Here is a 57,671-nt window from a genome sequence, read left to right as displayed (position 1 = left end):
AGACCATCCGGCCGCGGACGTTCAAAAGAAGATCGATTGCCTGAAACGTATCTTCTTGTGCGAAAAACTGTCCGTCCGTCGGTTGATGCATCTGGTTGCGATCACCAAGATCATTCAGTGTGCGGCCGGCAAGGAATTGGTTGCGATGGAATCCGGCCTGCCGGGCATGTACATCGTGCTGGACGGTCGCTTTCGTGTGATCGACGAGGATGTGATCGAAGGCGAGCTTGCCCCCGGCGACTGTTTCGGCGAAGCGTCGCTGTTGACGGAAATTGGATCCACCGCATCGCTGGTCGCCATCGAACCGTCTCGCGTGTTGCTGGTCGGTCGACGGGAATTTGGCAAGCTGACCCGCCGCCTGCCTCGGCTGGGCAACGTGGTGCTGCGAAACCTCGCCCGGCGGCTCGCACGCCGAATCGGCGAGCTGCAAACCCGTCCGATCAACCTGGATGACACGGGGCCACTGTGATGTTGAAACTCCAACGTTTGGGTTTGATTCCACTGTTGCTCCTGTGCGGGCTTGGTTGCAACGCCCTCGGTGCGGCTGAACCGACCCTTGGTGCAAGCATCGAAGACAAGAATCACCCTCCCGTGTACGGGAGGGTCGAGCGTAGCGAGGGGAGGGCGACTGCGAGTCGTGGGCCAACCACTTTCGGACCCACTGCGGTGTCCAGGTCAGACCGCCGGCCCCCTCATCCCCAGCCCTTCTCCCCCGCAGAGCCGGGGGAGAGGGGAGCCCGAATGTATGGCGTCAAGAACGAAGTGCTCGCATTCTTTTCAGGAGGTTCGTTTCTCAGCCTGCTGCAAGTGCTCGCCGAACCGGACGCCGAACCGGACGCCACACAAGACACAGCGGCACCACCGATCATCGTCGGCACCAAGCACAGTCCGCCGTTTGCGATCAAGAACGACGACGGGACGTGGAGCGGGATCAGTATCGAGCTGTGGAAGAACCTTTGCAGTGAACTGGATCTGCAATACGAATTCCGCGAGTTGTCGCTGGAGCAAATTTTGAAAGGTTTGCAACGTGGCGACCTGGACGCCGGGGTGGCGGCGATCAGCGTGACGGCCGAGCGCCACCGGCAGATGGAGTTCTGTCATCCACACTACGCGACGGGCTTGGGGATCGCCGTTTCGCGGCACCATCGGGCCAGTGTGTTGGCGTCGATCCGTGAAGTTTTCAGTTTTCGCTTGATCCTGTTCGTCATCATCATGGCTTGCGTGGTCGCGTTTTGCGGTTGGCTGTTTTGGACGTTTGAACGCGATCGCAACGAAACGCTGTTCGGCCAGGGACGGCGAAAAGGCGTTTCGACGGGCATGTGGTGGTCGATCATCGTGCTGTTGGGGCACAAGGGCATCGCGCCGGTCAGCATTTGGGGCCGAGTGTTGGCGACGATCGCGATGCTGGCCAGCATCGCGGTGATCAGTCTGATCACCGGAGTCGTCGCGTCGGCGTTGACGGTTCGGCAATTGGACATCGGCATCGCACACCCGAGTGACCTGCGACACGTCACCGTCGTCACGGTCTCGGGCAGCACCAGCGCCGATTACTTGCGCAGTCGGCGGATCGCGTTTCGGGTGTATGCCACGCCGGAGGAAGCCTTGCGGGCGGTCGATGACGGCAAAGCCGACGCCGTGGTGTATGACCGCGCGCTGATGAACTACCTGGCGTTGTTGGAGTTCAACGATCGCATTGAAGTGCTGCCGGTTTCGTTCAACTCGCAAGAATACGCGATCGCGTTGAAACCCGACAGCGAGTTGAGACGGCCGCTGAACGAGGAATTGTTGCGATACCGTGCGACGGATGCCTGGAGCGACCTGTTGTACCGGTACTTGGGAGAGACGCAATGATCGGCCGACCAATCGCGGCGCTGCTCGCGGTCATGTTGGGGTGTCAGATCTCGATGCCGGTGGCGCGTTCCCAGCCGGCCGATCCGCCGGCGACGATCGAAATCCCCGATACGCTGACGGTGGCCAGTCGCAGCGTCCCGCCGTTTGCCATGGAACAGGCCGACGGTCGTTGGCAGGGCATCAGCATCGACCTGATTGAAAAGATCAAAACGGACTTGGAAGTGGAATCGGGGCATCAGATTCAACTTCGCTACCAGTCGCTCTCGCTGGACGAGATGCTCGACGCGGTGGAATCCGGCCGGGTGGACATCGCGGTGGCGGCCATCACCGTCAATGCCGAACGTGAGAAACGGATGGATTTCACCCACGCGTTCTTCACCTCCGGACTGGGAATCGCACTCGGCCGCACGCAGCGGAGACCGGCGTGGCCGGGGATCCTGCAGGCGGTGCTTTCGCCCACCTTCCTGCGGATTCTGGCGGGATTGCTGCTGGCGATGCTGATCAGCGCGATCGCGGTTTATTTTTTCGAACGCAAACACCGCGGCGGCGACTTCCAGTACGGCGTCGTGCGGGGGATCGGTGCGGGGTTGTGGTGGGCGGCGGTGACGCTGACCACGGTGGGCTACGGTGACAAGGTTCCCCGGACGTTGCCGGGCCGGCTGATCGGATTGATTTGGATGTTCGCCGGTCTGTTCATCATCGCCAGCTTCACCGCGGCGGTCACGTCGGTGTTGACGGTCGACCAACTGCGTTCGCGGGTCGCCGGGCCGGCCGACCTGCCGCGTGTCAAAGTCGCCACGGTCGCGGGGTCCACCTCGGCGGACTACTTGCGTTCCCATCACATCCGTTTCCGGTCCTACCAGAGCGTCGAAGCGGCACTCGAGAATCTGGACCAAGGACGCATCGACGCGGTGGTCTACGACGCGCCGATCCTTCGACACCTGGTCTTCCAAGCCGAGGCGAGCAATCTGTTCGTGCTGCCGGTCACGTTCGAGCGTCAAAGTTACGCCTTTGCCCTTCCCAGCGACAGTCCATTGCGTGAACCGATCAATCGCAGTCTACTCCACCAGACATCCTTGACCGACTGGGAAGACACCGTGCAAGGCTACCTGGGTAGCGACCAGTAGTGCGACGATGGTCTGGTTCGTGGTCATCGACATTCAATACCAGGAAGGGGTTCATGAGTCCCGGCATCTTCAAGAAACGATACACCCGCGTCGGCGCCCGTCCCGGCACCCTGGTGATTTCCAAGCAATCGCCGCGGCCGGTGGTCCGAGGCATTTTCTACAATCCCCAGGGCGTTGACGACCAGCTGATCGAAGACCTGGATCGATTGCCCGAGTTTCTAAAACCTGAGACGGTCGGATGGATCGACGTGCAAGGCTTCGGCGATCGGTCCGTGATGAACAAGATCGGATCGATCTTTTCGCTGCACCCGTTGCTGTTGGAAGATGTCGTCAACGTCCCCCAACGACCCAAGACGGAACTGTATGACGACCAACTGTTGATCGTCGTTCGAATGGTGCGTCTGAAAGACCCCGAGGAACAGTCACGCTATCGCGTCGACATGGAACAAGTCAGCATCGTGCTGGCGGACAACTACGTGATCACGTTTCAAGAACGCTACGGAGACATCCTGGACCCGGTGCGGAAACGGATCAAGAGCGGCAAGGGGATCATTCGCGGGCGTGGGGCCGATTACCTGGCCTACGCGATCGCCGACACGATCGTGGACGGGTACTATCCGGTACTCGAAGGGGTCGGCGACGATTTGGAGGCGATGGAGGACGAAGTGATTCGTAACCCCTCGCCGGCGGTTTTGGCCGAGCTGAACACCCTGAAAAACCAGCTGATCAATCTCCGCCGCGCCGTCTGGCCGCAACGCGAGGCGGTCAACTCGCTCGTCCGAGGGGATTATGCGCTGATCGGCGAAGACGTGCGTCTGTACCTGAGAGACACCCATGACCACTGTATCCAGACGTCGGAGGTCGCCGAAATGTATCGCGAGATGGCGACGGGATTGATGAACACCTATCTGTCGTCGGTCGCCAACCGAACCAACGACGTGATGAAGGTGCTGACCATCATGGCCAGCTTGTTCATTCCGTTGACGTTCATGGCCGGCATCTACGGCATGAACTTCGAACACATGCCGGAACTGCATTATCGCTATTCCTACCCGATGCTGTGGCTGGTGATGACCCTCACCTGCGTCGGCATGCTGTTCTTCTTCTGGAGAAAAGGCTGGATCGGCCGGGGCTGATGTGGAATCACCTCGATGTACGATGGCCCTTCCGGGCTGTCACGGTCGTTTAGGCGACCGGCTTATCCCCAGTCTCGGGACGAGGTGAAGATTTTGACAGGCTGGAAGCCTATCCCACTGTCGAGCCCCTGATCTTCTTCCTCCCCCCGGCACAACGCGACTTGCCAGCACACGAATCCGCGTCAGACTGACAGCCCCCTCGACCGATTGACTAGAAAGGCTGGAACCGTGAAGACACCCAACGAACCGGACACCATCGATGCGCACGGCGAATTCGATTCGCAAGACGGCGAGACGCTTGTTTCCGATCGCCCCTGGGAAGAACTGACGCGTCTGGCCGAACAGGGCGATCCGGAGAGTCTGGAAGAGTTTCTGTCGGAGCTGACGACGACCGATCAGGCACTCGCCCTGAGCCGGTTGGACGAAACCCACCGCGTCCAGGTCCTGGAGAAACTCGACGCGGAAGACGCCGCAGATTTGATCGCGGCATTGCCGGAAGTCCAGGCGGCCGATGCGATCGCGTCGCTGGAACCGGACACCGCAGCGGCGATCGTCCAGGAGTTGCCCAGCGACGAACAGGCCGACGTGCTGGGCGATTTGAGTGACCAGCAGGCGGCGGCCATTTTAAACGTGCTGCCGGTCGTTGAAGCCGACGCCGCCCGCCAGCTGGCGTCCTACGAGGATGACGTCGCCGGCGGGATGATGGTCCTGGAAATGCTCCGCTTCACTCCCGACATGACGGTCGCCGATGTGATCGCAGAGCTGAACAAGAACGCCGACATCTACAGCGATTTTGATGTCCGTTACGCCTACGTGTGCGACCACGACGGCGCGCTGGTCGGCGTGCTGCCGATGCAAAACCTGCTGTTCGTCCGCCGCGGGTCCAAATTGTCCGAGCTGATGATCACCGATCCGATCTCGGTGCTCGACACGACGCCGCTGGATGACCTGATCGAATTGTTCGATGCCCATCACTTCCTGGGCGTCCCAGTGGTCGACGGCGGTGGGCGGTTGCTGGGAATCCTGCACCGCGAAGCGGTCAATTACGAAGAAACACGTGCGGCCGAAAGCGACTACCTGAAAAGCCAGGGGATCGTCGGTGGCGAAGAACTGCGTTCGATGCCGCTGTGGTTACGTGCCCGCCGTCGGTTGAGTTGGTTGAGTATCAACATCTTGCTAAACATCGGTGCCGCCGCGGTGATCGCTTACTTTCAAGAAACCCTGCAAGCGGTGATCGCGTTGGCTGTGTTCCTGCCGATCATCAGCGACATGAGCGGCTGTAGCGGCAACCAGGCGGTCGCGGTCAGCATGCGTGAACTTTCACTCGGGCTGGTGCGGCCCGCGGAAGTCTTCCGTGTCTGGTGGAAAGAGGTCTCGGTGGGATTGATCAACGGCGCGGTGCTGGGACTGCTGGTCGCGATTTGCGCGGTGATTTTTGACGGCAATGGCTACTTGGGACTGGTCGTCGGCGTTGCCTTGTTCGCCAACACGCTGGTCGCCGTTTCGATCGGCGGTGTGGTCCCGCTGGTGCTCAAGCGATTCGGGTTTGACCCCGCTGTCGCGAGTGGTCCGTTGCTAACCACGGTGACAGACATGTGCGGTTTTTTCTTTGTCCTGGGCCTAGCCACACTGCTGCTCTCGCGCCTGGTGGCCTGAACTGTCGCGTAAGCCTCCGGCTTGCGGTTCCCCCCCCAAGAAAATACCGCATGGCAAGCAGGATGCTTACCCAACGCGAAGGGCGTTCGCAACACGATGCTCAGGCCGCTCCGCCACGCCGAGTTGCTGGGTCGACTCGGTCGCTATGAGATTGAAAGTGTGATCGGCCAGGGCGGCATGGGGATTGTGCTGAAACCGATGCGCCCCACGAAGGCGATGCGAAAGATGTATCCTGAACGCTCTGAAGGCGGCTTCGCCGCAAATTTCATCTCTCACTATCCATTGACTTCACAAAACGGGAAATCATTTCATGTTCACTCAGTTCGCTGCGTTGCGTTAGCAGAGTATTCATCAAAGTGAGCGGAAAACGGGGCAGTTCCGTGCTCGTTCCACAGACTTCGTAGGCGTCTCCGCTGAGTCGATACACAATGACCTTTTCTCCATCGAAACACCAGACTTCTCCGACTCCGAGTCCAGCGAAGACGCGCATCTTCAGACTCGAACTGCGGCTGATGTCTACTTCGATCACGAGATCCGGTGGCGGATGAACTTCCAGGTCGACGTGGCTGATCCCGTGTATGGCTGACGCGTGAGAAATATAGTAACTCTCATCTGCCTCAAACCCTCTTTGTTTACGTTCGCGTTTGAAGGTTGTTGATTTCGCACTGTGAATTTCGATCTGGTGATGAAACGTGAACATTTCGATCATGCGTCCGATCAGACGGCCAACGTTTTCGTGCAAGTAAGAAGGTGACATGATTTCCAGTTCTCCTTGATCGTACGTCAGCCGGCCACGCGGATTGTCCGCACTCTCGCACAGGTCCACGTATGTCTGCCACGAAACGTTGCCAAGCGTCACACGCTGTTCAGCATCTTCGAGATGAGAAGCGATCGTCATCGGGATTTTCCATTGCCGGAGAAAGGGCTGTCTGCTCTGACACTATAACACCCACGCACATCAGTCACAGCGTCATTCCCTGAAACACACCTTTGACGTGGCAACGCAGTGAAGCACATATTCCTAGTTTCAAAACCCTGTTTCCTCGTCTTCCGCCCAGGGATCGTCGATCCACCATCGACCGTCGATCTTCTTCAGTTCCATGCGGCTGCGTTCATTGACATCAATGGCCCGAACGCCCTTCGCGTCGGTTTCGATCTCGTATTTCTTCCGTCGCTTTGGCCTTTTGGCTTCGTCAGGAACGGCTTCGTCAGACGCGTCGAATTCCAGCACGAACTGGCGAGGATTCTTTAACATCGAAGGCGTAGCCGCGGTCAGGATCAGCTCGTTTTGCGTCGGCTCGCGAGATTCATCGCCTTGAAGTCGCTCGCGAATGCTGGCGGCGGCTTGAGACAGCCCTGCCTTGGCGATCGTGGGCGCGTTGTCGATCATCGACCGAGCGAGTAACGCTTCGAGTTCGTCAGCCTTGTTGCGCTGCACGTCCTGCAACTCGTCGTCACGAAACTGACAGTCGGTGTAATACGTCATCAGCGAATGGGGAGTGGCGAAAGCTGGGTTCGGCTCGGCGGGTTCAGCTCTCGATTCATCCGCGCCGGGCTGCAATGCACTTGTGTCGAAGCCTAACGACGTGTCAGTCTTGTGCCCTGCGACCTCGAACACCACTTCGCCCGTCTGCAATTCGCCGCCATCGAGATCGCTGACCACATAAGTCAAGAAACACTCAAGTCCGTCGGTGACGGTGAGATTGGTCTCCGCTGGATGTCCTTTGCCGATATCAAAACCCCAAACCGGCGTGATGTATCCGAGGGCAAGTGGCTTTCCACGCTTGACCGTTGGCTTCTCGCCGATTTCGGTTTCCACCGCGCCGCCGATTGTCATGTCTTCAACTTCAACAACATCGAGGGCATTTCCGTTTGCGTCCTTCGCGATCAGCTTTTGATGCGAGAAGATGTTCGGAATCGTGACGTCAATCGCTTTGCCAGAGATGCTGCGATAGACGAATTCCGTTTTGATCGATTGACCAACTTGATAGGACCGCTGGCCCGGGATCAACCGAACACCCGCTTGCAAGCCCACGTCATTTGGCTTGCCCCAATGGACCACACCGTCCGTCGCCGAGTCGACCGAAATGTACTGCTGACGTATTAGAAACGCATCGGTGTGGCCGGGCTTTGCGACTTGAGGCATCACGATTCGCACCGACCAAATCCTGAAGGTGTCACCGTCTAGGCTCCCGAAACTCGGAATTACTGCCAGTTTCGCCCCGTCTGGAATTTGGTGAGTCAGTGCGATCTCTTGAAAGCTCGCGAAGGTTTTGTTGTCAACCGAAGCTTCATTGCGTCGCGAGTTCCAATCCACAATCGCGGCCAGCACTTCATCGACAGTAAGCGGCGGCTGACGTTTGCCATCGACGGAATGATGCATCGCGTTGAACTCGGTGATCGCAGCAGCCAGCGGCGTTGCCCGTTCAATCGCGGCGGGCTGTCTGGGGGCCTGGAAGTTCACGGGTGGAGCACGGTAGCGTTTGCGAACGAGAACCTTTGAGTGTGTGTAACGGTTAACCAGTTCAATGGTGTAAATCTTGATCTCTCCATCATCCGTCACGACCTCCGATTGACCTCCTTCGATCATCCATTGCTCTGGCAAATAGCGTCCGATTCCAAGGTCGGTGAGTAAATCGTTGACTTCGACGGAGAGCTCGCTATCGGTCTGCAGTTTCCATCGGCTGAGTGAAAGCAGTTCGTCGACGGTGAGCAGAGGCTGGTGATCGTCGCCATCAGATGCGATCATTCTGCGATTGAACGCTTCGACTTTGACAGTCAAGCTGTTGGTATCCTCTGACGCACCTGCTGTTTGGGACTTGCCGTGACTATGAAATCTTGATGGTGCGTCGCTGATCAGATGAAAATGCTTGTGATCGATGTAGACCACTTTGATTACATCGCGTTCGTCAATGGAATGGGGGATTGGATGATCGATTTTTTGTTTTCCATCGAAATAGACCGTGCATTTGTAGTGTGCGTGGTGGAGTTGTGCTGGACCAATCAGAGGGTACATGCGAGGAGGATCGATGTAGTCTGCGATTTTTTCTTTCGTTATTCGCAGATTCTCTCGCCGTGTTTTCCAGATCGATGGAATGTTGCCGTTTGCAAGACGTTGCGACTCTAGAACGCGGAGGATTTCCTGTTCGCTGGGAGGATCGAGGGCGCTCACGTTGCCGCCTTGCGTTGTCGGGCCAAGAATTGGCACGAATTTGGCGGCGGGATGCTTCTGGGTGGCGAACGCCTTTTCTGGTTGGTAATTCGGTACTGCCACGTCGATTGAATTCGGGCCATTCCGATCACCGAAGCCATACGCGTTCCATTCACGCACGGTGTCCGCTGCCAAGCGGACATCAATCTTCGCCAACCAAGTCTCGCCGCGTTTCAACGTCACGCGATCCCCTGAGAGATGAACGTCGGTTGCTTCGCCATCGACTTCGATTCGGTAGTTGCCTGCGCTCAAACGTGTTGTGGCACCCTCGAGAGAAACGCTGAGTTGGTCGACGATTTTCTGGCCTTGAATGATCCGAATCGGAACGTCTGCCCGCGAATTACTTTCGATACGAATGGTGCCTTTGTTCGTTTCAAGAACGATCACGGTTGCGAGGACTGCAAAGCAGGCGAGGGCGGCGGTGGCGATCAGCCATTTGGTGAATCGGCCTCGTGAGCTGTCGGCGCTATCCTTGAAAGTCGACGTGTGAGTTGGCAGGCCCGCGGCTAGCGCCGTCGGCTCAGGCGGACGGACCATGATGTCCGGCTGTTGCAGGTGGGCATGCCAGTTCTGCAGCAGTTCGGCTACTTCGGCGGCCGATTGGAAACGATCATCGGGCGATTTGGAAAGCAGCCGCAACACGATTTGTTCCAACCACTGGGGGGCATCGGCGTTGATGGACCGAATACCGCGTGGTTCGTCATTGCCGATCCGATTGAGCACGCCCATCGTCGTCTCGGCTCGGAAGGGGCTGCGGCCGGCGAGCATGAAGTAAGTCAAACTGCCCAGTGAAAACAGATCGCTGCGGTGATCGATCGTGTCGCCGTGAGCTTGTTCAGGGGACATGTATTGCGGGGTGCCGGCGATCACGCCCGACCGAGTCATGCTGGCGTCGTCGACGGCGCGGGCGAGACCAAAGTCGGTGATTTGGACTCGTTCGACGCCATTTTCCAGTAACACGTTGGCGGGTTTGATGTCGCGGTGGACGAGGCCCTGGTCATGGGCGGCGGCGAGACCCTCGGCGACCTGTGAAGCGATGCGGACGGTTTCGATGACCGACAACGGGCCGTCCGCGTCGACTCGCTGTTGTAGACTTTGGCCTTCGACAACCGGCATCACCAGGTACGGTATTCCGTTGTATTCATCGACGGTTTGAATCGGGACGACGTGCGGATGAACGACGGCGGCGGCACTTCTAGCTTCGCGTGAAAACCGCCGGCGGGACGCGGCGCTGCTGGCCAGTTCGGGAACGAGGACTTTCACGGCGCAATGACGACCGAGCGACGTGTCGAGGGCCTGCATCACGATCCCCATGCCGCCGCGACCGAGAATTCGTTTGATTTCGTAGCGGGCGAAACGACCGATGGAGCCGGGATCGTCGGACGATTGAAGGAAGGTGGGGCAAGCTTCCGGCTTGCCGTCTTTCAGATCCGGAAGCTGAAAACTCGCGCTACCACGCAGCAACTCACCCGCCTTGTCCATCGTCAATCCATCTCCCATCAGCGACTCCAATGCCGACTGACACTCCTCGCACTGTTCGACGTGCGACGCGATCTCAGCCGTTTCTGAGCCGGCTTCTTCATCCAAGAAGCGAGTCAGCGTTTTGCGGTCATAATGAAAACGGGCAATCATGGTCCTGTACCTCTTTTCGTAGTCTTGCCAACACGCGGCAACGGGCCACGCGAACGCTTCCTTCAGTCTTCCCCAATCTCTCGGCGGCTTCCGCGATCGAAATTCCCTCGACGGCCGTGATCCAGAACGCATCCCAGATCGGTGGGCTGATCGAACCACGCAACCGTTCGGCGGCCCTCGCCAGCAGGGCTCGCTGGTGCTCAACCCTCAGCAGGGTCAGTGTTTCGCTGCGTGCCGGTTGCTCGCCGAGCATCGCTTGCACTTCCGAATCGCCGCTGCCGACATCACGAGGGCCGCGAGTCAGTTTGTTAACGACCTGGTCGCGAGTGATCTTCAACAACCAGCCACGAAACGAACCGCATCGTCCCAGATCGAACTCGCCAACCTTGCGGCCAACCGTAGCGAAAACATCCTGCGCTATATCTTCGGCGTCGGCATGTTGCAGCCCTCGCCCGCGGGCGACCCGATAGACGACCGGCTGGTACAAACCGACAAACTCCGCCCAGGCATCGTGTGATGCCGGGTCATGTAGCTGGCCGATCAGCGACGGTCGTGTTTCGGGATCCTGCATCATTTGACTCCACGAGTAACCCACATCCCGGTGTCAATTGTTACAGGAAAAAGGAAAGGATTTTCGGTCGAGGGAAAAATGACCGATTTCCGAGGCTCTTCAGCAGGTTCTGCATCGACCGGAGAACTCCGACGTTGATCATTCGGCTCGTTGCAGAAGGCAATTCAATTCATTGCCAATCGTTTGTCGTCGGCTTCGGCGAATGGATAACGGCTGAATCGTTCCCGGCGTTTGACTCAATCGCGTGGAAATGACGGTTTGGCCTCGTCGATAAAACGAAGCGATGATGCCGGTGGTACGTGGTGATCGAGAATTCGCCCATGTGCCGCTCGCCCACGCGTCCCGCTGGCACCGGATGGCAAGCAGGATGCTTACCCCACGTTAGGGCGCGAGCAACACGATGCTTAAATCATCGGGCTTGCCCCGATCGGTGTGCATCCGCTCGGTCGCCTGATCGATCAGCCGGCGGATGCGTTGGACCGGCGGGCCGACGCGGGCCAGGGAGCAGACCTCGTCCAGATGCAAGTTGTCGAACAGTCCGTCGCTGGCCAAGACGATCGTATCGCGGGCCGCCAACGTGACCGCCGGCCCGATCTCGATGTGCATGCTTTTGGACCCTACCAGATTCGAGACATAGTGGCGATCGTCGTGGTACATCGCTTCCTCCTCGCCCATCATCCCCGATTCGACGGCGTAGCCGACCGGCGAATGCGAGGTCGATTTCCACTTGATCACGCCACGTTGGCCGACGATCAAGGCCATCGAATCGCCGACTTGGTAACCCCGCGCGATCCGCTGCTGCACCTCGACCACCGAGAGCGTCGTTCCGGCTCCGATCCCGAGTTGGAGGATGCGGTCGTTGGCTTTCTCGATCCCGTCCAAGATCCACGGTCTCAGGTCGCCACTGTCGGTCTGGGACTGCAGGCTTTCGACCAGACATTGCATCGCGATGGCCGACGCCCGGTGCCCCGATGGCGATCCGCCGACCCCATCGGCGACGGCCATGACCAGGGCGTCGTCCAAGGTTCGGATCACTGCGGCGCTGTCGTCGTTGGGCTCTTGTTTGCCGGGACAGGTGCGTGCGAACGCCGACACGCGGCCCTGGGCATGATCGAAAACCTCCGGCTGCTCCATCTCACATTCCAGATACAGCTGCGTCGGGGGCATCGATGTGGAAACGCTTTGCCGGCTGGCCATTTAACTGGACTTTCGTTTTCGAAGGACGTGTCGAATCGCCTTGGTTCGCGATTTTTCCCACTCCGCGGCCATCTTACCGGCATCGGCATAGCGGTCTCGCGGTTTGATGGCCACCGATTTTCGAATGATGCCGATCAGATCCGGATGCACGCGTTTGCGGATCGTCGCCGCACCGGGGAATGGCCAATCGAAGGGATACTCCGGCCATTTCCCCGAAAACAATCGGTAAGCGATCAGACCGAGCGAAAACACGTCGCTGCGGGCCGACGGCTTTCCCATCGCCTGCTCCGGTGGCATGTAGCCGAGCGTCCCGGTGCCCGAACCGTTGATCGTTTGCTGGGCCACCTTGGCGATGCCGAAATCCGCCAGCCGCAACCAATCGTCGTCGAACAGCAAAATGTTCTCGGGTTTGATGTCGCAATGGATCACCCCCATCGCGTGGGCATACGAGACCGCTTCGAGCAATTGCGACATCAACTCGAACCCCAGTTCGAACCGGATCCGTTTGCTCAACCGGTCATTGAGCGTCCGCTTGGCCAACGGCGACACGATGACAAAGTGCCCTTCGATGAACCGGGCGTCGCGAATCGGCAGGATGTTGGGATGATCCAGCTCGATCGTCAGTTTGACCTCCCGTCGGAACTCATCGATCAGCTCCGGCGTGACCCACCTTGAATTGGGGATCTTCAGCGCCACCTTGGTCGACAGCAAGGTGTCGGTGGCGGCATAGACGTCGGCAAAGCCGCCTTGCCCGATCCGTCGATTGAGCCGGTACTTGCCCAGACGGCTGCCCACGCGAAGCCGTGGGGGATCGCGGGAGATCGGATAGTCAGATCGTTTTGCCATGCGTTTCCAGTCAACACCCAATGATCAACAGATCGTACTCGATCGGACCGCGGTTTGCCGCCCCAATCGGAACGCTTGCCCGCTGCAACAAGCACCTCGTCTGCCATATAATAGAAGATGAATTGTCCGACACTCATCAAAAGCCGCGTGCTTTGCGATCGTTCCCCTATGGTTCCAGATCCATCCCATTCTTCGGTCCAATCTTGGTTCGACAAGTCCGTCGCCCCCGGTGAATCGGTCAACTCGGAATTATTGATCACCGAAAGTTACAGCAGCCGTGACATCGGCATCGCCGTGCGGGTGATCCGCGGCCACCGGGACGGCCCGACGGTGTTCGTGTCCGGGGCCTTGCATGGGGACGAAATCAACGGAACCGGCGCCATCCGCTCGCTGATCGCCGACGGCGAATTGCAGCTGACCGCAGGCACGGTCGTCCTGATTCCCGTCCTGAACGTGCTGGGGTTCGAGCGTCACTCGCGCTACCTGCCCGACCGCCGTGACCTGAATCGTTGCTTCCCCGGCAACGCCAGCGGAAGCATGGCCACGCGGATGGCAAAAGTGATCTTCGATGCCATCGTCCGACGCAGTGATTTTGGGATCGACCTGCACACCGCCGCGGTCCGCCGGACCAACTACCCGAACGTCCGAGCCGACTTTCGCAACCCCCAGTGCATGCGGCTGGCCGAAGCGTTCGGCGCCGGCGTGATCTTGGACGGAAAAGGCCCCAAGGGATCGTTTCGCCGCGAAGCCACCCTGTCGGGCTGCCCGACGATCGTGGTCGAAGGCGGCGAGGTCTGGAAGGTCGAACCGTCGATCGTCGACTGCATGAAACGCGGCGTCCTGAACGTGCTGAAAGAATTGGACATGATGGACGGCGACCCCGAAATGCCCGCCGGCCAAGTCAAGATCAAGCAAACCAAGTGGGTCCGCGCCGAACGCGGCGGGTTCATGGACATGCACGTCTCGCCGGGCAGCACGGTCGCCGCCGGCCAGCCGATCGCCACCAACAGCACGCTGGTCCATCAAGACCAAAACCAACTTCTGGCCCCCTTTGACGGGATCGTGATCGGGATGTCGACGCTGCCGGCGGTCCAGCCCGGCGAACCCGTCGTCCATTTGGGACGCCTGGCCGGCGCCAAAAGTGCCCGCCGCGTGGAAAAACATTCCCAGGCCGACGATGTTCAACGAACCGCCCAAGAACACCTGTCGACGAACATCCAAATCGTCGATCCAAACTAGACTGCCGTTCCTCTTGTCCCGCCGTTTTCCTTCTCTCATCAACCGAATCGCCAATACGGTGTCGCCATGAAACTCGGAATCCTCTCGCGAAGCATTCGCTGCTACAGCACCCGCCGATTGCGTGAAGCCGCCATCCAACGCGGACACAAGGTGAAGGTGTTGGACACGTTGAAGTTCGCGATCGACCTGAAACCGGCCGAACCCGATCTGTTCTTTCGCGGCAAACACCTGTCCGAATACGACGCCGTGCTGCCACGCATCGGCGCCTCCATCACCCAGTTCGGCACCGCTGTCGTGCGGCAGTTCGAACAGATGGACATCTTCACCACGAACTCTTCGGCCGGGATCTCCAATTCCCGCGACAAACTCCGCAGCCTGCAAATCCTTAGCCGGCACCAGATCGGCATCCCCGAAACCACCTTCGTCCGCGACAAACGGGATGTGTTGCCGGCGATCGAGCGAGTCGGCGGGGCGCCCGTCATCATCAAACTGTTAGAAGGCACGCAGGGCATCGGCGTGTTGCTGGCCGAATCGGTCAAGGCAGCCGAAGCGATCGTCGAGTTGTTGCAAAGTCAGAAACAAAACGTGCTGATCCAAAAGTTCGTCGCCGAGAGCAAGGGCAAAGACATCCGCGCGTTCGTGGTCGGAGACCAAGTCGTCGGCGCCATGCGGCGGGTCGCCCAAGGCCAGGAGTTTCGCAGCAACGTGCACCGTGGCGGTGTGACCGAACCGGTCGACCTGCCCGAGGAATATCGTGACGCGGCCATCCGAACCACTCAAATCATGGGGTTGCGTGTCGCCGGCGTCGACATGCTGGAAGGCAAGGACGGCCCGCAGATCATGGAAGTCAACTCGTCGCCCGGATTGGAAGGCATCGAACACTGCCTGCAACTGGACATCGCCGGTTCCATCATCGACTACATCGCCGCCCAGGTCGATTTCCCCGAAATCGATTTGCGGCAACGTCTGACCGTCAGCCGAGGTTACGGCGTGGCCGAAATCCACGTCCCCGAGGGATCCGAATTCGTCGACAAGACCATCCAAGCATCTGGGCTGAGAGAAAAAGACATCAATGCCCTGACGCTCTACCGCGGTTCATCCGTGATCCCCAACCCCAGGGCCGACCGCGTGCTGATGGCCGGTGATCGCCTGTTGTGCTTCGGAAAATTGGAATTGATGCGGGGGCTGATCCCCAAGAAAACACGCCGAATCCGCAAGCCCAAGGTGCGTGACTTGCCCGATCTGCCCGTCGCCCACGAAGCGATGACCAACGATCCCGAAGCGGCGCAATGACTACCGCCAATATCCGTTGACATCTTGAAAGAACTGGTCGTTGGCCGGCGGTGAACCGATAGCGCCGGGCCAATCATGGCGGCCCTTGATCCGCGGGCCATTGATCCGCGGGACGTTGGCTGCCGGTTGCGTTTGCCGCGACCACGTGGATGTCTTGCGCCACTTCGAAACGGGTTGTCGGGTCGAGTATGTGCGGGGGGGCGAAGACATGCGACCACGCAACAGCCGGAACCCGCGGCCCGCCGTGGCGGTCCCCGCGTCACCCAAATTGATCGTCCCCATCACGACCACGGCCGCGAATAACCACACACAAGATCGACGCATCGATTTCTTCCTCGCTTTCCAAATTCCAACGGGCCAGTGGTTACCGCTCGATCGACGGTCGCAACCAACACTTCAGTTTAGCAAGCGGAAGGCGTGAAATTGTGTTACGAGCAAACGGGGAAAAACTGACCGAGTGGATTGCCCAAAACCAGCATCAGAATCCTGAAGGTAGCGGAAGCCGCCAAGGCTTTCGGCAAGTTGCGCGGCCGGCGAAACTCTTGGCGAGTTCCGCTACCCTCGACCAAGCCGGTATCGCCACCGCGTCAAATTCGCCCTGCCGGCACGCCATTTAGCCCGCTGACACAATCTTCTCACTGTTCTACGATAGGACCCTCTCAATTCTTCCCACGCTACGAAGAACCCCTTTCCGATGAGCATCGCGTCGACCAAGCCTTCCTCTGGCACGCCTCTGTCCAGCGAATCGCGAACCAATGGCTCCGCAGCCACCCGTATTCTCAACTTTGTGGACGGATTTTCCAAACGGCACATCGGGCCCTCCCCGTCCGACTTGGAAACCATGCTTGCGACGGTCGGATTCGACTCGCTGGAGGGGCTTTCCGACGCGACCGTTCCCCGCGACATTCGGCTCGAATCGGAACTGGTGATTCCCGAGGCTCGGGGCGAACGAGAATTTTTATCGGCACTGAAAACGATCGCCGGCAAAAATAAAGTTCACCGTTCGTGCATCGGCATGGGCTACACCGACACGGTGACCCCGCCGGTGATCTTGCGGAACGTGCTGGAGAATCCGGGCTGGTACACCCAGTACACGCCCTACCAAGCGGAAATCGCCCAGGGCCGTTTGGAAGCGTTGTTGAACTTCCAAACCATGATCGCCGACCTGACCGGATTGCCGCTGGCCGGTGCCAGTCTGTTGGACGAAGCGACCGCGGCGGCCGAAGCGATGACGATGTGCTATTCGATCGCCTCGCATAAGAAAACCGGCTTCTGGGCCAGTGATGATTGCCACCCCCAAACACTCTCGCTGCTGCAAACACGCGCCGACGGGCTTGGGATTGACCTGAAGATCGGCCCGGTCGAAGAGATCGATTTCGAACATGGCGAAGGCGGGCTGTGCGGATTGCTGGTTCAATACCCGACCACCGACGGCCGCATCGAAGACTACCGTGACGTCGCCGAGAAAGCCAAACAATGCGGCTGCATGACGGTCGCGTCGGCTGACATTCTGGGGCTGACCGTTTTGACGCCGCCGGGTGAGTGGGGCGCGGACATCTGTGTCGGCAGCGCCCAACGCTTTGGCGTGCCGATGGGCTTGGGCGGACCGCACGCCGCTTACATCGCGACACATGAAAAACACGCCCGCAAGCTGCCCGGACGCATCATCGGGATCTCCAAAGACGTGCACGGCAATCGGGCGCTGCGGATGGCGATTCAAACCCGCGAACAACACATCCGCCGCGACAAGGCGACCAGCAACATCTGCACCGCCCAGGCCCTGCTGGCGATCATCAGCTCGTTCTACGGCGTCTATCACGGCCCCGAAGGCTTGACCGATATCGCCCGACGCACCCAAGCCTACACCGCCGCCCTGGCCAAGGGGCTGGCGCGATTGGGACACGAAACACTCGGCGGCGGACCGATCTTTGACACCATCCGCATCCGGCTGGGCAAGGGCCGCACGCACGCGGCCCGACAGGTTGCCGATGCCGCCCGCGAACGGCTGATCAACCTGCGTGAATACGACGACGGAACCCTGGGCGTCACGCTGGACGAAACCGCCGACCGCGCGCTCGTGGCCGACCTGCTGGCCGCGTTCAACTTCGGGCACTACACCGGTTTCGACGTCGATGAACTGGTCAACGAAGCCGACGCCGATGGCACGTTGGACCTGGGCGCGTTCGCCCGCACGTCGGACTTCATGACCCACGAAGTCTTTCACAGCTACCGCAGCGAAACCGAATTGCTGCGTTACATCTTTAAACTGATGGGCCGCGACCTCTCGTTGGCCAACAGCATGATCCCGCTGGGGTCCTGCACGATGAAGTTGAATGGGACCAGCGAGATGATCCCGGTGACGTGGCCCGAGTTTGCGAACATCCACCCGTTTGCCCCCGACGTCCAGTGGCGCGGCTACACGCACATGTTCCGCGAACTGGAACGCTGGCTGTGCGAAGTCACCGGTTTCGCCGCGGTCAGTTTGCAACCCAACGCGGGGTCACAAGGGGAATACGCCGGGTTGTTGGTGATCCGCGCCTACCACGAACACATGGCCAAATCGGAAGGCCGCGAGAACGTCCGCAACGTTTGCCTGATCCCGACCTCGGCCCACGGAACCAACCCGGCATCGGCGGTGATGGCCGGCATGAAAGTCGTGGCGATCAAGTGCGACGATCGTGGTGACATCGACATGGACGACTTGCGAGCCAAAGCGTCCAAGCACGCCGATCACCTGTCCGCGCTGATGATCACCTATCCGTCCACGCACGGCGTGTTTGAACCGACGATCCGTGAAGTGTGCGACGTGATTCACCAGCACGGCGGCCAAGTCTACATGGACGGTGCGAACATGAACGCCCAAGTCGGTTTGACCAGCCCGGGCATCTGTGGCGCCGACGTCTGCCACTTGAACTTGCACAAGACATTCTGCATTCCCCACGGCGGCGGCGGCCCCGGCATGGGCCCGATCGGTGTGGCCAAGCAACTCGTTCCGTTCCTGCCCGGACACCCCGTCGAACGCCCCGACACCGCCGGCGAATTTGCCATCGGCCCGGTCGCCGCGGCCCCGTATGGCAGCCCCAGCATTCTGACGATCAGCTACGTCTACATCGCCCTGATGGGCGCCGCGGGGCTGAAGAAGGCCACGCAAGTCGCGATTCTGAACGCCAACTACATGGCCAAACGACTGTCCGAACACTACGACGTGCTGTACACCGACGCCAACGGATTCGTCGCGCACGAGTTTATCATCGATTGCCGCAGCTTCGAGAAAACCGCCGGCATTAAAACCGACGACATCGCCAAGCGGTTGATGGATTACGGGTTCCACGCGCCGACGATGTCTTGGCCCGTCGCCGGAACGTTGATGATCGAGCCGACCGAAAGCGAATCCAAGGAAGAACTGGACCGCTTCTGTGACGCACTGATCGCAATCCGCAAAGAGATCCAGGCGATCGAAGACGGCCAAATGGATCGCGACGACAACCCGCTGCACAATGCCCCGCACACGATGCATGAAATCGGCAGCGATGATTGGTCGCATCCCTACAGCCGCGAGCAAGCCGCTTGGCCGGCCGCCTGGTTGCGCGACGCAAAATTCTGGCCCACCGTCGGTCGCATCGACAACACCTACGGCGATCGCAACCTGGTCTGCAGCTGTATCCCGATGAGCGACTACGAGCAGTAACGTGGGACAGGCTGCCAGCCTGTCGACCGCGCCCCATCCCAGCGGGAAGCGTGAGCGAGCGGCCTGTTGATTTAATCCGATCCCACGTGCATTCCATCATTCTGCCCCGAATCATTCTGCCCAATCCTCTCCCGATCGCGACCGACGTGACAGGATGCCGTGGCTGGGTAGCGAGGTAGGAAGATTTCCGCAGGCGACGTGTGTCAAAGCCAGACCAACACCAGCGTCCTAAGGCGGAGCCTTGGAACGAGGTCGGAGCGTGGGGTAAGATTTCGGCCTGTCGCTCCCCCCAACAACCGGACTGTTTGAAACCATGAAGCCCACCGACATTCGCATCACCGGCGTTCGCACCAGTTACGAGCACCACGATTATCGCACGACGATGAAATTCGGCGGCATGCCGGTCGACAAAGCGACGGTGTTGAACGTCCACTGCGACGTCGTCACCCGCGACGGCAAGACGGCCACCGGATTCGGGTCGATGCCGCTGTCGAACATCTGGGCGTTCCCCTCGCGTCAGATGAATTACGACCAGACCCTGGGCGCGATGACGACGCTGGCCGGGCGATGTGAAGCGATCGCCGGTGACCACGCCGAATTCGGCCACCCCGTCGACCTGGGCATGGCGCTGGAAGAGCTTTATTTGGACGCGGCGGCGGACGTCAGCAAGGAATTAGACCTGGTCGAACCGATTCCGATGCTGGCCACGATGGTCACCGGCAGCCCCTTTGACGCGGCGATCCACGACGCCTTCGGAAAAGTCCACGGCAAGAACTGCTTCCAAACCTACGGCCAGGATTTCATGAGCCGAGACGTCGGTGCGTACCTCGGCGCCGATTATGCCGGCGACTGGATCGGCGATTTTTTGTTGGACGCTCCCAAGCCGCGAATGCCGCTTTATCACCTGGTCGGCGCGCTTGACCCGCTCGACGAGGGCGAATTGGACAAGCCCACCGGCGACGGATTACCCGACACATTGCCCGAGTGGATTCGGTACAACGGCTTGACGCACATGAAGCTCAAACTCAACGGCGACGACGTCAAATGGGATTTGGAACGCATCGTCAAGGTCGACCGCATCGCCGCGGAAACGCAAGCGGAACGCGGCGTTGATACCTGGTTCTATTCGCTGGATTTCAACGAGCGTTGCCCCCACGTCGATTATCTGATCGAGATGCTCGAAAAGCTGCGCGAGCGAACCCCCAAAGGGTTTGATCGCGTCCAGTACATCGAACAACCGACGGCGCGCGACCTGAAGGCGCACCCGGAAAACAAGATGCACGAAGCGGCGAAGCTGAAGCCCGTCGTGATCGATGAATCGTTGACCGATCTGGAATCGCTGATGCTAGCCCGCGAGATGGGTTACACCGGCGCGGCGCTCAAGGCGTGCAAGGGCCAGTCGCAATCGATGTTGATGGCCGTCGCGGCACAAAAGCTGGGGCTGTTCCTGTGCGTCCAAGACTTGACCTGCCCGGGCGCCTCGCTGATTCACTCCGCCGCCATCGCCGCCCACGTCCCCGGCGTCGCCGCGATCGAATCCAATTCACGGCAGTACTGCCCCAACGCGAACCTGCCCTGGGAAGACAAGTTCCCGGGGATCTTTGTCGTCCGCGACGGGTCGATGGACACCAGTTGCCTGGACGGCGCGGGCCTGGGCGCGGTGTGACATCGCAGTGGTCGATTAAGACTTTACCCTCCCGCGGACCGTCGATTGTATTACTGCAAGATTTGGCAAACGACTTAGATTCTCTCCCTCTGGGAGAGACGGCGTTTGCGCAGCAAGCAAACGCCAGAGAGGGCCGCGGCTTGCGAAAGTCTTGGCGACTTCCGCTACGATCAAATCCGTCACTTAACAGTCGACCCTCCCCTCGCTACGCTCGACCCTCCCTGCTAGGGAGGGTTAATTCCCAATACAACTCGACCTTGGAGGGGAGGGTTTCAACAATTCTAAGAAGTTATGTCGACACGAATGCCTGGCAGGGTGACCGCAACCGATCAATCCCCCGGAACCCGATTGATCGTCCAGTAAATCTCTTCTTCAAAATCCTGGCCGTCGCGGGCCTTGACCTTCAACAACACGTGGACCTGATCGACCGGTTCCAGATCGGGGACGTTCAACAACACACTCTCGCCGTCGCTGCCCAACGAGACGCTGGTGACGTTCATCGGGTCGACGCCGATCTGGCCGGTTTCCGGTGAATACATCTCCGACCCATAAGATTTCTCCCAGCGATAGTTCCAGTGGCTGACGTCATAGGAGTCCAAATCCGTTGCCGAGGCGACATCGAGCGGAAAATTGAATCGCAGCTTCAATCCGTCCGCCTGGACCTTACAGTCGCTGACCATCTTGTGCGGCCGGCCGGTGTAGCGCAGCCGTTGAATCCCTTTGTCGGCCAGTCCAATTCGGCCGCCGCCGTTCCAGCCTTGCAATCCGGTGGCATAGACCTGGCCGTCGGCCGGATTGACTCGGGCACGCATGATGCCGGTGCTGAAATCAAAGGGCAGCTTGATGATTGCGGCTTGTGACACATCGGGGAAATCCTGGATCATCGTGTAGTACATCCACCCCTTGCCGAAACTGGTGTGTAACAAGTGCCGCGACAACGGCCCCCAACGCTCGTCGTCGACCCAGGCTTGTCCGCCGCAAGAATTGTCGAACTCCTGAGGCATCCAAACCAGCGGCGGGTCAAACGAATCCGGCGGGACGACCTTGTCCAAGTCGATCGTTCCGCCGCCGGGCGCCCACATGCCGGGGATCGAATAGTTGCCGACCCAGCCGTAGAAACCGCCCGGTTTCAACAGGCTGATCTTGGATGCCGGCGTCCATTGCCCTTGATTGTCGCTGGCGACGATGCGTCCGTCGGGCAAGCTGCCCATCCCATTGGGCGTGCGGAATCCGGTGCAGTACACTTCGCGATGCCGACCGTCGGCGGAAACCTTGATCACCGCACCGGGGATGTCGGAGTCCGTGCCGTGACCGCTTTTGGCATAGTAAAAGTTGCCTTCGTTATCCGTTTGCAAATCGAAGTTGAAGGCGTGGAAGTTGACCGAAACGTCTTGGTCGGCGCTATAGCTTTCATAAAAGTCCGCTTCGCCGTTGGCGTCGACATCGTGCAACTTGACCAGGCGGTCTTTACAGGTCACGAACACGTTTCCATCGACGACCTTGACGCCGAACGGTTCGTACAAGCCGCCGGCGAACCGCTTCCATTTCAGATTCAACAAGTCGGCATCGATTCCCGAGACAATCCATATATCACCGCCGTGCGTCGCCAGCGCCATGCGCCCGTCGGGAAAGAAGTCCAAGGCCGACGTTCGAAACCAGGTGTTGTAGGGCGTGGACTGGGGAATCGTGATCGTGTCCAGTGCATAGCCGCCACGCTCCAAGCCGAGGTAGCCGGTGGTTTCCAGCACGTCCGGCCACAACAACGGGCCGCCGGATGTCAATCGATCGAAGTCCAGCGGTGACGCGGTGGAGCGATGCTGGGCGATGTGAGTTTGGAATTGGGCCAGCGAAGCGTGTTTGTCTCGCTCGCTTCCCCCGGTCGCAGATCGTCCGGCGATGCGGTGAACGTCGATTTGCCGCGTTTGACCGCTCGCCGGAATCACCAGTTGCAAGCGATTCTTTGAGTCGATCTTCCAGGTCAACCCAGCGGTATCACCACTGACAGCCGCGGCGGTGAATCGATCGAACGAATTCCCCGCTTTGTCGGAGACGACGGCGATCACTTCGGCAGCACCCGGCTTTGAAGTGTCGGTTTGATGACGCCCGCCGTCGACCGGTACCAATCGTGGTCCCTTCCACGACGCATCTGCACCGGCGACCGCCAGCACAAGCGGTTTTCCCGGCCCGATCCGCAGCGAATGTCGCACCGAATTTCGTAGCGTACCTTGCGTCGGCAGCTCCATCACCTCGCGACCGTCGATCGAGTATCGCAGCATTAATTGGTCGCCATGCAGGTAGTGGCCGCGATAATCCATCCACTTGGTCGGCAGCGGCCCGCGTGGCAACAATCCCTCGCGCGAGTAATCGAGCGTTCCGTCATGTCCCCATTGCCACCCCGCCAGACCATCGATCAGCTTGCCATCCGGGTTGGCCGTCCCCTCGCCGCGGCCACGAACGTGTTGGGTGTTGCTCAAGTCCAGAAACCCGTCGCGCCAGATCCCGGCCTGGTTCATCGTCTGCAAGTCGTACGAAATGGTCAGCTCACCCAGCTTGACCGTCAACACACTGCTGAATTTGCGTTCCAACTGGGAAGCCAACGCGGGCCCGAAGTCGCGATCGACGTTTTCGATTTCGGTGCCGTCTTTGGTTCCCGCTGGCAGGCCAGCCAGATAGGCCTTGTCGACTTTGAAGTAGTCGGGGTTGGCCGGCTTCATGAACTGCTCGCGGATATAGAGCACGACCTGATACCGTTCTTTGGGGGTCAGGTGTGACATCGGAGCCATCAAACCGTTGCCTCGCGTCAGCGTCATGAACATCCGGTAGGGATCGCTACCGAATTTCAGCTTTTGCGTCCCGAAGGCACGTGCGGTCGGCAAGGAGGGCGTGTTGCCGTCATTGCCGTGACAGTTGAAACAATAACCATGATAGATCGCTTTGCCGGCATCAAAGTCACGCGATCGCATCCCCTTGATGATGCCCGCGTGATCCAGGTCGACCGAGTCGTCTTTGACGGCCAACTGCTGCGGCGACGGTTTAAGTGCGGCGGCCCGGTCACGCCCGCCCGCAGCGACTTCGGTGATGTAGCGCACCAGGTCCAAAAAGTCGCGTTGGTCGCCCAGCGATCCGACCAGTCCTTCCGGCATCATCGACTTGGACGCCGGCTTGATTTGGATGATTTCGTCGCGTGGGAGAACCGTTTCGCGAGTCAGGTCGGAAGCCGATCGCAGTGTGACCAACTCCTCGGTCTCGGCCGCGATCAATCCCGTGACCACCGTCCCGTCGTCCATCAGCGCGTTGACCGTCTGGTAGCCCTCGCGGATTTTCTTTGACGGATCCAACAGCGATTCGATGACGTCTTGCTCGGTGACCGCCCCCAGCGTCGCCAGATCAGGCCCCAGGGGCGTCGCATCGCCTCCGCTGCCGTGACAATTCGCACAGGCGGCCGCTGATTTGTAGAACACCAACGCACCGCGCTGTGCGTCTCCCCGCAATCGAACTTGCTCGGCCAGATCGTCCGGATCCGCACCACGGAGTTGCTGCTCCATAGTTTCAGGGTGCCGGAGCGTTTCGGCCGGGGCAGAACCGGCAACCAGGGAAGCCAAGATCACAATCAGGCAACGACAGAAGGGATGCATAAGAGTCTTGATCAACGGAATCGGAAGGTGGGATCATTGCGGCCCCACAGTTTACACGCTCCCAAACTCCCGCGGGACGCGTCGGCGACCACCATGTGCCGGCATCCTATGCCAGCGGAACGCGTGACGGCCTGTTGATTGAATCGAAATGAACAAGCTAACGATCAGCCGATGGGCGCTAGCCCCGGTTTTCGGCGGCGAGAACCGCGGCTAGCGCCGTGCAGCTGATTAAATCCGCAGGCCGGTCAGCGAGCGGTTGGCTCTGTGGACACCGCATCCCAATGGAGCCCGAACTTTTGCAGGTATTTCCTCAGGCGATCGGCATCGTTGGGGCGCTGCTTGGCCAACCGCGAGACTTGGAACAACGACCGACCGGCGGCCGAAAGCGATTTAGATCGGCGGCAAACGCGAATCACTTCGGCCAGTTGGACGCGATCAAAATGGTCGATGGCATCGATCTGATCGGGCTGCAAGACGTCTTCGAGCAAGGCGTGATGATCGGCACCGTCGGATGCGCCGAGGCCCCAATCGTGACGCAGCCGAGCGATTTCTTCGTCGACCTGCTCGACCCCGATTCGCCCGCCGCTTGCGAGCGTCGCCATTCGCGTCACGGCAGCGTTCAAGTCGCGAAAGTTGCCCCGCCACGGCGTGGACGGGTCGGCGGCGAAGGCCAAAAATCGCGTTCGCGACTCGCGATTCATCGACACTTTGCGGCCAGCCGATTCGGCAAACCGGGCGAGTTCAAAATCCAGGTTGGGATCGATGTCGTCGCGTCGCTCGGCGAGTCCGGGAAGCATGAAGGTCCAAAGATTGATCCGCGTCAACAGATCCTCACGGAACTTCCCGGCGCGGACCTCCGCGATCAGATCCCGGTTCGTGCCCGCGATCAACTGAAAATCGCTTGCCGTCGAATCGTCCGAACCGACGCTCTGGAATCGCTTTTCTTCGATCGCCCGCAGCAGCATCGCCTGTTCGTCCAAGCCGAGTTCGCCGATTTCGTCCAGGAACAACACGCCACCGTCGGCCGCTTTCAACAACCCCGGGCGGTCGCTGGTGGCGCCGGTGAAGGCGCCTTTTTTGTGCCCGAACAACGTCGACATCGCCTGGTCACCGCGAATCGTCGCGCAATTGACTTCGACCAGATCACCGGCGACCAACTCCCGGTTCCGCTTGAGTTGGAAAATCCGTTTGGCGAGCTGTGTCTTTCCCGCACCGGTCGGCCCGGTCAACAAGATCGGAGACGTGGTGGCAAGCGTAACCTGCTCGATGCGTTCGATCAGCGCATTGAAATCCGGGTCGAGCGTTTCGATGCCCGCCTTCAAGAAGGATTGGCTTTCGCGGTGTTCTTGTTGGAACCGCTTGGCGAGCTGGTCGTAACGTGACAGATCCAGGTCGATGACCCGGTGCATGCCTGCCGGATCACTGTGGCCCCGTTGCCGCCCCGTCGGCGATGTTTGAAGCAAACAACCGGGAAAATGACGGGATTCGGTCAACAAGAACAGACAGATCTGGGAAACGTGGCTGCCGGTCGTGATGTGGATCAGGTAATCCTCGCGGTCGGTATCGAAGGGGTAATCACGGGCGAAGGAATACAGCGTCGCATAGACGTCTTCGAAATCCCAAGGATCGTCCATCACCAGCCGATGGAGCTGGACGCTGGTCTCGGGCGAGACCGATTCGATGTCGGCGGCCACGCGATCGGCCAGCGCCGTGCTCTGCCGGTCGAACAACAATTCCAGCCGATCGACCAGCAGATCGGGTTGTTGGCAGGCGGCAACCGTCGGCCGCCACTGTTGCCAGCGGTCCTTCCGCCGCGAGACGTGGTCCAGCTTCGTGCCCAAAAGTCCGATCACGACAAGTTTCTTGCTCATAGAAATAATTATAGAACACGCGATGCAATGATCGGCCCTCCGCAATTCCCACGCCTCGGTTGCAATCGCCAGAATCGCGTTAAGCCATTGCCCTGAAGTGGCTTAGGCGTTTTTCCGATCGTTTGGCACGGCAATCGCTTTTGTGAACCGCGCAATGAAAAAACGATTCCACCGACGCAACGGAAATCTCATGACGACGACGACGCACGCCCGAACGGCCCCGCCGATGATCTCCACCGGCGAAGCGACCGCGATCCTGCCGACCGAAACAACCGCCCCGATCAAGGTGATCGGAACCGAGGCGATCCGAGCAACGTTCGATGACCTGTGCATCCAACAGGCGATCAATTCGCGGACCGCACCGGGCGTGACCGACGTCGTGCTCAATCCCGACGCCCACTGCGGTTACGGCGCGCCGGTCGGATGCGTGATGGTTTCGCCCTCACACGTCTACCCCGGACCGGTGGGAGTGGACATCAAGTGCTCGATGAGTCTGCTGCAATTGGACGTGCCGGCGGATGTGATCGAGGACCGCAAGACCCGCCGCGCACTGATCGCTGCGATCTGCAAACGCACGCCCACCGGTGCCGGAAAAGGACAGCGAAGCGTCCCCGACGGGCGACGCGTGAACCGAACGCTCGGAATGCAAGCGGTGATCGAAGGGGCCAGCGAATCGGTCTGCCAGCAACTGGGGATCCCCAGCAATTGGGCCGACCGCTGCGAAGACTCGTTCCACGTCGGTCACGATGACACCCAAGACGCGCTCGGATCGCGACTGGATTGGCTGACCGGCCAACGCCACATGACCAACTTTGCTGACAAGATGACTCAACTGGGTTCCTACGGAGGCGGCAACCACTTCGGGGAATGCGAAGTTGTCGAGGTCGGCGATGACGATCGATCGAAGTCGGTCGCCGAAACCTTCGGGCTGCGCGACGGCAAAGTCGCCTTCCTGTCGCATTGCGGGTCACGAGGATTCGGTCACAACTTGGCCTCGGGTCAGTTCAAGACGCTGCAAGAAAAGTTCAACCGCTGGAGCATTCCGCTGCCGGCCGGTGATCGACAGCTTGTGTACGCACCGCTGGGATCCGACGAGGCCAACGACTACTTGGACGACATGGCGCTGGGGGCAAACTTTGCCACCGTGAACCATTTGCTGATCAACGCCCTCGTACTGGAAGCGTTCCAGGAGGTGATTCCCGGAACGCGCGGAGACTTGGTTTACTTTATCAGCCACAACATCGCGCGCAGGGAGATCGTCAACAATGTCCCATCGTGGGTGCACCGCAAGGGAGCGACACGTGCGTTTCCCGGCGGTCACCATGCACTGGCCGGAACCCCGTTTGCCCACACCGGGCATCCGATCCTGTTGCCGGGAAACCCCCGCGACGGATCGGCGGTGATGGTGGCCGATGAAGGTGCCGAGGCGTCGTGCTTCAGCGTCAACCACGGCGCCGGACGGATCCTGGGACGCAAGCAGGCCAAACGTACGCTGGATCAATCAACGATCGATTCGGAGTTGGACGATCACGATATCCTGAGCAATTGCCGCTTCTATCCCAAAGACGAAGCGCCGGCGGCGTACAAGGATTTCAACGAAGTGCTTGCAAGTGTCAAGAAAGCAGGCTTGGCCAGCGAGGTGGCACGTTTGAAAGCCCGATTCGTAATCAAAGACGCCAGCAAGGCCGATGACTGACAACCACGCCAGCGGACCGGTGAGCGAGCGGCCACACCCTGTGACAACGTGGGCGTCGACCGAACACAACCGCCCGCCACTGGCTGACGCCACGTGCTGGCATCTCCCCCCCTTTCCAAACTCATGCTTCAACCCACAACCAAACCACGCATCACGATCGACGGCTCGCAGGGCGAGGGCGGCGGCCAAATCATCCGCTCGTCGCTGGCACTCGCTGCCGTCACCGGAACGCCCATCCGCCTGGAGAACATCCGCGCCGGCCGCAAGCAACCGGGGCTGATGCGTCAACACTTGACCGCGGTGCGCGCCGCCGCCGAAGTCAGCGGCGCGGAAATCGCCGGTGACACGCTCCGCAGTTCCTGGCTGGAATTCACACCCGGCGGGCTTCGCGGCGGTGCGTTTCGATTCGCCGTCGGCACCGCCGGAAGCACGTCGCTGGTCGCGCAAACCGTTTTGCCCGCGCTGACGTTTGCCGCCACACCGTCCACGGTCACGTTGACCGGCGGCACCCACAACCCGTGGGCGCCGCCGTTGGATTTCCTGCAGCGCTGCTACCTGCCACAACTGGCTAAAGCAGGTCCACAGGTCGATGCCTCGCTCGTCCGACACGGCTTCTATCCGGCCGGCGGTGGCGAGATCCGACTGGACGTCCGGCCGCAAGCCTCGTTGACCGGTTTTGAGTTGATGGATGGTGAGTCGAGCTACACGCCCAAGGTCACGGCGATCGTCAGCCAATTGCCGCGAACGATCGCCGAGCGTCAATGCGACACGATTCGTCGCAAGGCGAATTGGGGCGACGCCAGCTATGACGTGATCGAAGTCGACGATCCGATCGGCCCGGGGAACGTGGTGATGATCGAAATCGAGCGACCGTCGTTGACGGAGCTGTTTATCGGCCACGGCAAGCTGGGCGTCAAAGCGGAGCACGTCGCGCGTTCGTTGCTCAAGCAAGTCCGCGCCCACTTGGCCCGACGCGTTCCCGTCGGCGAATACCTGGCCGATCAATTGATGATGCCGATGGGGCTGGCTGCCGCGCAAGGCCACACCAGCACCTTCCGCACCGGACCACTTTCGTTGCACAGCCAAACGCACCTGGCGGTGCTGAAGCGATTCCTGCCGATCCAGATCGAGGTCAGCGAAGAAGACGACGGCAACGTGCGAGTGAAGTTCGGACCGTGACTGGGAAAGAAGCGGATCACACCCACGGATGGCAAGGCGTCCCCACGGATCCCTGGCTGATTGACATCCGCGGGTACGCCTTGCCATCCGTGGGTTAATTCAATACCGACGACCTACCACGTGCTACCGCTTGGCCCGCGGCTTAGGTGGCAGCGGTTTGACCATCACGACGTCGACATCGTTTTCCAACTTCTGACCGGCGGTGGTTCGCCCGTCGTCGATCGTTTGACGCAACATGGCCATCATCGATGCAACTCGATCGGGATGCAGAGCGATCAGATTGTTTTCTTCGCCCGGATCGCTGGCCAGATCGTACAACTGCATCGGCGGCAGATCGGTCATGTCATCGCGTCCCGGTCGTGGACGACTCCAACCGCCCGACCCCGGACACACGCACAGCTTCCACTGGCCGTCACGGATCGCAAACTGCCCGCCGATCGATTGCGAGATGATCGAGTTGCGGGCCGGCTGGTCGGCTTTCCCCAGCAACGTCGGCAGGAACGACACGCTGTCTTCGGCCCCATCGGCCGGGATGGTTGCGCCGGTGATTTCCGCCGCGGTGGCCAGAAAGTCGATTTGTCCGACCAGGTGCTCGGTCCGCGATCCCGGTTTGACTTTGCCGGGCCAGCGGACGACGAACGGGACGCGGTGTCCGCCCTCGTAGATATCGGCTTTGTGTCCGCGATAGATGTAGTTTTGGTCGTGCCCGGCGGCTTCGAGTTCACCGATCTTGGCCGCCGGCGAGCAGCCGTTGTCGGTGGTGAAGACGATCAGGGTTTCGTCGGCGATGCCATTTGCATCGAGTGCGTCGAGGACCTTGCCGACGGTCGCGTCGACTTGCATGGTGAAGTCGGCGTAGACATTGACCCCACTCTTGCCGCGCCACTGGTCGGTCGGCACGATCGGAGTGTGGGGTGCGTTGAGCGGAAAGTAGATGAAGAAGGGCTGCGGTGCATCGGCGTGATCGTTGATGAAGCGGACGGTTTCATCGGTGATCTTGGGCAGCACGTCGACCGCTTCGAAATCCGCCGCCGCCGGGCCCTTGCGGTTGAACCCCTTTGTGACCGTCGCTTTCTGGACCGGGACGCGGTTGCGGACGTAGACATAGGGGGGCATGTCCAGCGATGCGCTGATGCCGAAGAAGTAATCGAAGCCCAGGTCGTTGGGGCCATTTTGAATCTCGCCCTCGTAGTCGACGTCCCAGCCTTTGGCATACGGCTTTGAAAAATCGCCTCCGTCATCGGCGGTGCCACCATCTTTCAGCGGCCAATCCCAGCCCAGGTGCCACTTGCCGATCCCGGCGGTCGTGTAGCCTTGGCGTTTCAGTAGCGATGCGATCGTCAATCGACCCGGCGAAATCAGCGGCTTGGAAAAACCTCCCAAGACGCCTTTCTGCAAATGCGTGCGCCAGTGGTAGCGCCCGGTCAGCACGCTGTAACGCGTCGGCGTGCACACCGAAGACGACGTGTGGGCGTCGCCAAAGATCATGCCCTCGTTGGCGATCCGATCGATATTGGGCGTGGGGATCTTGGAGTCCGGATTGAGCGCCCCGACGTCGCCAAAGCCCTGATCATCGGCCAGGATAAAGATGATGTTGGGGTGATCGCCGCCGGCGGCACCGACCGGTGGGGTGCCGGTGAGCACCGCGAGTATCGCGACCGCTGCCAATGCGAGTGTTGCGATGGAGGATCGCAATCGAAGGGGAGATGATCGGTGGCACCCGGGGAGCGTGGGGGCAAAAGGCTGAAGCATGTTGAATTCGCGTGCGTCGACGGGAGGGGCATTGGACGTGGGGATCGATCTGGCGATCCACCAAGGCCGTCCGAGCCGGTAGTTTCTTTGCTGCGCGGCGCAAAGTCAAATCGCGGCTGGTTGGCACAGCAATTGCTGCATTTTCCCGGCCGCGTAGGAGTTGGTAAAACGGAACGGAGCAACGGTTGGTGGACAGCCTGCGACGTCCTTGCCAGGAGCGTCCCGGGGAGGTCAGCCAAAGCCCACTGTCGCTGCGAAGCAGCGACCGGGAATCGCCTCAAGGCCAAACACCAACACGCATGCCCGTGCCACTTCGTCGCGCGAAGTTTGTCAGAACGATCCGAAACCCGAAAGGAGGAAACGTCATGGCCAACTATGCAATCATCGAAATCGAAGCCGGATTTGAAGTGATCGACGTGCTGCCGGGCCAATCGGCCGAAGACGCCGCCGCGGCCCGAGGCGGCGCGTTGGTCGACCCCGGCCCCTACCACAGCTTTGAAGACGCCAACGACGCGATGGATCAGCTGGAGGTCGTCGAGGACGACGACCTGTAGTCTACCGCCGCTTCATTTTCGCCTGGGCCGGACGGTCGCCGTCCTCTTAAGGCTCGTGCGGTTTTTGGAAATCACCCTCCTGGCAGGAGGGTCGAGCGCAGCGAGGGGAGGTCGTACGGTGAATTGCCAAACAAGCTTGTGTCCTTTGGTCACATCGAATCGCGGATCAACCCTCCCCGCGTCGTCGCTCGCTCCTCCGCGACCCTCCCTGCCAGGGAGGGTGAAGTCGTAAACGCCTGTCAAATCCGAGGTTAAAAACCGCACGACCTCCGAGGCGGTTCGTTTGCGGCCTTGACCTGCTGATTTCCCCTCGTTGCTGAGAATGCTCAACGGCACCGCAATCGGTCAATCTCGGTAGAATCATGCCAGGAATTGTGTCTTCATTCGATTGCCGAGGTAGATCCATGAGAATTATCACCCGACTTGCAGGACTTCCGGTTCTGTTGACGCTCGCGTACACACTCGCCCCTGCTGACGATTGGCCTCAATGGAGAGGCCCGGAGCGAGATGGAAAATCCTCCGAGTCGGGACTCCTGGATTCCTGGCCCGCAGGGGGGCCCAAATTACTTTGGCAAACCGACGGCCTCGGCGACGGTTACTCGACGCCGTCGGCTGCCGATGGGGTCGCGTACGTGATCTGCAACCAGGGCATGGACGCTGAGCAGGTCATCGCGCTGTCACTTTCCGATGGATCAAAGCTTTGGACGACCAAGATCGGTCCGGTGGGCAAGAACCAGGGGCCGCAGTACCCCGGCACAAGGTCGACGCCGACCATCGATGGCGAAAAGCTCTACGCACTGGGCTCCGATGGCGATCTGGCCTGCTTGGATGCCAAGTCGGGTTCGATCAAATGGTCAAAGGATCTGCGGTCCGAATTCGGTGGCAAGCCGGGCAAATGGGCCTACGCCGAATCGCCGCTGATCGACGGCGACGCATTGATCTGTTCACCCGGCGGATCGGAGGCGACGGTTGTCGCGCTGAACAAATCCGACGGCCAGCCGATTTGGAAGGCGTCGCTTGCCGAAGCGGATGATGCCGGATGCTCATCTCCGGTCGTCGCAACGATCGCGGGAACGAAGCAGTACGTGTTGTTTCTCTCCAAAGGTGTAGTTGGACTCCATGCAGAGACTGGCGAATTGCTTTGGCGATACACGGGCACATCGGACAAAGATGCCAATGTGCAGACCCCGGTCGTCAGCGGCAACCTTGTCTATACCGGTGCGGGCCGTGTCGGCGGCGGTCTGGTTCGTGTCTCAGCCGACGCGTCTGAACCCGAGGAAATTTATTTCGGACGGACGATGCCCTCGGGAATGGGCGGCAACATCCTGGTCGACGGCATGCTGTTCGGTACGTCGGGCCCCACCCAGATCTGTATCGACTTCGAAAGCGGCGACATCAAGTGGCAAGATCGCGGGATCGGCGCCGCCTCGCTGTGCTACGCCGATGGAAAGATTTTTTTGCACGGCGAGAACAACGATGTGGCGGTGATCGAGGCCACCGGAGAAGGCTACAAAGAACTGACCCGATTCACGCCCCCCCGCGCGCCGACGGGAGTCAAGGGCAAGGCGTGGACCTACCCCATCATCGTCGACGGCAAGTTGATGATCCGTCACGGCGGCACCGTTTGGTGCTACGACGTCCGCGGCTAAGCTCAGGTTCTGTTTGAAAACGAGGAGGCCGTGGCGATTGGGCGCGAAAAGGGGTCGGGGGTCAGACGAGCACGTCCTCCACACTCCGCCGAGGTGTCGGTTTGACTTCACTGCCGTAGCCCAGGCGAAGCAGGAGTTGTGGGTGTGCGTTGGTACCGATCAACTCGGCCAACTTGGTTCGCAATCGCGGGACTTCGATCGGTTGATTCAGGTACGATGCGTCGACCGACCAGGAGGCGGCGCGGAGCGAGATCTTGGCGAGCGCTTGGCCACATTTGATCCAATCGGCCGGCGTGTCTCCCTCGGTCCCGATCACGGCCAACAGCGGTGAACCTTCGGCAAGCTGTCGATCCTTGGCCGCTTGCCCGTCGCCCCAGTCGAAGGTTCGAACAGCCAACCAGCCGAAGTGCGACGCGAAATCGCTGACGCCTTGCGAGTAGCCCGGAATGCCGTCACGTCGCGAGCTGGTGTTGGAATGAATCCATTTGGCAAGCTCGCGTCGAAAGTGCTTGTCGCTGGCCTGCTGGCGGTCACCTTCGCTGATCAGATCCGCAACGGCATGCTTTTCTCGCTCGGCGTGGATCAAGTGAATCCAAGCGCGTTCGGATTTAGCGTCATTGATCCATTCGGATTGCAACTCGGGATCGACGTCTTGCTTGCTGAACGGGAATCGGTTGGTGCGTCGCTTGGGGATCGCATCGAACAGTGACTGTTCGTCGTCGCTGGGAACATGCGGTCCGGCGACCATCACCCGTGCGATCACGTTTTCTTCACTACCAAGTGGCAGCACACGTACCATGGTGGCCAAACCATCGCAGTGCAGTGCGAGTGTCAAGTAAAACAGTGCCGCACCACAGCTGATCGTCAGCTCGCGGTTGTTGGGATCGACCACGGGACAGGCCCGTCGCGGATCGGCTAACAGTTCCACTTGACCGGACTTCAAGCGGAACAACCACGGCTGGGTGTTGTGCCCCGAGGGAGCTTTGATCGCATGCCCCACGGCATCGAGCAGTCGGTCGGAAAGACTGACGGAGGGTTTCGGTTGCGCAATCGTGTTCATCGGATCATTGCCTGGATTAGAAGCGTGGAATCACCGAGTTGAAGTCGGCGGACGTTGTCCTAATACGTGGCGGGCAAACCGGTCGTCACACGTTGCGCATCATCGAAGGCTGGACCGATCACCGCCAGTGTCGTGTGATCGAATACCATTCGAGCAACTTCAGTGTAGCGTCGCAGGGTCGCGCAGGAAAATATATAAAATGTCGCTGCGTCCGCAGAAACACGCTTTGACCAACCGCTTCCGGCAGAGAGTGATGCAGTCCAGCTACTGCAACTCACCCCCCAGATAGACCTTGGTTTTGGGGTGACCATACAGCCGGATCCAATCCACGTACATTCTGGCCGGAAACGTCGCCGTGATTTTTTCTGGCCTGTCGAGTCCCGTGTACGAATGCGTCCAACTGCCGACCGCGACGTCCAGGATCGGGAAATAGGGTTGGTGATACTCCTGCATCTCGGGGGCGGTGATGTCCCACGAACCGAACTCTTTGCCGTCCAAGAAAAACTTCATGTGTGTCGGTGTCCATGAGATCCTGTAGAGGTGGTAATCCAGGTGCAGATCTTCCGGAGCGTCGAACCATTCGACCAAGCTGGTCTTTTCTTCGCCGACGCCGGCAAAGTGCAAGGCGCAATTGATCTTGCGATGCTGAAGTTCCTTTTGAATGCCATCCTTGCCGCCGATTTCCAGAATGTCGGCTTCACCACATTTGGGCCACACCGTTTCCGGGAAACTGTTGCCGAGCATCCAGAACGCGGGCCAAATTCCGTCGGCCGTGTCGGGCAACTTGATCCTCGCTTCCAGGTCTCCGTACCGGAACGCAAACCCGCTGCGAGTGTGGATCCTCGCCGAAGTGAATGCGTTTCCCCGATACGCTTCCCTGCGAGCTTCGATGACCAGGTTGCCATCGTGGACGTAAGCGTTCTCGAGTCGATCGGTGTTGTACTCCAGTTGCCCATTGCCGAAGCCGTGCCCACCCACGTCATGCGTCCAGCCGATGTCGGCACCCGCTGCGGTGGTGACCAACGGATCGTTTGAGATTCCGGACACCAGTGCTTTCGACTTTTTCTTACCCGGGCAAACCATCGGCGTGGGCTGGGTCGTCGATTCGGCCTCGGCGTCGGCCGTGCTGATCACACGAGCGTCACCACCGACGCCGCTCGATGGCGACCAATCATTGATCATGGGGACGGCGCCCGACGTCGCCCGACGTCGCTACCCTTTGGCAGGATCTGACGCTCGACGCGGATTCCTTTCAACTCTCGTTCCAACTGGCGACCGCCGATTTGTTGGACGACGCGAGCGTGCGGATCGACATCGTTCGCGGCGTTAACTCGATCCTCGGCGGAGGCAGTGTGTTTGACGTGCCGACCGGCAGCGGGTTTGTGACCAAGACGTTGAATTTCAATACATCCAGTGCCGACACCTATCGCCTGATCGTCAGCGGAGAGGACGGATCGCCTGCGGTGGATGCCTTTTCGATCCAGCAGATCACGGCGATCCCGGAACCGTCGGCCGTGTTGATACGGGCTGCAATCGGCACGGCAGCGGTAACGCGACGTCGGCGTTCGCAGACCGCCTGAATACAAAACACCAGGCTGCACTACCGGCATGATTGGCCCGATGGACGGGCAACGCTACTTCGTTGTCGGCACCGCCAGGCCGGCGATCGGATGGATCTGTGGGATCGGGTCGCCCAGATCGTGTAGTGCCTGTTCGACGGCTTCGTGTTGGACGAGTGACTTGATGAAACGTTCTCGCGTCGTGTTCTTTGCGATCGTCCCCAACAACTCGATGTCCCACTGCACGGACATGCTGTCGTCACCTTGGTTAACCTGCACGATCGATTCGATGCCGTCGTTTTGAAGAATCGCTTTTTGGATCGCGCCGGCCATGGCATCAAGTTTTTCCTGCCGGGACGCACTGACGACGAACTGCCCCGTGCTGACGCTTTGCCGCGTCGTGTCGGCGACCTCGGGGATCGCGTCGAGCCGTTTGAATGTCATCACGCCGTTGTCGAACACCATTCCAAATAGATCCGAGGGCACGGCGCCGCAAGGCAATTGTTGACCGCCGCACATCTCGGTCGGACAGGGGCTGAAGGGTAGGAATCCGATGTACCGCCAGCCGTACAGTCGCTTCTTGCCGCAGGCGTCTTTGCTGATCACCGATTCGTAATACCCGATCGGAACGTTGGTCGCCGCGACGACAAACTTCTGTGTGCTGCCCGGGACGCCGCCGCCGGAATGTTTGGCCGAGGGGATGAAACCCGTGCCCGCCTTGGCCAAGTCGGCGATCGCTTTGACGTTTTCATCAAACTGTGAATCCAGCTCTTGATTCAGCGACGTCAGGTTCCATCCGTCAGTCAACCCGACCGAGACATTGGCCGTTCCCAATCCGGGACGCACGTCGATCGAATACTCTTCGGAAAAGTCCGGCAGGTACTCCAGAGAGATGGCGATGAACTCGTCGCTGGGCGTCGTGGTCGAAACCTTGCCCTGGGTCACCACGCTGCCGCCCGGTTCGACCCGCAGGTACGGCTTGGGGCGGTAGTACCGAATGCCGGTGTCATCAGGACCGGGCGCCTGTCGAACCCTCACCCGTGGCGCGCATCCCGTGTTCCAAACGGTCGTCGCCAACAAGGTCGCTGCCAGCAGCGTCCCCGCCCAAGATTTGTGACGCATTTCTGTCTCCCGTCCATGGTTCGACAAAGTAGGTTCCCACGGGGGGTATCGGGTCTGGGGGGAGTGCTGGTTCACCCACAGCGAGTGACCGGCCTGTCAGAACAGTTGGTGGGATTGGACGAATGATGTCGGCGGTAACGATCAAGCGATACGACCAGCTGAACGCGGACCAGTGGCGACGCGTCGCCGTGACCGCCAAGCGTCATGTCAAACGGATCACGGGGCAGTCGAGCGAAATCGGGATCGGGCAAAAATACACCGCCGGTAGACCCACGGGGCGACAACTTGCGATCCGGGTCTATCTGCCGCAGAAATGTCGCCGTGTGGCAAAGACGAAGCGAGTTCCCGCGCACTTTGAGATCCGGCTGAAACGCAGCGACGGCAAATTCGATCGGCTGCGGATTCGATCGGACGTCGAATCACTTGGCGACTACGTCCCCACGGGCGCTGATGTGAAACTTGACGATCGCACCGCGACGACCGGATTCTTGTTGCGCTGGAAAACGGACGACGGCGAAGTCCGCTGGGGGCTCGCCACGGTCGCCCATCTGTTTGACCAGACCCGACTGCGAATCGTTTCGGTCCGGATGAATCCGACCGTCACACTTCGATGTCGACGTCTCAAGACACCGCCGAAACGCGAACACCTGGACCTGGCCGTGCTGGAGATCGTCGGCGATCGAGAGGAGATCGAGGACAAACTGCGACGCTGTGGATTGATCGAAAGCATTGACCCGCCGGCGATTCCGTTGATGAGTGTTCGCCAAGTCCACCGCGCGGTCATGGGACATCGACGCGGTCGCACCTATCCGCCCGACGGCGATCACGCCTTTACCGGCGAAGAAGTCTTTCCGGATGGGTTTCAGTTGGGATCGCGAATCCTGGACGACTGTGTTCGCGTCGGTCGCTGTGACGTCGACACGTTTTGCCAGGGCACGTCGGGTTCCGCGTGGAGCATCAGCAACCAAGCCGCATGCTTGCAGGTCGGCGGCAAAGAGACGGATTTCCGCGAAGGCATCGGCCAACCGTTTGACCTGTGCTTGAAATGGATTCGATCGTCGATCAACGCGCCGGTCAATGTCGTCGCGGTCTGGTGATTGTGGAGTGGACGAGGGTGCCGCGGATGAATGACCGGGAAGCGTCGTAGCGGAAGTCGCCAAGACGTTCGGCGATTCGCAAAGGCCGAGCGAAACGCTGGGCGAGTTCCGCGACTGAAAAATGCGATAACGACACGCTGGAAGCCTATCCCACGGGGATCCTTTTTAGCCCATCCAACTGCCCAGGTTGCGGGTGACGAATTCGTCGTCGGTCAAATGCGGGTAGGCGTTGTAAACCCGATCGATCTCTTCGCGTTGGCCCGGTGAGAGTCGTTCGTCGGGATCCAAACATCGGGGGCTGGATAGCAATCCCTGACGAAACAGCACGTCTTGGATGCCCGCGATGCAACCGGCAAACCCGCCCGCGGCATCGAACAACGCGGCGTTGCAATCGGTCACCTGGGCCGCCAACGTCAACAATCCGCGTTGCATCTGATCCGACTGACGAGCGCTTTTACAGGTCTGCAGCAATTCGACGGCCTTTTGAGTCCAGCAGGCCCAGTGCCCCAGCAAACCGCCGACGATCTGCAACCGTTTCGCGTAACCGTTCATGTGGATTTCATAGTCGGTCAACAGATCGATGACGATGGTGTCATCGTTGCCGGTGTACAGTGCGACATCGTTCCCGCGACGTGCCTCAGCAACCGCGCGAACGACGTCCAGTGTTTTGTATCGATCGAATGGCGAGATCTTGATGCCGATCAGGTTGGGGATCCCCGCCAACCGTCTCCAAAAATCCAGCGACAGGACTCGCCCACCGACGGCGGGCTGCAAGTAAAACCCGAAGATCGGAATCCGCCCCGCGACCGCCTGGCAGTGCCGAATCAGTTGATCGTCGCTCGCATCGGACAGCGCCGCCAGCGATAACAATCCGATGTGATAGCCGAGATCGCGGGCCAGTTCCGCTTCTGCGACAGCCTGGTCGGTCGGGCCGCAGATCCCTGCGATCAAGACCGTTTGCCGGTCGCCGGCCGCGTCCAATTCGCGGGCCGTTTCGGCGGCCAGACTGAGCACGGGGTGCAGCAGATTGTGCTGGGGCTCGCGAATCTGGAACTGCGTGGTGTGGACGCCGACCGCCAAACCACCGGCGCCGGCGGCGTGGTAGTAGCGTGTCAGCGCGCGTTGGCTGCGCCGGTCAAAGTTCCCGTCGGGATCGAGTGCCAGCGGATGCGCGGGAATCACGATTCCGCTGCGAATCGCCTCGGTCACCCAGGACGGAGGCATCGGCGCGTCGGGATTGATTCCGTCAGAAGGCACCATCACGAACCTCAAAGTGAGTCGGTTTGCCCAACAACCGTCCGCCCTGCTGGACCCAATCCGCCGTCCAGCGGATCACCTGGTCCATCGGTGTCGCCGGGGCGCCGAGCAGTTCGGTGCACCGCGAGGCATTGCTCAGCAGCGCCGTCTCGGATTCTTGGCCGCTGAATCGAACGCTGCAATTCATCAGTTCAGCGATCCGTGTGGCGACCTCACGAACCGAAAAGGTTTCAACGCTGGTCAGGTTGATCGGTCGGGGAGGCGACTCGGCCAGTGGTAACGCGCGGAGGATCAGATCGTTCGCGTCGCCTTGCCAGATGCAGTTGAAATAGCCTTGCGTCAGGTCGATCGTTTCTCCGCGCGCGACTTTGGCCGCCAAGTCGGTCAGCACGCCGTAGCGCAGATCGGTCGCGTAGTTCAAACGAATCATGGCAACCGGAGTGTCGGCCAGTCGCGAGAAGTGATCGAAGATGCGTTCGCGTCCGACCGCCGCGTAGGCGTATTCGCCGACCGGGGCGAGCGGATCGGATTCCAGTGAACCGCCCCGGTCGACCGGCGAGAACGCGTAGACGTTTCCGGTGGACAATGCGACGAAGGTGGCGGTGGGATAGCGTTGCATCGCAAACGCCGGCGCGATCGTGTTGACGGCCCAGGTGTGCGACGGGTTTTGCCGGGTTCCGAATTTCGAACCGACCAAATACACGATTGTGTTTGAGTCGGGCAATTGCGACAGCGAATCTTGGCACAGCAAATCCGCGGCAACCGTTTGGACTCCACGCCTGCTGAGCCACTCGCGGGCGGCCGGGTCGGAGAATCGACTGACCGCGACGACATGGGCATCGGCCCCGGCTTGATCGATCGCGGCTTGCGCACGGGCGGCCAGCGTCGGCCCCATCTTGCCGCCGGCCCCCAGGACAACGATCGGACCGGAAAGCGACGCGGCAAATTCAACGAGCTCCGCCGACGGCGTCACCAACAACGCCTCCAATTGCGATTCGTCCGTGATCCGATCGGGCAGGCCGGCGGTGGTGGTCATGTGCTGCTGTGGTTGGGTCAGTGGGATAGTTTACGCGAACCAGTCGTCGACGACGCGACCGTGAACATCGGTCAGGCGGAAGTCGCGTCCGGAATAGCGGTAGGTCAGTCGGGTGTGGTCGATGCCCATCAGGTGCATGACGGTGGCGTGCAGGTCGTGGACATGGACGCGTTGTTCGACCGCGTGCATCCCAAAATCGTCCGTCGCTCCGTGCATCAATCCGCCGCGAACGCCGCCTCCGGCCAGCCACATCGAGAAACCCGTGTGGTGATGGTCGCGGCCCGCTTTCTTGGGATCCTTGTCCTTGTCGACTTGGGCATAGGGAGTCCGTCCGAACTCACCGCCCCAGATCACCAGCGTGTCGTCCAACATCCCACGGCTTTTCAAGTCCGACAACAGTGCCGCGGTGACTTGATCGGCGTCGGCACATAATTTTTCGTGACCGGAGTTGTTGTTCCGGTGGGTATCCCAAGGCTGTTTGCTGTTCTTTTTCACGTAAAAGACTTGGACGACTCGGACGCCGCGTTCGAGCAACCGCCGACCCAACAAACAGCTCCGGCCGAATTCGGAATCTCCGTATGCCCGCCGCGTCGGCTGGCTCTCACGCTCTAAATCAAACGCTTCGGACGCTTCCCGTTGCATCTGGAACGCCATCTCCATCGACCGAATGTGCGTTTCCAAGGATGCTTCGCCGGGGCGTTGCTGCCGGTGAATCTGGTTCAGTTGTTGCAACAAGTCCAGTTGCCGGCGTTGGTCGGATCGTGACAAGTGCGGGTGGCGGATGTTGTGAATCAATTTTTCCACGTCGGAATGATTCGTGTCAATCTCAACGCCTTGGTGCTGTCCGGGCAGAAACGCGTTGGACCAGAGTTGCGGGCCGACGACGGGCAATCCGGGTGAGAGCGCGATGAACGAAGGCAGGTTGGCGTTTACACTGCCCAAGCCATACGACAACCACGACCCCATGCTGGGCCGCGTCGGTTGTTGGTGACCGGATTGCATCAACAACAACCCCGGTTCATGGTTGGGCACGTCGGTGTGCATCGAACGCACGACGCACAAGTCGTCCGCATGGTCGGCCAACTTGGGGAACAGCTCACTCATCACGACGCCGCTTTCACCGTGGGCGGCGAACTTGAACGGCGATGGCATGTACCCGCCGGCGCGATTCTTTTTGTCGATCGAATGGTCGTTGGGGGATTCACCGGCGTGTTTGGCCAGCATCGGTTTGGGGTCAAACGTGTCGACGTGAGACGGCGCGCCATTCATAAACAAAAAAATCACACGCTTGGCGCGTGCGGCGTGATGCAAGCCGTCGCCGACCGAAGGATCGCCCGAGAACACTCGGTCGGATGCCAGCGCCGACATCAGTCCCACGGACCCGAAACCGGCTCCGCTGCGGAGGAACAGACGACGGCGGGAAAAAGTATCGTGCATGGTCAATCCAACATAAACATTTCGTTGCTAATCAACAGCGTTTGTGCGAGCCCGTTCCAACGCTCGTCACTGCCGTCGGCGACAAAGGTTTCCGCCAGGCCGAGTTCTTCGTCGCCGGGTGGTCGGCCATAAAGCAGTCGGTAGGCAAACTCGATCCGCCCGCGATCGGTCGGATCCCCGCTTCGGATGCGGTCGGCGAGCCTCGCCGCATGGTGAATCAGGAACGGGCTGTTGAGCAAAAACAGTTTTTGTAGCGGAGTCGTCGTTTCGTGCCGGCCGGGGCTGTGCGCATTCGGGTCCGGAAAATCAAACCGAGCCAACATCGGGTTCAGATCCAATCGGCTGACCTGGCTGTAAACCGTCCGCCGCCCCGTTGATGTGTCTTGCGGATCGATCGAAGGGCCACCCACGGTCGCATCAAGTCGTCCGGAAGCCGCCAGAATGGCATCCCGATAACCTTCCAAACTCAGGCGCCGCCGAGGCATCCGCCAACGCCAGCGGTTGTCCGGATCGAGCTCGGATTTTGCCGGATCGATCTCGCTGCTTTGCCCGTAGGCGGATGACAAGACGATTTCTCGCTGCAACCACTTCAACGACCATCCCGCGTTCATGAACCGAACCGCCAAGTCATCCAACAGCAGCGGGTGGGACGGCGGGGCGCCGAGCGCACCAAAGTTGCTGGGGGTTGCTACGAGAGGCGTTCCCATCAACTGGCGCCAAACACGATTGACGATCACGCGGGCCGTCAGCGGATTCGTGGGATCCGCGATCGCATCGGCCAACGCCGCTCGGCCGCTGCCGTTTTGAAACCCATCGTCCTGTCTGGCTTCATCGTCCGTCGATTCCAGCACGGTCAAGAAACCTCGCGGGACCGATTCGCCCAGCCGTTTGGCATCGCCGCGGATCATCACCTTCAGATCGCGTGGTTTGCCTTCGCGAACGATGTGCATGGCGTCTTGCGGTTTCTTCGCTTGGCCCGCCTTGGTTTCGACCGAATCATCCAGCGGCCGATTGAACATCTCGGTACTGGCGAAAACGCCGGCGATCGCGTAGTAGTCCGCAGTCGGCACGGGATCGAATTTGTGGTCATGGCAGCGGGCGCAAGCGACGGTCAATCCCAGCAACCCACGCGAAACGGTGTCGATGCGGTCCTCCCATTCATCGGCCATCACTTCCGGATCGCCGCGGCGGTAATACTTGGGACCCAGTCCGATAAAACCGAGCGCGACATGTTGGTCGGGGTCGGCGGGGTGTCGCAGGTCGGCCGCCAGTTGGTCCCGGACGAATTCGTCGTAGGGCATGTCGGCGGCAAAGGCCCCAATCACCCAGTCACGATACAGATACGCGTTCGGGTAAGTCAGCGAGTCGTTGTTGCCGACGATGTGCGCCTGGTCTTCGGCAAACCGCGCGACATCCAGCCAAACACGCGCCCAGCGTTCGGCATGTCGGGGCGACGCCAACAATCGGTCGACCACGCGGAGCTTGGCGTCGGGGGAGTCGTCGGCCAGAAAGGCGTCGACATCGTCGATCGTCGGCGGCAATCCGGCCAGATCAAAACTGACGCGTCGCAACCACGTCGACTTGGACGCCGCCGGGTTGGGAGACAGTCCGTGTTGGGAAAGCCGCGCAAGGACGAATCGATCGGTCTTCGTCGCCGCCCATGACGATCGGTCGGTGTCGTGGCCTTCGATCTCGTGGGGCTGATGCAGCGTCGGTGGGCGAAAGGCCCAAAACTGTTTCGCCTGGTCCCAATCGAATCCCGGTTCCGTAACGGGTTCATGGCGTGAATCACTTTCGGCAGCCAGGTCCGGCATGGCGGCGCCGGAACGGATCCAGGTTTCGAAATCGCGGATCACGTGTTTCGGCAGCGGTTCATCCGGTGGCATTTCCATGCCATCGTAGCGCAACGCGGTCAACAACAAGCTGGTGGCCGGTCGGCCGGGCGAAACCGCCGCCCCCGAGTCGCCGCCCCGCAACATCGCTTGGGCATCGTCGACGCGCAGGCCCCCCTGGATTACGTCGGCATCGGCCGAGTGACACTCGTAACAGCGTGATACAAGGACCGGACGGATCTTGCGTTCGAAAAATTCGATCGATTCGGCGTCTTGCTCGGCGGCGGGAACGATTCCGCTGCCGCAACAGATCAAGGCCATGACGGCGTTTGCCAAGACGAATGCTCGATGGACGCTGGGGGTAGGCACGACGGCTGCACCGTAGTGTGGGGGGGAGGGCTGGGGCGGGACTCACATTGTACCGCATCAGCCGACCGACCGCGTGTCGAATCTCGCGGCCACAGGCGGTGGTGCCTCGCCTCTCCAAAGTACGACCGCCCTTCCGGGGCGTCGTCCGCTGGCGCGTCCCGCGGCGACCTAAAAAGGACATCGTACTCTCGCCTCAACGATCCCCCGATCGATCAGAGGTCCGAAAGTGGAATCTCGATCGGTGGCAGCGGGATTTCCGGTGTCGGCGGGATTTCCGCGGAAGGGCCGCCGAGGGGCCGAAACTCGTGCTCGACATCGCCGGCATCACTGCGGACGATCACTTTCAGCGGTCCGCTCAGACTTTTGTTCTTGTAAAAATTTTCCAACAGGCGGATGGCCGAACCGGTCAAGCGTTGGCCCTTGCTCATCAGTAACGTGCCCGTTTGACAGCGAATGTCTTCGGCCAGCACCATGCCTTGGACGACTTCGTGGAAGTTCAATTTGACGTGATGAAAATTTCGTTCTCGTTTGACAAAGTCTTCCAGTGCGGCGAAGAACGTCGGATCATAGGCCGCTCGGTTTTCTTTCAGTTCGTTCAGCGCATGCAGCGGGCTATCGCAGAACCGTTCTTTGAAGTCGAAGTCGATGGCCAGTTTCAACACGCGAGATTCGATCGGGACCGGGATGCCGTCGACCGAGGCGACGTCGATGTCGACGTTTTGCAGTTGGATGATCCGGGAAACCTGTTCCATCCGAGGGATCGCCTTGAGCAGGTCTGCGGCGAGCTTGGGATGCTTGGCAAACTGCCGTTCTTCCTCCACGGCGATGCTTCCGCCGTCCAGTTTTTTCTCAAGCACCTCCGTTGGCAGGGTGACACAACCGAGCGAGGAAAGCATCGCGGCGATTTCCAATTGCCACTGATTTGGAATCGGAACGCGTTTCAAGATGCCGTCAACGATCGCGCGGACACGTGTCGATTGCCCGAAAGCCAACGGGCTGACCAAACCCAGCACTTCGCTGAGCACTTTGACGCTGCCGTGCAAGGTTCCTTCGACCAACTCACGCTCTGCCTCGATCAACGCGTGCTGCCGCAGCGCGTCGTGAAGTGATGCCGCCAGGTCTTTTCCGGTACAAGGCTTGGCCAGGAAGCGGAAAAGGTGTCCTTCATTGATCGCTTCGATCGTCGAATCGAGTTCGGCGAATCCGGTGAACATGATCCGCACGGTGTCGGGGCAGAGTTTCCGGATGCGTTTGAGCAGTTCGATGCCGTTCATGACGGGCATCCGCATGTCGGAGACGACAACGGCGAACGGTCCGTGTCGGTCGATCAACTGCAAGGCTTCTTCGCCGCCGAGCGCGGTCGTCAGGTCGAATTCGTCGCCCTGTTGGCGTTTGATCCCGCCCAACAGATTCGCATCGTCGTCGACGAACAGGATTCGTTGGTTACTCATCGATTACTCTTGAACTGCCATGATTTGAGCGTCGTGTTTCCATTTCAATAACTGCTTTGCCAACGCGGTCGCTTGGGCCCTGTCATTGGCGGATTTCAGGCCGCGATCGATGATGTCTTCATCACCGCCGTGATAAAGCCAATTCGCGGCGTAAACGACTTGGCAGTCCAGGCTGCGGCGTGAGCAGACGTCAAAACTGTGGTGCGCTGCGACGATTTCGACGATCGCGGCCGGTATCCCCCACAGCGCGAGCAGGTAGGCACCGACGCCCTGATGCGTCGCTCCGAACCTGTCAAGTTCCAATTCCCACAGCGGGCGGTTCTCCGCGACAGAGGCCCTTTGCAGTTTGGAATACTGGTCGGGAAAGGTGTCCATCAGGATCAGTTTTCCGATGTCATGCAACAACGCGCCGCTGAACACCGCCCCATAGGTGTCATCGCTGGGGTGAAGGTGGCGGGTAAATTCTCTGGCCAACACCGCGACCTGGAATGAATGATTGAACAACGCGTGGGAAGACCGGATGGCGATTTCGTCGACACTGCGCAGCATGACTGCTTGTGACAGTGCCAGCCCCAGGATCACATCGGCTCCGACCAGAGACACCGCGTGATTGACATCCAGCACCGGGTAGGGCAATGCGAAGATGGCCGAGTTTGCGACCTGCAAGGTTCGGGCGCTGAGGATCGGGTCACGCGTGACGATGTTCGCGATCGATTGTGCGTTCCAGCTTTCGCCCGCCAGGACCTGGTTGATCTCGCTGACGACTTCCGGGACCGACGACAATCGGTTCGCTTGGCCGATCGCGTCCAAGACCGCCGCCGACGTGATGGTCGCTTGAAACGTTTCGGCCCGCTTGATGGCGTCGACCAAGACATTCAAATCACAGGGCTTGGACAGGTATTGATGCATCGGCTGAACGGCGGTCAGCGCGGTGTTGCGGTTTGCTTGACCGGACAGGACGATGCGGAACACGTCGGGGTGACGTTGTTCGACCCGGCTCAACAATTCCGCTCCGTCCATCCCTGGCATCTGCATCTCGCTGACAACGACATCAAAGTCTCCCGACTCCAGCAATCGCAGCGCTTCGGCGGCGGAGGCCGCCGTGACGACCTGCCACTGGCCGATTTCACCTTCGATCCACCGCGACACGCCACGCAGCACGCGTTCTTCGTCGTCAACCAGCAGGATCTTCATGGACGCACTCCGATCGATTCGGAAAACGTCGCCGGTAACGTTACTTCACTGAGCCAAGGAGGCGTCTGGGCCACGAGCGACACGCGGGGGATCTGGATCGTGAAGGTCGTCCCGGTGCCTTCTTGAACGTCGAACCAGAGTTTGCCCCGGTGTTTTTGGACGATGACCGAATGGGCGACCGCCAGCCCCTGGCCGGTGCCCTTGCCGACCGCCTTGGTCGTAAAGAACGGCTCGAAGACGCGTTTGCGGGCCTCATCCGGGATGCCTCCACCGTTGTCGGCGATCGTCACTTCGACGCTGTCATCCAAGCTGCGGGTCGCGATCGAAATCTTTCCCTTGGCGATTTCTCGTCGGTCGATGCGGTCGCCGATCGCGTGAGATGCGTTGACGATGATGTTCAGAAATGCTTGGTTCAATTCGCTGGGCAACCCGTCGATCGCCGGCAAGTTGTCTTCCAGGTCTGTTTCCAGGTCGGCGACGTATTTCCATTCATTCCGGGCAACGGTGATGGTCGACCGCAGCACGTGATTGAGGCACAGTTTGGTGGTCTTGCCCGTTCCGGGGTGGGAGAACTCCTTCATCGCGGCAACGATTTTCGTAACCGCCTGGACGCCTTGAATCGAGTCCGCCAAGGCGTCCGGAATCTGCTCCAGCGACGAACGGATTTTCTGGGCGTCGCCCGCTTGATCGATGGAGTGACGCAACTGGATCCATTGGGCGTCGGAGACGGTTTCGTCGGCCAATGCCGGCAGCAATTCGAGCAACCGCGACAATCGATCCATTGTTTTGGCGACGTAGCGAACGTTGTCTCCGATGTACTGCATCGGTGTGTTGATTTCGTGGGCCACCCCGGCGGCGAGTTGCCCGACGGATTCTAAACGCCGCGACTGATCGAGTTGATCCTGGATGAATCGTTGTCGAGTGACATCGGTTGCGACCCACAACGTCGCGCCGGAGGCCGTCTGGCTGAGCGGGCTGATGCGGACGTCGAGCGTGCGTTTGCGGCCGTGGCGGTCCACAAATTGGATCTCACCCTGCTCGGGGGCTTTCGACATCTGGCCGCTGTGGAAGTCCTGTAGCCGAGTCCCGCCGGTCCATGCGATCGGCAATTCGGTCATCGCTTTGCCGATCGCGTCATCGGCAGGGATGTCGAACGTGCTTTCGGCGCGGGGATTCCAGCAAGTCACACATCCATTCCGGTCCAAGCAGATCAGAATGCTGGGAATGGAAGCGATCAGCACCTCTGCGTCGTGATGGGCCGAATCGAGTTTTGATTTCTGTGAGGCGACGACCTGTTTGAGGTCATCGAGGTTTTGCCGGTGACCGCGGAGCAGACGACGTTTTTCGCACAGCGACGTCGCCAGTTGAATCGCTTCGATGTCATCAAACGGTTTCTTCAGTACCAGCAGTTTGTCGGTGCGTCCGATTCTCTCGGCGATTTCGGTCCAGCTTTGATCCGAATACGCGGTGCAAACGACGACTTGCAGATCCGGATCGACTTGCCAAAGCCGTTCGATGGTTTGCACGCCGTCCCATCCCGGCGGCATTCGCATGTCGACGAAGGCCGCTCCGAAGGTGATGCCGCGTTGTTTGGCCTGATGAACCAGTTGAAGCCCCTCCAGTCCGCCGCTGGCGCAACTCAGCTGATAGGTCGGCGCCGGTTTGCGGGGCGGCGGCGTCTCGCCGAACAAGGCCGCGTCCAAGGCCAACAATTCGTCCTGTGGAGCGGGCGTGGCAAAGATCTTGCGGAAATCGTTGTGAATCGTTTCGCTGTCGTCGATCACCAGCAGATGCTCGACCGTCGCTTCGGGGCCACTCATGCGTATTCTCCCGAATCGAAAGGCGACAAATCTCTGTCGGAAGCGCTGGGGGCGTCCCGGTCATGTTTCTCGGCGCTGTCACGCCCGTCGACCGGCACCCGCAAGACAAACCGGGCCCCCTTTCCGATGCCCTCGCTGGTTGCCGAAAGCCGTCCGCCGATCTCGGTGGCCGCGTTGGCGCTGCTGTGCAGCCCGAATCCGTGGCCGTGGGCTTTCGTCGTGAAGCCGTGCTGGAAGATTTTGTTGATGTCATCGGTGCGAATCCCGATGCCATTGTCGGTGACTTCGAAATAGACATCTTCCCGCTGTGTCCAGGTTCGCAGCAGGATCCTCGGCCGGGGCACGTCCGCCTCCAGCAGTGCATCTTTGGCATTGCAGACCAGATTGATCAGGATTTGCAAGATCCGGTGCTTATCGGAAATCAACGTCGGTTCGGGCGTTTCGACCTCTTCGATGACCTCGATGGCGTGATTGGTCAACGATTCTTTGTTTGCCGTCAGGACGTCGCGAATGATTTCGCTGGCATGGAGTTCTTGTTGCAGCCCCGACGTTTTGGCCATGGTCTGCTGGACGGCGATGATTTCTTTGATGTGTTCGATGTTTTTGGTCAGGTCGCCGATCTCGCGGCCGACCGACACGCGTTCGTTGCGTAGCGACTGGGCGACCAGCACCAGATACTTGGGAAGGTTTTTGCCGCGGTCGTCGTGCTCGATGAACTCGGCCAGTGAAGATTCGTATTCGGAAATCAGGTCGGTCGCCTTTTCCAAATTTTCCAGGGCGCTGTTTTCAAATTGTTTTCGGATGACCGAGGCGGAAACATTGACGCTGTTGAGGATGTTGCCGACGTTGTGCAAGACGCCCGTGGCGACTTCGGCCATGCCGGCTTGGCGCGAGGCGTCGACGATTTCTTGTTGCAGCAACCGGTTTTGCCGCTCCGCTTCGACGCGATCGGTGATATCGCTTTGGATGCTGATGAATCGCTCGGTGGTTCCGTCGTTGCCGGGAATCGGACGCAGTTCGATCGCCATCCAATACGGCGTTCCGTCCTTGCGGTAACTGATGAATTCTGCGTTGAAGGCCTGTTTGTCGTCGATGGCACCCCGCATGTCGGCCAGCGTTTGCGGGCACGTCATTTCGCCGAATTGAAACCCGAACTCCGGGGCACCGATGATCTCGTCGGGTTCAAATCCGGTGATGCGGGTGAAGCCTTCGTTGACCCATTCGACGTTGGCATCGCCGTCGGAGATCGCCACCGCGTTGTCGGTGTATTTGGCGACCAAGGCCATTTTTTCCGCTTCGGCGGTCTTGATCGCCAGCAACAAATTGGCTTTGACCAGATCCTTGGTGCGTTCTTCCACCTTGATGTCCACCGACCGTTTCGCTTCGACAATCTCCGTTTGCCGCGCGCAAAGTTCACGGAATTCATTGCGTAATCGTCGGCATCCGGGGGCCAAAAACGCGACTTCAAACAGCACCCACAAGGCGTGTTCGATCCAGCGATAGGGGCTCTCGGTCACGATGCCGAACGCCGAAAGCGGATAGAACACGCCGCGGACAAAGTGGTCGACCGCGATGACGGCGGTCGCCGTGATCAAGATCGTCCAGTCACGATAGATGCTGAGGATTGCCAGTGAGGCAAACACGTGGAAGTGCGTTTCGATTCGGCCGCCGGATAAATGGATCAACAGCGCCGACCACAGCATTTGTGTGATCGCGACCACGTGCCGTGTATGGGCGGCGGTGGGGTAGGTTCGCAGCCACAGGATCGCGAATCCGGACAGGGCTCCGCCGATAAAAACGGATGCCCGCAGGTGAACGTGCGGTTCGAATTCGTTTCCGATCCAGGTCAACGGGGAATACAGCGCGGCGAACGCGATTCCCGTCAACCACTGGGCGACCATCAACCACTGGATGAATTTATTGACCCGCAAACATTCCTTCTTGTAACGCTTGCGAAACAGCGTGTCGGTGCTTTCGATCGTCCGGGCACTGTCGGTCACCGCTGCCGCTCCGAATCCGAAAGCATCGAACATCCAAAGACGGGCCACGAGCCACAGTCGTCGTGCGACGTGTTGATTCGTTTCAACAGGTCCAAGGATGACGGACTGTCGCCCTCGTGTCCGCGATAGGGAGTGATTCCGCCGCTGAACGACAGCCGACCCTCGCCGTCATAAAGCAGCACCTGGCCGGAAACAAAGACGCCGAACCGTTTGCAAAGTTTGCCGCCGCGATCCACCACGACCTGCGAGCTGGCCAGTTTAGAAAGCGCCGTTGTCGTTCGGGACTCGATCCACGTGTCCTGCTGGTCGCCGGGGCAATAAGCGACGGCGGTGATGCGAAGCTTCGGCCGAAACCGCGGCTGCAACCGTTCCAACACCCGAACGGTCGCCACGGTGCAGGGGCATTTGGGGTGGTAGAAAACCAGCAGGGTCGGCACGCCCGGCGCAGGAAATGCGTCCGCCAAGGAGGTGTCGCTCAGCCGCACGTCGGTCACGCGCAGGGGCGCCTGCCCTGACTTTCCCGGACGACTGGAATAATCGGTCAGCTGAACGAAGCCGATCGCCGCCATCGCGAACAGTGCGACAAATGTCATCAATAGAACCGGCCGTGAATTCATCCTGCTGTCCCCCACTTAATTACTCGACGCCATCACTATCTGTTGGTCGCCGCCGGTCGAGTGGCAACGGATCGATGGCGCTTTGAGGGGAATCCCGCAGGGCGTGTCGGTCGAACGCGGACGCTGTTCGCCCTCCCTGGCGAGCCGTTTACTTCCTGACGTCGTGCGTTCGGGATGGAGTTCAGGCGGGAATCAAATAAGCCCACGCGGTTTGAGGCTCCCGGCGAGGAATACGTGAATGGATTCTTCCCGGCTCATTCTTCAGCTGACGTCGTGCCCGTTTCCGCTTCAGCTTGCTCGAACATCTCCTTCATGATGTTGTCATCGGGTTTGTGCTTGAGGTAACGTTTGCTCCACTGTTTGGCTTGATCGTAGTCCTGCTGTTGCAGATAGACGCGGACCAACCCGTACCAAGCGGCCAGCCCCATCCGGGCGGCGCTCGCTTCACCTTCTTTGGCGATCGTTTTCTCGGTCGCGTCGAGCAAGATCGTTTCTGCTTCGTCCAACTTTCCCATCGCCAGCAGGCTTTGGCCGATCCCGTTGAGCGCGGCGCCCTGAACCGGCGAGTCGCTGTCGATCTTCTCGAATTGTGCAATCGCTTTTTCGTACTCGCCCAGATGCACGTAGGTCCAACCCAACCCGTTCAATGCCACTTCGTTTTCCGGTTCCATCGCCAAGGCCTTCAGGAAGCTTTTCAAGGCGTCGCCGGTCTTGTGCGTTCGCCACGCCTGCCAACCTTCGCTGACGTGAACCGACGCCGAGACTTGTGATTCGTGATCCGGAGCGGTCGCATCTTTTTTCGCCAAGGCTTCCACGCGAGCGGCGATGATCTGTTCGGCCGCAGCTTGACGTTGTTTCAATTGGTGCTTGATGCGTTGCAGATCGGCTTCGGCTTTTTCCACACGGGCCAGTTGCAGTTGCATCTGCAATTGGAATGATTGCCGAACCAATGCTTCGATCACGCTGCGTTCGTCAGATTCCGTCGACAGAGTGGTCGTCTCCGGGGCCGTCGTTTGGTCCGGCGCTGCCGCCAGCGGAGCGGCCCCCATGCGTCTGAGTTGGTTGTCGATCAGTTCCACGTTTTCCTGGAGTTGCTTGAGAGCCGGATGGTCGTATCCGAAATGACTGGACAACTGCGACAGTTCTTGCTTTGCGGCCATCCCGTGTTCCCGCAGTCGGTCTTCGAGTCGGTTGGTGTTTTTCGGCGGCCGGGCCACTGGCTCGTTTTCGGTCTTGTCCAGAAAATCAGCGACCCTGCCGTTCTTTCCGTCCACGACAAACCGCTTGCCGTCGTACTTGCCTTGAAAGGTGGTGATGTCCAGCCCGGTCAGTTCTTTCAGCCGCGCCCGTAGCTCGCGGCCATTTTGGGTATGCCACGCGTAAGCCCAGAAGTAATCTTTGCGGGTTTTGTCCGCCGCGGGGAAATAGGTGATCATCTCCGTCGGGACGGTCTCTGGGACGCCAACCACACTGTGTTCGAAATAACCCGCGACGATGACCTGACGAACGTCGGCCTGGGGTGAGATGTCCAGGTTCCACTGCGCGCCGAAATAGCCGGTCAAGACCAAAACGATCGGTTGTCCCGTCGGTTGCACGGTGACGAACACGCGGTCATCGGTGCTGTGATCCTCCGGCGAATAGATGCCGATGACGTGCAGTTGAGACGATGCGAGTTTTTCGGGCGGCAGTCGTTCGGCAATCGCGGTGGACGCGATGCCCAGTGGAGTGACGAGGATGCTGATCAGAAGCAGCGCAATCGAGGGTCGGTTTCTGGGTTTCATGGTTCACTCCGAGATGGATGGTGGTTCGGCAAACGGGTCGTCAGAGGATTGCTGAAGCAAGAGATCGAGTTCGGTTTCCAGTTCGTCCAGCGGCGTCGTGTCGTACTGCCACTGCAGGTTGGTTGGGTCGGCGTCGGGCAGGTGCGGATTGCTCCCCGGCGGTTGCGGTGATGCTGACGGCGTTCCCGCATCGTGATCACCGGCCGGGTTGCTTGGAGTGTGCTGCTTGGTGAATCGATCGACGGCAAACCATCCGCCGGCCAGGGCAAACGCGACCAGCAGCATGGTGACAAATACGCCGCGGCGACGTTTTTTTGTCGGCTCCAGCGGAGGCAGCAGCGTCGTCGTCGGTTGGCGGAGATGGGCCAGGCAGTCCTCCAGATAGTCGGCCAATGCATGGGCGTCGTCAAATCGTTGCGACGGATCCTTGTGCAGCAGCCGGTCGATCGTCTCGCCCATCCAACGGGGCAGATCTTCACGCAGCTGCGACAACGGCCGATGTGCCTGGTCGGTGATTTTGCGGAGCACGCCGTAGGGTGTTTCGGCGCGGAAGGGCGGACGACCGCATGCCATCGCGTACATCACGCTGCCCAGACTGAACAAGTCGGTGCGGCCGTCGACCGGTTCCCCCTTGGCCTGTTCGGGCGACATGTACTGGGGCGTGCCGGCCAACACACCGCTGCGGGTCAAACTGGCGTCATCGGCGGTCCGTGCCAATCCGAAGTCGGTGATGATCACTCGCGAAACACTCGCCGGCATCAAGATGTTGGCCGGTTTGATGTCCCGATGGACCAGTCCCTGGTCATGGGCCGCCGCCAAGCCGCGGGCGATCTGCAGCGAAATCCCCAAAATGTCCTCGATCGACATCGGCGCGGTGCGATCGATGCGTTGCTGCAGCGACTCGCCTTTGATGTACGGCATCACCAGATACGGCATGTCGTTCCATTGATCGACCCCATAGATGGCGATCACGTTGTCGTGCAGCACCGCGGCGGCGGCTTGCGCTTCGCGGGCAAACCGCTTTCGCGACGCAGAATTCCCGGCATAGGCCGGACTGAGCACCTTGATGGCGACGAAACGATCCAAGGAGACATCGCGTCCCTTCATCACCACGCCCATCCCGCCCTGGCCGATGATGCCGGAGATTTCATAGCCGCCGAAGCGTCCCAGCATGTTCGGATCGTCGGTGGGATCCAAGAATCCAATGGAGCCGCCGAGCGCGTCGTGGCGGTCGCGGGACGGATCGCCATGGTCTGCATCGGCTGGAGTGGGCAACGCTGCGTCGTCGGTATCACGACCACGCGGAAGCTCACCGGCGCCGTCAAGGAAGGCTCGGGCATCGTCCCAGAACGAATCATCGGCCGTCCGGCGGGTCAGCTCGTCATCGCAGCGGGTGCATGTTTCGAGGTGTTGTTCCAGTTGATCCAGTTCGGCGTCGGGAAGGTTTCCGGCCAAAAACGCTTCGATCTGGTCAACGCGACAGGAAGTGCGTTCAGTCTTCATCGCTCGTCGCGGTCCCCCCGGAGATCGAGTTCTTGGACTTTGTCTTTCAACCGTTTCATCACGCGACTGCGCGCCGTGTAGACACTGCCACAGGAACGCCCGAGCGTCTCGGCGACCTGCCGAACGTCTTGGCCGAGCACCACGCTGCTGTAAAACGCTTGCCAGGTTTGGGGGTGGAATTCGTCGCGGATCTGTGATGCGGCGACCCGAAAGATCTCGCGCCGGTATTGGATCATCAACGTTTGTGTTTGCGGGTCATCGGCCGGCTGTTGGTTCAGCAAGTCGATCACGTCGCTGCCACCGACCGCTCGGTCCGGTGCGCCGCGGGTTAGTGCGTTGATGATCGCGCGTCGGGCGATCGTTTTCAGCCAAGTGCGGAATTTCGCTTCGCCGTGGTCGAAGTCAAACCCTTCGATCGCTCGCGAGATTGCCAGCAAAACTTGCTGAGCCAAATCTTCGGCGTCGGCCGGCTGCATTCCCCGATGCCGTGCCATTCGACACACGACCGGGCGATACAAGGCCGAAAACTCGTTCCAGGCCTGGCGATCGCGGGGATCGCGGATCCGCATCAACAAGCTCGGTCGTGTGTCGGGAAGGGACATTCGGGAAAGCAGGTGGGAGTGGGTGATCGACGCGAGCCTTCAGGACGAGCTTGGGCGTCTTCACAGAGTCCTACTCACGCGACGGAATCAAATCTGTCAGCACGGCGGACCATTTTTGGGAAAGATTTTTGTCCCCAGCAGCAGTCTCCCGAAGCATGGGATCGCAGGCCAACGAGATAGATGTTCAGCATCGCGGGGTCGGGACCGATCGCCCGGCGGGGCCGGGAATTTGACAAAGACATTTTGATCCGCCACGCTAGGGGGCCGAGGCGGGCGAGTCGTGTTATCGTTTTTATCTTATCAGTTCGTTTGCCGAGTGACCTGTTTGTTCTGGGGACCGGATCGAGGCACGCGACATGGCTCCTGCACGGAAACGCTGGCTGACCGACGGACTTGACCTCGGTGAGCGGCCCATTCTCGGTGAGCGGCCCGGTCTCGGTGAGCGGCCCGGTCTCGGTGAAGAAACTGGCCCGGGCGGAAACGCTGGGGATTCGCTGCCGATCGATTATCCTCCGCAAATCCCCGCACCTTGCCGTTCGGCCGCCGATTCGGTCATCTACTGTGGCCCGCCGCCGGTCGCCGATGGTCGTTCACAGGCCGACGATCCCGATCGTGTGCGACCGTTTCCGATTCCGCTGCAAATCTCGCCCCGTGGGCGTGAGCATGAAAGTCGCGAGAAATCGGCGTGGTTCGGTTCGATCATCGTCCACGCGGCGATCGTGCTGTTGATCGCCTTTCTGATCGCCCCGGCGGATTTCAGCGGCTACACGACGCAAACCCTGGTGATGACGCTGAGCGAGGAACCGCCGGAGATTCCGATCCCGATGATGTTGGTCGACGAGGTCGCGTCGGAGGACTCGTCGCTGTTGGCGGAGGTCCAGCCGGAACCGGACGTCGTCGAACCGGTGGAGGTTTCATTGGACGTCGCCCCACCGGTGATCAAACTGGCCGGGATGAAAACCACACCCGGCAAATCCTCCGGCAACGTCAGCGGTGGGGCCCGTGGTTCGTTTTTTGGCATCGAAGCGGTCGGACAAGATTTTGTTTACATCGTCGATCGTTCCGGCAGCATGAACGGGGTGCGATACCGACGTGCGATCGATGAATTGACTCGGTCGATTCGCGAATTGCGAGAAGACCAGCGGTTCTTCGTGTTGCTGTTCAGCAGTTCCAGCACGCCGATGTTCAACGGCGTGCGGTCGATGGACATGATGCAGGCAACCGCCGAGAACAAGGAAAGACTGGAAGACTGGCTTGCGACGATCGGCACCGGCGGCGGGACCAATCCGAATTCGTCCCTGCGGACCGCGCTCCGGATGAATCCCAGTGCGGTGTTCATGTTGTCCGATGGAGAATTCACGGACACCCATCCTGGCGATCGCGGTTCACTGCTGAAAGCCGGTGGAGACGCATTTTCAATCGCCAGGGCATCGGGCACCGCAATCCCGATCCATGCGATCGCGTTTGAAGATCCGCGCAGTTGCAAGAACATGAAGGACTTGGCCGACATGACCGGTGGCGAATATCGCTTCGTCAACTCGTCCGGGAAAACCCAGCGAGAACTGCTGGCCGATGCAAGGGCCATGATGGCCGAGCCGAAAAGCAAGTCGAGGATGCGGCGACAAGGCCAACTGAGCCATCAATTCGGATCGATCCAGGTGTCTGCAAAAGCAAAGCAGACCTACGCGGATCTGTTGGTCGACGAATTCGAAGACGCCTATAGCAAGATCGGCGAACCTGCGGCGACCGCCCCCGTTCCGCCCCTACGCGATTTGAGAGATCTGCTGGAGGCATTGGTCCGCAGCGACCCCCGCCGCATCGCGATCGCGCCCTTGCAAGACAAGGTCGCCGGAGAACTGTCACGTCGTTTGCACGAGTTGGCGAACACCGGGGAAGTCGAAACCACTTGCGACGCCATCATCCGCTGGGGCGGATCCCGCGCCACGACAAGCGTCTTGGACCGTGTTGCCGATCATCTGGCAACGTTGAATCACGACGAACCGTCGAAGGCGTTTACCAGGCTTCGGTTGATCAAGCGATTGCACCCGCAATCCAAAGCCGTCGAAGTCTGCCAAGCTCTATGCAACCGAATTCGTGATCAGATCGTGCAACAGAGCGATCAGTTGCTCCAACGCGGCGACCTGGTGGCCGCGATCCGGATGTTGCGCACGACCAGTTCGGGAGAATATGATCCCACCGTCCGCTCGTTGACCTATCAAACATTGCGTGATTTGACGATGAATCAGTTGGCTGCGGCCCGCGACGCATCGCTGCGTCACGATCGAGAACTTAAAGATTCCATCAACAAACAGCTTGAATTAGGCTTCGAAGATGACCCTCGTCTGGATCAGTGGCGGAAAGAACGCGTCAGCCGAGAACTGAACGCGCGGCGGATGTTGTTACAGGTGTCAAACGATCATCGTTACGCGGGGATCAAACAGAAACGAATGCAGCTGCAGTCGATCATCGATCGGTACCCCGAGGC

40 protein-coding genes (2 of these 40 cut by a window edge) are annotated in these 57,671 nt (G+C 60.0%); 16 read left to right on the top strand and 24 right to left on the bottom strand.

Annotation, left to right across the window (positions count from 1 at the left end; all coding sequences use genetic code 11):
• From H1B37_RS17335 to mgtE, 5 genes are all read left to right on the top strand, one after another.
• Window positions 1-469 carry the 3' end of a protein phosphatase 2C domain-containing protein gene (locus tag H1B37_RS17335; RefSeq protein ID WP_182867913.1) on the top strand. Its footprint begins 761 nt before the window's first position, so only the last 469 of its 1,230 coding nucleotides appear in the window; its start codon lies off the left edge, out of view; it ends in the stop codon at window positions 467-469.
• A gap of 272 nt (window positions 470-741) precedes the next feature.
• Window positions 742-1,851 (top strand): transporter substrate-binding domain-containing protein, encoded by a 1,110-nt coding sequence (locus H1B37_RS17330; RefSeq protein ID WP_182867912.1) that lies wholly within the window; start codon window positions 742-744, stop codon window positions 1,849-1,851.
• Window positions 1,848-2,978, top strand: coding sequence for a transporter substrate-binding domain-containing protein (locus H1B37_RS17325; protein WP_182867911.1), 1,131 nt, complete (start codon window positions 1,848-1,850; stop codon window positions 2,976-2,978). The genes H1B37_RS17330 and H1B37_RS17325 overlap by 4 nt, the downstream gene beginning before the upstream one ends.
• A 53-nt stretch (window positions 2,979-3,031) precedes the next feature.
• Window positions 3,032-4,114: a magnesium/cobalt transporter CorA gene (corA, locus tag H1B37_RS17320; RefSeq protein WP_220498249.1), complete on the top strand. Its 1,083-nt coding sequence runs from the start codon at window positions 3,032-3,034 to the stop codon at window positions 4,112-4,114.
• Window positions 4,115-4,342: 228 nt separating this feature from the next.
• Complete coding sequence (gene mgtE, locus H1B37_RS17315; RefSeq protein WP_436298379.1) at window positions 4,343-5,770, top strand: magnesium transporter; 1,428 nt, start codon at window positions 4,343-4,345, stop codon at window positions 5,768-5,770.
• Between the two features lie 265 nt (window positions 5,771-6,035).
• Here mgtE and H1B37_RS17310 read toward each other — a convergent pair whose 3' ends face one another.
• From H1B37_RS17310 to H1B37_RS17290, 5 genes are all read right to left on the bottom strand, one after another.
• Window positions 6,036-6,668 carry a Uma2 family endonuclease gene (locus H1B37_RS17310; protein ID WP_182867910.1) on the bottom strand — a complete coding sequence of 211 codons (633 nt, stop codon included), beginning with the start codon at window positions 6,666-6,668 and terminating at the stop codon, window positions 6,036-6,038.
• A 129-nt stretch (window positions 6,669-6,797) separates the two neighbouring features.
• Window positions 6,798-10,613 carry a serine/threonine-protein kinase gene (locus H1B37_RS33905; protein ID WP_182867909.1) on the bottom strand — a complete coding sequence of 1,272 codons (3,816 nt, stop codon included), beginning with the start codon at window positions 10,611-10,613 and terminating at the stop codon, window positions 6,798-6,800.
• Entirely contained in the window at window positions 10,591-11,187 is a 597-nt protein-coding gene (locus H1B37_RS17300; protein WP_182867908.1) for an RNA polymerase sigma factor, read from the bottom strand. Before H1B37_RS17300 ends, H1B37_RS33905 begins: the two co-directional genes overlap by 23 nt.
• A gap of 378 nt (window positions 11,188-11,565) precedes the next feature.
• Window positions 11,566-12,381, bottom strand: a complete 816-nt coding sequence (locus tag H1B37_RS17295; protein ID WP_182867907.1) for a PP2C family protein-serine/threonine phosphatase — start codon at window positions 12,379-12,381, stop codon at window positions 11,566-11,568.
• Window positions 12,382-13,227 (bottom strand): serine/threonine-protein kinase, encoded by an 846-nt coding sequence (locus H1B37_RS17290; protein WP_182867906.1) that lies wholly within the window; start codon window positions 13,225-13,227, stop codon window positions 12,382-12,384. It lies immediately after the preceding gene.
• Between the two features lie 168 nt (window positions 13,228-13,395).
• Between H1B37_RS17290 and H1B37_RS17285 the strand changes: the two genes are divergently transcribed.
• Both H1B37_RS17285 and H1B37_RS17280 read left to right on the top strand, forming a co-directional pair.
• Window positions 13,396-14,466 carry a succinylglutamate desuccinylase/aspartoacylase family protein gene (locus tag H1B37_RS17285; RefSeq protein WP_182867905.1) on the top strand — a complete coding sequence of 357 codons (1,071 nt, stop codon included), beginning with the start codon at window positions 13,396-13,398 and terminating at the stop codon, window positions 14,464-14,466.
• Window positions 14,467-14,532: 66 nt separating this feature from the next.
• Window positions 14,533-15,759 carry a RimK family alpha-L-glutamate ligase gene (locus tag H1B37_RS17280; protein WP_182867904.1) on the top strand — a complete coding sequence of 409 codons (1,227 nt, stop codon included), beginning with the start codon at window positions 14,533-14,535 and terminating at the stop codon, window positions 15,757-15,759.
• On the opposite strand, the gene H1B37_RS17275 is transcribed toward H1B37_RS17280, so the two are convergent.
• On the bottom strand, window positions 15,760-16,083 hold the full coding sequence (locus tag H1B37_RS17275) for a hypothetical protein (RefSeq protein ID WP_182867903.1): 324 nt from the start codon (window positions 16,081-16,083) through the stop codon (window positions 15,760-15,762).
• Window positions 16,084-16,453: 370 nt separating this feature from the next.
• On the opposite strand from H1B37_RS17275, the gene gcvP reads away from it, so the two are divergent.
• Window positions 16,454-19,447: an aminomethyl-transferring glycine dehydrogenase gene (gene gcvP, locus H1B37_RS17270; protein ID WP_182867902.1), complete on the top strand. Its 2,994-nt coding sequence runs from the start codon at window positions 16,454-16,456 to the stop codon at window positions 19,445-19,447.
• Between the two features lie 313 nt (window positions 19,448-19,760).
• Window positions 19,761-21,113, top strand: coding sequence for an enolase C-terminal domain-like protein (locus H1B37_RS17265; protein ID WP_182867901.1), 1,353 nt, complete (start codon window positions 19,761-19,763; stop codon window positions 21,111-21,113).
• Between the two features lie 329 nt (window positions 21,114-21,442).
• Here the strand turns inward: H1B37_RS17265 and H1B37_RS33900 are convergent, their stop codons facing one another.
• Both H1B37_RS33900 and rtcR read right to left on the bottom strand, forming a co-directional pair.
• Window positions 21,443-24,721, bottom strand: a complete 3,279-nt coding sequence (locus H1B37_RS33900) for a DUF6797 domain-containing protein (protein WP_436298389.1) — start codon at window positions 24,719-24,721, stop codon at window positions 21,443-21,445.
• A 272-nt stretch (window positions 24,722-24,993) separates the two neighbouring features.
• A complete protein-coding gene (gene rtcR / locus H1B37_RS17255; RefSeq protein WP_182867900.1) occupies window positions 24,994-26,619 on the bottom strand; it encodes an RNA repair transcriptional activator RtcR in 1,626 nt (541 codons plus the stop codon).
• Window positions 26,620-26,809: 190 nt separating this feature from the next.
• Between rtcR and H1B37_RS17250 the strand changes: the two genes are divergently transcribed.
• Both H1B37_RS17250 and rtcA read left to right on the top strand, forming a co-directional pair.
• On the top strand, window positions 26,810-28,315 hold the full coding sequence (locus H1B37_RS17250; protein WP_436298388.1) for an RtcB family protein: 1,506 nt from the start codon (window positions 26,810-26,812) through the stop codon (window positions 28,313-28,315).
• 123 nt (window positions 28,316-28,438) lie between these two features.
• Entirely contained in the window at window positions 28,439-29,494 is a 1,056-nt protein-coding gene (rtcA, locus tag H1B37_RS17245) for an RNA 3'-terminal phosphate cyclase (RefSeq protein ID WP_182867899.1), read from the top strand.
• 123 nt (window positions 29,495-29,617) lie between these two features.
• On the opposite strand, the gene H1B37_RS17240 is transcribed toward rtcA, so the two are convergent.
• On the bottom strand, window positions 29,618-31,189 hold the full coding sequence (locus H1B37_RS17240; protein WP_286177847.1) for a sulfatase family protein: 1,572 nt from the start codon (window positions 31,187-31,189) through the stop codon (window positions 29,618-29,620).
• Between the two features lie 422 nt (window positions 31,190-31,611).
• On the opposite strand from H1B37_RS17240, the gene H1B37_RS17235 reads away from it, so the two are divergent.
• Both H1B37_RS17235 and H1B37_RS17230 read left to right on the top strand, forming a co-directional pair.
• Window positions 31,612-31,800: a hypothetical protein gene (locus tag H1B37_RS17235; protein WP_182867897.1), complete on the top strand. Its 189-nt coding sequence runs from the start codon at window positions 31,612-31,614 to the stop codon at window positions 31,798-31,800.
• A 404-nt stretch (window positions 31,801-32,204) separates the two neighbouring features.
• On the top strand, window positions 32,205-33,449 hold the full coding sequence (locus H1B37_RS17230) for a PQQ-binding-like beta-propeller repeat protein (protein WP_182867896.1): 1,245 nt from the start codon (window positions 32,205-32,207) through the stop codon (window positions 33,447-33,449).
• A 61-nt stretch (window positions 33,450-33,510) separates the two neighbouring features.
• Here the strand turns inward: H1B37_RS17230 and H1B37_RS17225 are convergent, their stop codons facing one another.
• Both H1B37_RS17225 and H1B37_RS17220 read right to left on the bottom strand, forming a co-directional pair.
• Entirely contained in the window at window positions 33,511-34,509 is a 999-nt protein-coding gene (locus H1B37_RS17225; RefSeq protein ID WP_182867895.1) for an Acg family FMN-binding oxidoreductase, read from the bottom strand.
• A 264-nt stretch (window positions 34,510-34,773) separates the two neighbouring features.
• Window positions 34,774-35,691, bottom strand: coding sequence for a glycoside hydrolase family 16 protein (locus tag H1B37_RS17220; protein WP_182867894.1), 918 nt, complete (start codon window positions 35,689-35,691; stop codon window positions 34,774-34,776).
• Window positions 35,692-35,795: 104 nt separating this feature from the next.
• Between H1B37_RS17220 and H1B37_RS17215 the strand changes: the two genes are divergently transcribed.
• Window positions 35,796-36,089 (top strand): hypothetical protein, encoded by a 294-nt coding sequence (locus H1B37_RS17215; protein WP_182867893.1) that lies wholly within the window; start codon window positions 35,796-35,798, stop codon window positions 36,087-36,089.
• Window positions 36,090-36,143: 54 nt separating this feature from the next.
• On the opposite strand, the gene H1B37_RS17210 is transcribed toward H1B37_RS17215, so the two are convergent.
• Entirely contained in the window at window positions 36,144-37,190 is a 1,047-nt protein-coding gene (locus tag H1B37_RS17210) for a hypothetical protein (RefSeq protein WP_182867892.1), read from the bottom strand.
• Between the two features lie 122 nt (window positions 37,191-37,312).
• On the opposite strand from H1B37_RS17210, the gene H1B37_RS17205 reads away from it, so the two are divergent.
• Window positions 37,313-38,287 (top strand): hypothetical protein, encoded by a 975-nt coding sequence (locus H1B37_RS17205; protein WP_182867891.1) that lies wholly within the window; start codon window positions 37,313-37,315, stop codon window positions 38,285-38,287.
• 165 nt (window positions 38,288-38,452) lie between these two features.
• Here the strand turns inward: H1B37_RS17205 and H1B37_RS17200 are convergent, their stop codons facing one another.
• The 12 genes from H1B37_RS17200 to H1B37_RS17145 all read right to left on the bottom strand — a co-directional run bounded on the left by H1B37_RS17200 (window position 38,453) and on the right by H1B37_RS17145 (window position 55,186).
• The gene (locus H1B37_RS17200; RefSeq protein WP_286177845.1) at window positions 38,453-39,547 is read right to left on the bottom strand and encodes a dihydrodipicolinate synthase family protein; all 1,095 of its coding nucleotides are present in this window, start codon (window positions 39,545-39,547) and stop codon (window positions 38,453-38,455) included.
• Window positions 39,534-40,580: an NAD-dependent epimerase/dehydratase family protein gene (locus H1B37_RS17195; protein ID WP_182867890.1), complete on the bottom strand. Its 1,047-nt coding sequence runs from the start codon at window positions 40,578-40,580 to the stop codon at window positions 39,534-39,536. Before H1B37_RS17195 ends, H1B37_RS17200 begins: the two co-directional genes overlap by 14 nt.
• Window positions 40,581-40,610: 30 nt before the next feature.
• Window positions 40,611-42,017 (bottom strand): DUF1501 domain-containing protein, encoded by a 1,407-nt coding sequence (locus H1B37_RS17190; protein ID WP_182867889.1) that lies wholly within the window; start codon window positions 42,015-42,017, stop codon window positions 40,611-40,613.
• A 2-nt stretch (window positions 42,018-42,019) separates the two neighbouring features.
• Entirely contained in the window at window positions 42,020-44,185 is a 2,166-nt protein-coding gene (locus tag H1B37_RS17185; protein WP_182867888.1) for a PSD1 and planctomycete cytochrome C domain-containing protein, read from the bottom strand.
• Window positions 44,186-44,430: 245 nt separating this feature from the next.
• On the bottom strand, window positions 44,431-45,669 hold the full coding sequence (locus H1B37_RS17180; protein WP_182867887.1) for an HD domain-containing phosphohydrolase: 1,239 nt from the start codon (window positions 45,667-45,669) through the stop codon (window positions 44,431-44,433).
• A gap of 3 nt (window positions 45,670-45,672) precedes the next feature.
• Window positions 45,673-46,863, bottom strand: a complete 1,191-nt coding sequence (locus H1B37_RS17175) for a response regulator (protein ID WP_182867886.1) — start codon at window positions 46,861-46,863, stop codon at window positions 45,673-45,675.
• A complete protein-coding gene (locus H1B37_RS17170) occupies window positions 46,860-48,683 on the bottom strand; it encodes a hybrid sensor histidine kinase/response regulator (protein ID WP_182867885.1) in 1,824 nt (607 codons plus the stop codon). The genes H1B37_RS17175 and H1B37_RS17170 overlap by 4 nt, the downstream gene beginning before the upstream one ends.
• Window positions 48,680-50,716 carry a sensor histidine kinase gene (locus H1B37_RS17165; protein ID WP_182867884.1) on the bottom strand — a complete coding sequence of 679 codons (2,037 nt, stop codon included), beginning with the start codon at window positions 50,714-50,716 and terminating at the stop codon, window positions 48,680-48,682. The genes H1B37_RS17170 and H1B37_RS17165 overlap by 4 nt, the downstream gene beginning before the upstream one ends.
• A complete protein-coding gene (locus H1B37_RS17160) occupies window positions 50,680-51,300 on the bottom strand; it encodes a TlpA family protein disulfide reductase (RefSeq protein WP_220498247.1) in 621 nt (206 codons plus the stop codon). Before H1B37_RS17160 ends, H1B37_RS17165 begins: the two co-directional genes overlap by 37 nt.
• A 254-nt stretch (window positions 51,301-51,554) precedes the next feature.
• The gene (locus H1B37_RS17155; protein WP_182867882.1) at window positions 51,555-53,081 is read right to left on the bottom strand and encodes a tetratricopeptide repeat protein; all 1,527 of its coding nucleotides are present in this window, start codon (window positions 53,079-53,081) and stop codon (window positions 51,555-51,557) included.
• A gap of 3 nt (window positions 53,082-53,084) precedes the next feature.
• On the bottom strand, window positions 53,085-54,584 hold the full coding sequence (locus H1B37_RS17150; RefSeq protein ID WP_182867881.1) for a serine/threonine-protein kinase: 1,500 nt from the start codon (window positions 54,582-54,584) through the stop codon (window positions 53,085-53,087).
• On the bottom strand, window positions 54,581-55,186 hold the full coding sequence (locus H1B37_RS17145; protein WP_182867880.1) for an RNA polymerase sigma factor: 606 nt from the start codon (window positions 55,184-55,186) through the stop codon (window positions 54,581-54,583). The genes H1B37_RS17150 and H1B37_RS17145 overlap by 4 nt, the downstream gene beginning before the upstream one ends.
• Window positions 55,187-55,542: 356 nt before the next feature.
• On the opposite strand from H1B37_RS17145, the gene H1B37_RS17140 reads away from it, so the two are divergent.
• A protein-coding gene (locus H1B37_RS17140; RefSeq protein WP_182867879.1) for a vWA domain-containing protein crosses the window boundary here: on the top strand, window positions 55,543-57,671 show its 5' portion. 115 nt of this gene lie beyond the right edge of the window; 2,129 of the gene's 2,244 nt are visible here — the first part of the coding sequence; it begins with the start codon at window positions 55,543-55,545; its stop codon lies off the right edge, out of view.

Source organism: Stieleria mannarensis (assembly GCF_014154935.1).
Lineage (GTDB): Bacteria > Planctomycetota > Planctomycetia > Pirellulales > Pirellulaceae > Stieleria > Stieleria mannarensis.
Note: the sequence above shows the minus strand (reverse complement) of the source record. Positions and strands in the feature narration are given on the sequence as shown.

Excerpts from the sequence above, each read along its gene's own strand:
- H1B37_RS17235 (WP_182867897.1), top strand. The coding sequence starts at position 31,612 with ATGGCCAACTATGCAATCATCGAAATCGAAGCCGGATTTGAAGTGATC.
- rtcR (WP_182867900.1), bottom strand. The coding sequence starts at position 26,619 with ATGAGCAAGAAACTTGTCGTGATCGGACTTTTGGGCACGAAGCTGGAC.
- H1B37_RS17250 (WP_436298388.1), top strand. The coding sequence starts at position 26,810 with ATGACGACGACGACGCACGCCCGAACGGCCCCGCCGATGATCTCCACC.
- H1B37_RS17190 (WP_182867889.1), bottom strand. The coding sequence starts at position 42,017 with ATGCACGATACTTTTTCCCGCCGTCGTCTGTTCCTCCGCAGCGGAGCC.
- H1B37_RS17150 (WP_182867881.1), bottom strand. The coding sequence starts at position 54,584 with ATGAAGACTGAACGCACTTCCTGTCGCGTTGACCAGATCGAAGCGTTT.
- H1B37_RS17295 (WP_182867907.1), bottom strand. The coding sequence starts at position 12,381 with ATGGCCAGCCGGCAAAGCGTTTCCACATCGATGCCCCCGACGCAGCTG.
- H1B37_RS17325 (WP_182867911.1), top strand. The coding sequence starts at position 1,848 with ATGATCGGCCGACCAATCGCGGCGCTGCTCGCGGTCATGTTGGGGTGT.
- H1B37_RS17200 (WP_286177845.1), bottom strand. The coding sequence starts at position 39,547 with ATGGTGCCTTCTGACGGAATCAATCCCGACGCGCCGATGCCTCCGTCC.
- rtcA (WP_182867899.1), top strand. The coding sequence starts at position 28,439 with ATGCTTCAACCCACAACCAAACCACGCATCACGATCGACGGCTCGCAG.
- H1B37_RS17285 (WP_182867905.1), top strand. The coding sequence starts at position 13,396 with ATGGTTCCAGATCCATCCCATTCTTCGGTCCAATCTTGGTTCGACAAG.
- H1B37_RS17170 (WP_182867885.1), bottom strand. The coding sequence starts at position 48,683 with ATGAGTGGCCCCGAAGCGACGGTCGAGCATCTGCTGGTGATCGACGAC.
- H1B37_RS17230 (WP_182867896.1), top strand. The coding sequence starts at position 32,205 with ATGAGAATTATCACCCGACTTGCAGGACTTCCGGTTCTGTTGACGCTC.
- H1B37_RS17160 (WP_220498247.1), bottom strand. The coding sequence starts at position 51,300 with ATGAATTCACGGCCGGTTCTATTGATGACATTTGTCGCACTGTTCGCG.
- H1B37_RS33905 (WP_182867909.1), bottom strand. The coding sequence starts at position 10,613 with ATGATTGCCCGTTTTCATTATGACCGCAAAACGCTGACTCGCTTCTTG.
- corA (WP_220498249.1), top strand. The coding sequence starts at position 3,032 with ATGAGTCCCGGCATCTTCAAGAAACGATACACCCGCGTCGGCGCCCGT.
- H1B37_RS17145 (WP_182867880.1), bottom strand. The coding sequence starts at position 55,186 with ATGTCCCTTCCCGACACACGACCGAGCTTGTTGATGCGGATCCGCGAT.
- H1B37_RS17155 (WP_182867882.1), bottom strand. The coding sequence starts at position 53,081 with ATGAAACCCAGAAACCGACCCTCGATTGCGCTGCTTCTGATCAGCATC.
- H1B37_RS17180 (WP_182867887.1), bottom strand. The coding sequence starts at position 45,669 with ATGAGTAACCAACGAATCCTGTTCGTCGACGACGATGCGAATCTGTTG.
- H1B37_RS17165 (WP_182867884.1), bottom strand. The coding sequence starts at position 50,716 with ATGTTCGATGCTTTCGGATTCGGAGCGGCAGCGGTGACCGACAGTGCC.
- H1B37_RS17310 (WP_182867910.1), bottom strand. The coding sequence starts at position 6,668 with ATGACGATCGCTTCTCATCTCGAAGATGCTGAACAGCGTGTGACGCTT.
- H1B37_RS17220 (WP_182867894.1), bottom strand. The coding sequence starts at position 35,691 with ATGATCAATGATTGGTCGCCATCGAGCGGCGTCGGTGGTGACGCTCGT.
- H1B37_RS17195 (WP_182867890.1), bottom strand. The coding sequence starts at position 40,580 with ATGACCACCACCGCCGGCCTGCCCGATCGGATCACGGACGAATCGCAA.
- H1B37_RS17265 (WP_182867901.1), top strand. The coding sequence starts at position 19,761 with ATGAAGCCCACCGACATTCGCATCACCGGCGTTCGCACCAGTTACGAG.
- H1B37_RS17275 (WP_182867903.1), bottom strand. The coding sequence starts at position 16,083 with ATGCGTCGATCTTGTGTGTGGTTATTCGCGGCCGTGGTCGTGATGGGG.
- H1B37_RS17175 (WP_182867886.1), bottom strand. The coding sequence starts at position 46,863 with ATGAAGATCCTGCTGGTTGACGACGAAGAACGCGTGCTGCGTGGCGTG.
- gcvP (WP_182867902.1), top strand. The coding sequence starts at position 16,454 with ATGAGCATCGCGTCGACCAAGCCTTCCTCTGGCACGCCTCTGTCCAGC.
- H1B37_RS17225 (WP_182867895.1), bottom strand. The coding sequence starts at position 34,509 with ATGAACACGATTGCGCAACCGAAACCCTCCGTCAGTCTTTCCGACCGA.
- H1B37_RS17280 (WP_182867904.1), top strand. The coding sequence starts at position 14,533 with ATGAAACTCGGAATCCTCTCGCGAAGCATTCGCTGCTACAGCACCCGC.
- H1B37_RS17210 (WP_182867892.1), bottom strand. The coding sequence starts at position 37,190 with ATGCGTCACAAATCTTGGGCGGGGACGCTGCTGGCAGCGACCTTGTTG.
- H1B37_RS17300 (WP_182867908.1), bottom strand. The coding sequence starts at position 11,187 with ATGATGCAGGATCCCGAAACACGACCGTCGCTGATCGGCCAGCTACAT.
- H1B37_RS17330 (WP_182867912.1), top strand. The coding sequence starts at position 742 with ATGTATGGCGTCAAGAACGAAGTGCTCGCATTCTTTTCAGGAGGTTCG.
- H1B37_RS17290 (WP_182867906.1), bottom strand. The coding sequence starts at position 13,227 with ATGGCAAAACGATCTGACTATCCGATCTCCCGCGATCCCCCACGGCTT.
- H1B37_RS17205 (WP_182867891.1), top strand. The coding sequence starts at position 37,313 with ATGATGTCGGCGGTAACGATCAAGCGATACGACCAGCTGAACGCGGAC.